Raw genomic sequence first — 48,629 nt, 5'->3', positions numbered from 1 at the left:
AATTGATCCGTAGATATCCGAATGGGGCAACCCAGTATGTTGAAGACATACTATCCAATATGGAGGCGAACCCGCTGAACTGAAACATCTAAGTAGGCGGAGGAGAAGAAAACAAAAGTGATTCCGTAAGTAGTGGCGAGCGAACGCGGAATAGCCCAAACCAAAGTTGTTACGGCAATTTTGGGGTTGTAGGACCACGAGATTTCTTGCGGATTTAATTAGAATTACCTGGAAAGGTAAACCGAAGAGGGTGATAGTCCCGTATAAGTAAGAGAAGATAAGAATAGTGGTATCCTGAGTAGGTCGGGGCACGTGAAACCTTGATTGAAACTGGCGGGACCATCCGCTAAGGCTAAATACTCCTGAGAGACCGATAGTGAACCAGTACCGTGAGGGAAAGGTGAAAAGAACCGTGAATAACGGAGTGAAACAGATCCTGAAACCATACGCCTACAAGCGGTCGGAGCCCCTTTGTGGGGTGACGGCGTGCCTTTTGCATAATGAGCCTACGAGTTACCGTTGCTGGCAAGGATAAGTGATTAAGTCATGGATCCGTAGCGAAAGCGAGTCTTAATAGGGCGCTTAAGTCAGTAGTGGTAGACGCGAAACCGTGTGATCTACCCATGGGCAGGTTGAAGTTTAGGTAACACTAAATGGAGGACCGAACCGTTTAACGCTGAAAAGTTTTCGGATGACCTGTGGGTAGGGGTGAAAGGCCAATCAAACTCGGAAATAGCTCGTACTCCCCGAAATGCATTTAGGTGCAGCGATGATCGATAGTTACTTAGAGGTAGAGCTACTGATTGGATGCGGGGGCTTCACCGCCTACCAATTCCTGACAAACTCCGAATGCTAAGTAATGATACTCATCAGTGAGGGCATGGGTGCTAAGGTCCATGTCCGAGAGGGAAAGAACCCAGACCATCAGCTAAGGTCCCCAAATGTATGCTAAGTTGAAAAAACGCGGTTTGATTGCCCAGACAGCTAGGATGTTGGCTTGGAAGCAGCCATTCATTTAAAGAGTGCGTAACAGCTCACTAGTCGAGCGATCGAGCATGGATAATAATCGGGCATAAGTATACTACCGAAGCTATGGATTTGCGCATTTAGTTGCGTGAGTGGTAGGGGAGCATTCTAACGGCGCAGAAGGTGATTTGTGAGAATTGCTGGAGCTTTTAGAAAAGAAAATGTAGGCATAAGTAACGATAAGGGGTGCGAGAAACACCCCCGCCGTAAGACTAAGGTTTCCTCAGCTATGCTAATCAGCTGAGGGTTAGTCGGGACCTAAGGCACACCCGAAGGGGGACGTCGATGGCCAACGGGTTAATATTCCCGTACTACTGATAATTGTGATGGAGTGACACAGTGATGAAAGCACCGCGAACTGACGGAATAGTTCGTTGAAGCACGTACCTATAGGTTTGATAGTAAAATGCGTCAGACTTGGAGAAATGCGATAGTACTTTGAGTCTTCGGACAACGAGATAGTGTGCCTAAGGGCTGTCAAGAAAAGCTTCTAAACTTAGATTATTAGTACCCGTACCGTAAACCGACACAGGTAGTCGAGGAGAGTATCCTAAGGCGCTCGAGAGATTCATGGCTAAGGAACTAGGCAAAATAGACCTGTAACTTCGGGAGAAAGGTCGCCAGCGCAAGCTGGCCGCAGTGAAAAGGTCCAGGCGACTGTTTATCAAAAACACAGGGCTCTGCAAAATCGTAAGATGACGTATAGGGCCTGACACCTGCCCGGTGCTGGAAGGTTAAGAGGAGATGTTATCTTCGGAGAAGCATTGAATTGAAGCCCCAGTAAACGGCGGCCGTAACTATAACGGTCCTAAGGTAGCGAAATTCCTTGTCGGGTAAGTTCCGACCTGCACGAATGGTGTAACGATCTGGACACTGTCTCAGCCATGAGCTCGGTGAAATTGTAGTATCGGTGAAGATGCCGATTACCCGCAGTGGGACGAAAAGACCCTGTGCACCTTTACTATAGCTTAGTATTGTTCTTGGATAAGTGATGTGTAGGATAGGTGGGAGACTGTGAAATGGCGTCGCTAGGCGTTGTGGAGTCATTGTTGAAATACCACCCTTTGCTTATTTGAGATCTAACTCCGCGATGCGGAGGACATTGCTTGGTGGGTAGTTTGACTGGGGTGGTCGCCTCCAAAAGAGTAACGGAGGCTTCTAAAGGTTCCCTCAGCACGCTTGGTAACCGTGCGTAGAGTGCAATGGTATAAGGGAGCTTGACTGAAAGACTAACAAGTCGAACAGGTACGAAAGTAGAGCATAGTGATCCGGTGGTTCCGCATGGAAGGGCCATCGCTCAAAGGATAAAAGGTACGCCGGGGATAACAGGCTGATCTCCCCCAAGAGCTCATATCGACGGGGGGGTTTGGCACCTCGATGTCGGCTCGTCACATCCTGGGGCTGGAGAAGGTCCCAAGGGTTGGGCTGTTCGCCCATTAAAGTGGCACGCGAGCTGGGTTCAGAACGTCGTGAGACAGTTCGGTCTCTATCTACTGTGGGCGTTAGAAATTTGAGTGGATCTGATTCTAGTACGAGAGGACCGAATTGGACCAACCTCTAGTGCATCTGTTGTCTCGCCAGGGGCATCGCAGAGTAGCTACGTTGGGAAGGGATAAGCGCTGAAAGCATATAAGTGCGAAACCCACCACAAGATGAGATTTCTTTAAAGGGTCGTTGGAGATTACAACGTTGATAGGCTATAGATGTAAAGACAGTAATGTCAAAGTCGAGTAGTACTAATAACCCGTAAGCTTATGTGAATCTCCCCTTGTTAATTCAAGGGGAGGGCAACTTTCTAAAGTATAGTTAAGTTAAAAATATCAATATAGTTAAAAATATTAGTTACGCTAATTGTGTAACAACCGATTTAAGGTGGTTATTGCAGCGGGGCTCACCTCTTCCCATTTCGAACAGAGAAGTTAAGCCCGCTAGCGCAGATGGTACTGCTAACCAGTGGGAGAGTATGTCGCCGCCTTTCTTTATAGAATCCCCAATCTCGTATGAGGTTGGGGATTTTTTGTTTATATGGATTAGTCATATTTTGTTTCTGCAGACAAGATGTTGTACTATATTTCTGTTTAAGTTTGTTAAAGTTGCGAAAAAAAGATGTTACTTTGTACGCATATTGAAGATTAAGTAAGCTATGTTGAAAACTGTAAAAAAAATTCTTATTAGATTAGGAATAGGCATTGGAGTATTATGTGTATTAGTATTAGCACTAATGTATATTGTACCAGTATTTTATGCAGATCAGATAAATGTTAAGGTAAAGGAATTAATGAAAGAATCCATCAAGGGAGAAGTAGACTTTGAGAAAATTGATCTATCATTTTATAATAGATTTCCTTTATTAACAGCTACAGTAGTTAATCCTAGTATAGCTGGTGTACAATTAGATTCATTGTATTCTGATCATTTATTTGAAGCTAAATCTGTTAGTTTAGGTGTCGATATCTTTAGTATAGTAGGTGGTAAATTAGCTTTTAATAGAATATACGTAGATAGTCCTATTGTTCACATTAATGTTACAGAAAAAGGAGAAGCAAATTATGATGTTTTTGTACCATCAGATGAAAAAGAAGAAAGCGATGAGAGTCTTGAATTAAAGATTGACGAACTTCATATTGATAATGCAGAAATAATCTATAATGATTTAGCTAGTAAGTTGAGTTTCATAGCTTCTGATTTTGATTATGTTGGTCAAGGAAATATGAGCGATGATGTATTTGATTTGTTGAGTAAAGCAAGTATACATTCTTTTGATTTGAATTTTGATGGAGTTCACTATGTGAAAGAAAAACCTATTTTAGCTAAGCTTCAAACTAAAGTAGATACAAAGTCTTTAACATTTGTCTTTGAAAAGAACGACTTACGTATTAAAGGTTTACCTGTTGATTTTAAAGGACATTTTGGTTTTATTGAGAATGGCTATGATATGCTTTTTGATATTAAAACAGAGAATGCTACTCTAGAACAACTGTTATCAGTAATACCACCAGAGTATCAATATTGGTTGGATGATACTAAATTTGCTGGAGATGTTAATGGTAAGTTTTTATTAAAAGGTAAATATGTTATTGTTGATACTTTAAGTCCTAATGTAGATTTATCATTGAAGTTAAAGAATGGATTTATACAAAATAAACAAGTTAGTAAGCCTTTAGAAAATGTAGAACTTGACTTTGCTTATTCAATGCCAAAGTTAGATATAGAAAAAGGAAAAGTGTCTATTAATAAGTTGGCTTTTGATTTAGATAATAAACATACTGATATCAATGCAGAAGTTGAGGGCTTGACCGTTATCAATGCAAAAGGAAAGATAAATTCAATAGTTAATCTTGATTTATTTCAAAAAGCAATAGGTATTGAAGGATTTGCTATGCGTGGTGAATTAGCTTTGGATGGAGCTTTTGATGGAACTTACTCTAAAGGTATTATTGAAAGAAGAACCTTACGTAAGGTATATAGAGACAGTACTATCACTAGTATTCCTCAATTCGATTTAAAAGGATCTATAAAAGATGGATATTTTAAGTTAGAACAATTACCAGAAGCATTAGAAGCTATTAACTTTAACTTTGATATAGCAGCTAAGGATTCTAATTATAAAAATACTTCTGTTAGAATTGCTGATATTTCGTTATCTGCTATGAGTAATTTTATAAAAGGTAATATATATCTAAAGAATCTACGTGATTACAATATTGAGGCGGATGTAGATGCTAAAGTGGACTTAGAGAATATAAAGGAATTCATACCTATAGAAGATATTGTGCTTAGAGGAGTGATTGATGCAAAGGGTAGTATAAAGGGAACATACGAGCCAAAGCGTAAACTATTCCCTGTAATTGATTCTGAAATTAAGTTTGTAAATGGATATGTTCAGTTTAAACGTATACCTGACTTACCAATAGAGAATATTCAGATTCATACGATCATTAAGAGTAAGCGTGGATCTCTAAATGACTTAACAATTAAAGTCTTACCAATTGACTTTAAAATAGCAGGAGAACCTTTCCAATTAGCTGCTAGCTTGTATAATTTAAATAACTTAAATTATAATGTGAAGTCAAAAGGAACATTGAATATAGGTAACCTATATAAGTTGTTTAAGATTGATGGAATAGATGTACGCGGTAGATTATTAACGAGTCTTTTCTTAAGTGGATTACAAAGTGATGCTGTAAAAGGAGATTTTGATAAATTAAAGAATGGAGGAAAGTTTGAAGTAGACAATATAACGGTGACTTCTGAGATGTTCCCAAAACCATTACATATTAAAAAAGGAGTATTCAAGTTCTATAAAGAAAAGATGAAGTTTGAGAAATTTGAAGCTACTTATGGTAGTTCTAAATTTTCTATGAATGGATACTTGACTAATGTGATTGGTTATATGCTGAAAGGAGATACTTTAAAAGGGAACTTTGATTTACAAACTCCTTATATGAATGTTGATGAATTTATGATGTTTGCAAATAATAAAACTAGTAATGTCACAATAGCAAATACATCTAACGCAGGTGTTATTCAGGTTCCTAAAGACATTAATATTGCCTTTAATGCTGTAGCTGATAAGATTAAATACACAGAATACAATATTGAAAACTTTACAGGTAATCTAGTTGTTTCTAAAGGAGGTATAGATTTGAAAGATACTAAGTTTAATTTGATAGGAACAAATGTTGCTATGAATGGAACTTATGAACCAACAGGTTATAGAAGTGCATTGTTTAGTTATCATTTAAAAGCTTCTGAATTTGATATTCAAAGAGCATATAAAGAAATTACTTTGTTTAGAGAAATGGTGACAATGGCGAAGGATGCTTACGGAACAGTTTCTTTAGATTATAGTTTGAAAGGGAAATTAAACAGTAGTATGTTCCCTGTAATGAAGAGCATTGAAGGTCAAGGTACATTATCATTAGCCAATATTAGTTTTAAAGGATTTAAACTTTTAGGAGCTATTGCAGATAAGACGGATGCTAAATCGTTAGAAAAAGGAACATTATCTGACGTTAATATTAAATCATCTATTAAAGATAATGTAATGACTATTGAACGAACTAAAATGAAGATGGCTGGTTTTAGGCCACGTTTTGAGGGACAAGTAAGTTTAGATGGAGATTTAAATATTGGATTTAGATTGGGATTGCCTCCATTAGGTATTATAGGAATACCAATGAGAATAACAGGTAATGCAGAAGATTTTAAAATTAAGTTAGGTAGATATAAAGCAAGTGAAGTATTGGGACAAGGAGCAAAGGATGATGACGAAGATGAGGATGAAGGTACAGATGTAAAATCAGTGAATGATTCTATCCCTGCTCTACCAGAGGTACTGCCAGTACAAGCCCCTGATAGTCTTCCTAAGTCGGCATAAGTAAAAAGCTCAGAGATTCTCTGGGCTTTTTTTATTTATATGTGATTTAAGTTATATTTTTGACTTGTAAAACAAAATAAAATGAATACTTACACCAAGTTAAACGATATAGAAAATCTTCTTATACAACAAAGTACTGTAGAAGAACCAATGCATGTCTATCAGGTAGATAGCCCTGTGGAAGAACAAGTGCTTAGAATGAGATGTGAAGAAGTATTACCGACAGATGAGAACTTAAAATATCTGATTGCGAGAATGTATAAAACTGTTCGCAATGAAGAGAAACCTGGAGTAGGGATAGCAGCACCTCAGGTAGGTATCAATAGAAGAGTTTTTCTAGTGCAACGTATGGATAAAAAAGGAGAACCATTTGAGTTCTTTATTAATCCAGAGATTGTGTGGTATTCTAAAATATTGAGAAGAGGAGAAGAAGGGTGTTTATCTATTGCTAATGAATATGGAGAAGTATATAGAAGCTTAGCTATTCAGATTACTTACTATGATTTAAGTGGAGAGCATTTCCAAGAAGTGATAGAAGGTTTTACAGCTGTCATTATACAACATGAATTTGATCACCTGAATGGAGTGTTGTTTACTGATCGTATTAAAGAACAAGAAAATAATGAATATTATAATGCATCTCCTACCAGCGAGATTGTTTACCAGAGATAAATTACAGATTGTAGTATTTCTACTTTTTACTACTTGGTGTCTTACGTATAACTTTACTTATGCTCAGACTGTTGATTATAAGTATTCTTATGATGATTTAGAGCTTAGTTGTCCATCTGATGATGCGGAAGTAGAACGATTATATAAAGTAGGCTTAGAAGCTCTTAATTCACCTAAGTATTATAATATCGCAGGTAAAGTGTTTTTTAGTTTAATAGAAAGAGATAAAACACTTTGTGATGCATATTTCTTCACTGGAGTGGCTTTAACTAAACAAAATAAACACGAAGCCGCAGTAACGTATTATTACTATGCTGATAGTTTAGCTAGTAAGAGTAATTCAGTGTTTAAAGAGGAATTAGCAGAAGCAGCTTTAAGAGTTGGAAATATTGGTTTAGCGAGAAAGAAATACGAAGAATTGATCAAGGACTTTCCCAATGACCCTGATGGATATTATGGAATAGGACTTACTGCTACTTCTTTAGGAGACATTGCTAATGGACTACAAAAATTAAGTATTGCAGAAGAGTTGTATATAACAGAGAATACCTGGACGGAGCAACGACAGCAAGAAGTATATTTAATGAAGGGAATACTCTTTATAGCGGATACTCAGTATGAGGCAGGTTTAGAATATTTAGATAAGTGCCAAACTACTTTTAATACGCTAGATGACTTTAATGCTAATTATGCACTTGCTTCAGACGAATTATTTAAAGAGACTAAGGATGAAAGTTATAAAACGAAAGCCTTAGAAGCTTTAAGCAGAATCAAAGATAAAGGAAAACTGAACGAGACTTTTCTCAAACGTTTTCAAGATAAATAGAATAAGTAAAGGGATTGTGATCTTACTCGCAGTCCCTTTTTATATTGCTACTACGGAGTAGTACCAAGCTTATTTAAGGGATAAGTTCACCTCAAAACCAACCCCTCTTAAACTCAGGATACTTATTGATTCATCGTGTTGAAAGTATTTTCTCAAGCGAGTGACGAATACATCTAAGCTACGTCCATTAAAGTAGTCTGCAGATGGCCAAAGCTTCTGTAAGATCTCTTCACGAGAGATAATATCACCATTATGACTGATTAATAGAAGTAATAAATCTCTTTCTCGTTCTGTCAGACGTATCGTTTCAGTGGGATGACTCAGCTTTAGCTGTATAGGATTAAAAGTATAACTGCCTAATAAGTATTGTTCTGTCTTTGGTACAGCAGTTCGCTTTAGGATATTCTCTATTCTAAGTTTTAGTTCTTCAGGATCACATGTTTTAGATATATAATCATCAGCACCTAACTTTAACCCCATTAAGCGGTCAATATTTTGGTTCTTTGCTGTTAAGAATAAGAAAGGCAAGTTAGGTAATACCGTATTAATCTCTTTCGATAAGGTAAAACCATCTTTCTGAGGGAGCATAATATCTAATATCGCTAAGTCAAAATGTTCTTGTTTTACAGTATCTATAACTTCTTCTGGAGTAGTGAACCATTTTACCTCAAAACCACAAATACCTAAATACTGTTGAATAACAGTACCATAATCAATATCATCCTCTACTAATAACAATTTATACATAAGGTATCGTGATTTTAAAAGTAGTCCCTACTTGTAGTTTACTATTTATATTAATACTTCCGTGAAGTGATTTTACTATTTGTTGTACTTGGTATAATCCGATACCTAGCCCCTGGGTGTTATGGATATTGCCTTCTCGTATTCTATAGAATTTCTTGAAGACATCACTCTGTTTATCCTTAGCGATTCCCATTCCGTTATCTATAATTGTGATAGTATACTGATTAGCTTCTGATGAGATAATACATTTAATCTCTGTTCCACTATATTTAATACTGTTTTCTAATAGATTAAGAAGTACAGTTTCTATTTTAGTTTTAGATAGATTGAGTTCGTCTTTAGCATTCCACTCTATTGATAATAATACTTCAGGATACAGGTTTTGGAGATCCTCTATCAGTACTAAAGAATCTTCTTTTTTATAGCCTTCTTCTTCATCTGATAGGATAGGATTAAGGCTATTCTGTAATCGATCTAATCGGTCTACTTGACGGAGTAGAAGGTTGATAGTAGGAGACTCGTATTCTTTGGACAGATTCTTACAACCGTATTTTAAGGTAGCGATAGGTAGTTTAAACTCATGAGAGACATTATCTACCATATTGTAGAGATTAGTTATTTCTCTTTCCTTTCTTTTGATAGCTTTATAAGTAGTATAATATAATATGAGAATAAAAACACAGATTAGAATAGAACCACTTAAAAGGGGAAATAACTGCCTTAGTGTTATGCTTAAATAATTAGTTACCTCTATAAATCTTTCTTGGTAAATAGTGATATGTAGTTTATAACTATCAGGACATTCTGTGCATGTATCACCTTCATCCTTTATACTAGTCTCATTAATTTCCCATTCAGAAGTATTTATTCTTTGGGGAGCGTTCAGTTTTCGCTTTGTTTCTAAAAGGACAAAAGGTTTATCTAATAACTCCTCTTTGCTATCATGTATGACTACTTGTTTGATAACTATTTTCGCAGCCACTTCATATCCTAAGGTAGAGAACGTACTGTCTATCTTTTTTGTAAACAATTCATTATTCTTGTCTAGGACAGAAGTAAAGTCTGTTTTGATATTTTCTAAGGTTGTTTTTTGCTGCAGTAGGTCTAAAAAAGAAGTATACAGTAAATTTTCTTTTGTTAAGCTAATTTCTTTGTAGAAATGCTCCTCTAGTAAATCATCCATTTTTTGATGAGAGATACTACTTATTTCTTTTTGTTTTAGTTTAACTGCTTGCATGAAATAAAAAATCATTACCCCTATCAGCAGTAAATAGAAAACACAAAAGATGATTAAGTAATATTTAGAATTTAGCTTTTTCATATACACAAATATACTTTAAAAAGAGAGTAATACATCAAGAGGCTTTTGCTGTTAACCGTTCATTAACCGTTCATTAACCGCCTTCTTTTTCTGAATACAGCACCTTTGTTTAAAATTAATGAAATTATGGTACGCATACTTATTTTATGGAGCATATTATTGTTAAGTGTATTAGTAAATGCACAAACAACAAACTCTCAGATCAAAGGAAAAGTAACAGACAATAAAAAGGAACTATTGGCTTTTGTTACTGTTGTAGCTAAAGATGCAGATGGCAAGATAGTACAGTCTGTTTATACGGATGAACAAGGTGTTTATGATTTAGACGCTAATACATTGATTACTCAATTAGAATTTAGCTATGTAGGATTTAAATCTCAGACAATAGCTTTAAGTACGGCTCCAGCTGTAGTAGAGTTAGCAGAAGATAACGCTATTTTAGAAGAAGTAATGATTACCGCTAAGCGTCCTACTATAAAAAGAGAGATAGACAGATTAGTGTTTAATGTACAAGATACACCATTAGCGACTACGAATGCGTGGGATATTCTGAAACAAACACCTGGGGTCAATGCGATAGGAGATAACCTGAGTATCCGTGGGAGCTCTAGTATATTAGTGACGATTAACGATAGAAAAGTGATGCTGACAGGAGAGCAGTTAAAAGAGATGCTTGAATCTACAGATGGTACACAAGTAGAGGCTGTAGAAGTTATTACTAACCCTCCTGCTAAGTATGATGCTCAAGGTGGAGCAGTATTGAACATTAAATTAAAAAAGAACATAAACTTAGGATATAAAGGAAGTGTAACAGATCGTTTTAAACAATCTACTTATGCTTATAATACTTTAGGTACACAACATTTTTATTCTGGTGATAAAGTAAATTTATCTGGAAACTATACTTATGGAAAAGGAGAAACTGTAAGGTATAATGAAGACAACGTTATCTATGAGAACGGAGAGCGCTGGAGTACAGATTTGACACGTAAGAATAAGATGAGAGGAAGACATAGTTTTAATGCGGAGATGGATGTAAAGGTAGATACTACACTGACATTGACAGTAGGAGGAAGTGGTTATATTAATGAACAAACCAAAGGTGATTTTGTCATTCCTACATTGATCTATAATAAAGAAGGGGTTGTAGAGTCTAACTATACTACTTTTAATAAGAAGCGTGCCAATATGGATACGTACACAGGATATTTTATGTTAGACAAGAAGTTTAGTCAAGAGAAGAAATTATTGTGGTCTTCTTATTTTACGTATGAAAATCAAAAAGATAATCAAGATGTGTTAACTGAACTAAACTTTAAAGATCAGTTACCATCAGAGCGTTTTTTTGCAACTAAGGATAATCAACGCACTCGATTAGGGGTGACAGGTATAGATTATTCAGTGGATAAAGAAACGACAAAGTGGGAAGTAGGAGGAAAGTATAGTATCGTAAAAGCCTTATATTCATTAGACTTTTTTGATACTAAAACTAGTAATCCTAATATAGATAAGAGTAATTTATTTGATTATCAAGAAATCAATTGGGCTGGATATACCTCATTTACTAAAAAATGGGATAAATGGCAGGTTAAAACAGGATTGAGAGGAGAGTACACAGGCATTCAGACGAAGAGTACGGGAGTAGGAAGTAATACACAGTCTTACTTTAAGTTATTCCCTACAGCTTATGTGAAGTACGATCTAACAGAACAAGAACAATTGAGTTTTTCGTATGGAAAGCGTATTGACAGACCTTCGTATTCATGGATGAATCCAGCGAAGAGTTACTATAATCTGTTTTCATATTTCCAAGGAGACCCTGATTTAAAACCAACGATCAGTCATAATTTTAGTTTAAGTTATAATTGGAATCAGTTAAATATTGAACTGTTCTATAATCGTGAGAGCAATCCATCTATGGAAATCTCTTATCAAGAACCTGAAAATAATATGTTAATCTATCATTATACGAATATAGATAAACGACAACTAGCGGGTATGATTGTAAACTATTCTCACCAGATTTTACCTATTTGGTCAGTGAGTCCTTTTCTTTACTTGCAACAGCAGGAAGATTATTTTTATGGTGTAGATAAGAAATTGTATAAGAATGATGCTTTAATATTTGGAGGGCGATTAAGTACTTCAGTTGATATTGAAAAGAAAAGTAACTGGAAAGCGATGTTGACCTATAACTTTTATACTCCTACTGTACAAGGGACTTTTAGAATAAGTGGTTATCAGCGTACAGACTTTATCATGAGTAGAGAGTTCTTGAAGAATAAGTTATCTGCTAATTTGTATGTGTATAATATTTTTGGTAGTGACAGACAGATCATTAGTACTAACTATGCGAATCAAAATAACTACTTTAAAGACTATAGCGATACACAAGGTTTTGCTGTTTCTTTAAAGTATAATTTAGGAAACCAAAAGGTAAAATACAGTTCTAAAGAAATAGAGATGACAGAAAAAGACAGACTTTAGTATAAGATGATTATGAGTTAACACTTTCATAATAACTCTTTGAATTCTTGAATTTAAAAATGACAATTTCTTTACGCACTAAACATCTAGAGATAATAATGGAGGGATAGATTTGACTTCATTAATCAACTAGTAGTAACGTAAATGAAAAAAAAATTACAATTAGCAGGTTTGGTATGTGCGACTTTATTTAGTGCACAAGTTTTTGCTCAAACCACACAAGCTTCTATCCAAGGGATCGTATTACAGGATAATGCGATCCAACAGGGAAAAGAAGTTATGATTAGAAATACATCTACAGGATTTACCACACGTACTAAGACGAATGCTAATGGGGAGTTCGTCTTTAAAGAAATTCCATTAGGGGGGCCTTATATCGTTGTTACACAAGATGAGACTGGTGGAGAAGTTAAGAAAACGGGGTACTACGTAAACCAAGGGGATAATGTATTCGTAGATATTGTTATTGGATTAGATGATCAGCATTTAGAAGAAATCGTTATTGATGGAAAGAGCTTAAAGAATCAGAAGGAGTCTTTGGGGGCAGCGACTACTTTTACAGCGAGCTCTATAAAGAATTTACCTATTAACGGACGTAATTTTGCTAACCTAACGGATCTATCACCTTTATCGAATGGAGGATCTATAGGAGGACAACTAGGTTCTTCTATTAATTTTACGATAGATGGAACTACTGCTAAGAATCCTACATCAGGAGGGGCGACTACTAGTAGAAGTGGTGCTCCATATTCTGTGTCTATGGAGGCGGTACGCGAGTTTCAGGTAGTGACGAATCAGTATGATGTGACATTAGGGCGAAGTGGAGGCGGAACCGTAAGTGCAGTAACTAAATCTGGAACCAATGAGTTCTCAGCCTCTATGTTCTCTTATATGCGTGCAGATTGGTTATCTAGCCCGTACGATATCAACGGAAATAAGAAAGGGGATAGAGATTACTCTACTTATCAATATGGATTATCCTTAAGTGGTCCGATTATTAAGGATAAACTACACTATTTTGTAGCATGGGATCACCAGTTAGACACTCGATCACTAGTGATTGCAGATATTAATGGACCGGCAGATGAAGACAGATACGGTATTACTAACCAGACTTTAGACAAGTTCGTAGGTATTGCTCGTGATAAATATGGTGTGTCTAATAATCCTCAGTACGGAACATTTGACAAGAGAAGAAACTCTGATGCAGCCTTCTTGCGTTTAGATTGGCAGATTAACGAGAATAACTTATTAACGGTTAGAAATAACCTTACGTATGACTATAATCCACTAGGATTAGGGGATAACACACAGATTAATCTATACGAATCTTATGGTACAGATAAGAGTGTTGACAACAGTTTATTAGCTACATTAAGAACGAATATCAGCCCTAAGCTGACTAATGAGTTAAAGGTACAGTATCTATATACATTCCAGGATAGTCATCAGAGTGCAGAGTTACCAGGATGGTATATACCACGTGCTATTGTGGAGAACGTAACTTCTAATGTTGGAGGTGGTGTGCGTTCAGCTAATATACAGTTGGGAGGACACCGTTTCGCACAAGAGAAGTTCACCAACAATGTTTTTCAGGTTGTAAATAATTTATACTATAACACAGATAAAGTAAACTATACTTTCGGTGTTGACGTGATGCAGACTAACTCTAAGTCAGTATATGGTAGTGAAGTGAATGGACGTTTCCATTTTAATAATGATCCTGCTCTAGGATATTCGTCTATGGATAGCTTTGAGAATCTAAGACCTTATAGATATTATAGAGAAGTACCTTTAGTAGATGATCTTACTGTCGATGGCAATATATTAAATGCGGGTATCTATGGACAAATGAAGACTTCTTTATATCCTGGTTTAGATATGACTTTAGGGCTTCGTTTAGATTATGCGAAGTATCCGACAGCTAAGTTTAACCAGTTAGTATATGATGAGCTAGGACTAAGAACAGACAATAACTTTAAGTCTTTGATTGTACAGCCACGTATTCAGTTTGATTGGAATATCAATGAGAACAATACAGACTATATCCGTCTAGGTGGAGGTATCTTTGGTTCGGATGTGAATAACTATGCATTGATTAACAACCTTACTTTTGATGGTAGTAAGTTAGCTACTGTAGATGTAATGGGAGCTGATGTACCTACTCCAGACTTTGAAGCTTATAGAAAAGATAAAAACGCAATACCTTCTTTGACTCAACATCAGTTAAGCACAATCAATTTCACAGGAAAAGACGCAAAAGTACCGATGGTGTATAAGGCTAACTTATCGTATACACACTTCTTCAGCAGTAGATTTAAGGTTAGTGTGACAGGGTATATGAACTTAGCTCGTAATAACTACTTCTATAAAGATAGAAATATGGTGGATAAACCATTCTTTACTTTAGACAATGAAGGAGGAAGAGGAGTATTCGTCCCTGCAGAAACTATTTTAGCGAACGGTGCTTCTGATTGGAAACAAGGTAGAAAATCAAACCAATTAGGTCGTGTATTAGAGTTAGTAAGTGAAGGAAAAGTAAATAACTATGCTTTAGTATTTGACACGAACTATAACTATTATAGAGATGGACAGATAGCAGTGAGTTATACTTGGAACTCTACTAAGGACAATACTTCTTATAATGGAAACGTAGCTAACTCGGCTACACTAGGACTACCAGTAGCAGATGATCCTAGAGATTTAAGCAAGATGAGTTATTCTGATAATCACTTTAGACATAAATTAGTAGTGTATGGTAATGCACCTAGTTTCTACGGAGTGAATGTAGGAGTGAGATTCTCAGGTATTGGAGGAACGAGATATAGCTTATTATCAGGGGGTAATACGAATGGAGATTTTGTTAGTGGTAATAATGACTTAGCATATGTATTTGACATCAATGATCCTAAGACTCCACAGCATATTAAGGATGGATTACAAGCGATTATGGATAATCCAGAAGTAAGTAGTAGTCTTAAAAATTATATCCAAGATAGCTATGGTAAAATAGCAGAGAGAAACGGAGGAAAGAATAGTTTCTATGGTGTATTTGACTTGCGTATAGCGAAGACTTTCCATGTTAAAGGGAAACACAAGTTTGAGTTATCAGCAGATGTATTTAACGTAGCGAACTTATTGAATAAAGATTGGGGAGTGAATAAATCTATGAGAACGCAGTCTCTATATGCTTTAGGTGTACCTAAGAAAGGAGAGACAGCTGCTTTACCAGGTTTTGATCAAGCTACACAACAATTTAATTATAGAGTAAATACAAAAGGGACTCCTGTCAATAGAGGAAACCCATACCAAATACAAATAGGGTTAAAATATAGTTTTAATTAATGCTTTCATAGTTAATAGATTATCAGGTTAATGCACTAATTCTTAAAAGTGGGACTCGTCAGAGTTCCACTTTTGTTTTTATTATACAATGGTAAAAGTGGCTTGATGTACTAATTTGTTGTAATTTTAAAGGTTAAATACAAGAATATGGAATTTGATTACTTTGACAAGATTAGGAAGATTAGAACGGGTATCCGATTCTACAGTGAGCTTCTAATAGAGGCTTCGTGGAATATGTGGAATATCAAAACGAGGGTAGGTATTTTCTTCTTTTCTTTAGTCGCTGCACTGTTAGGTACTTATTTTTTAGCTCCAGATGTTTTTAGTGAAGCTCAGAAATACACCATGTTTATTTTAATATTCTCTATATTACTCTGGGCGACAGAAGCCATTCCTCCCTTTGCGGTAGGGATTATGATTATAGGTTTTCTCGTCTATACCATGGGGAATATACAGGGAGCCACGATTTCGCCCCAGGAGATATCAGATACCTGGTCAGACAGTGTGATCTGGATATTCTTAGGAGGTTTCTTCTTGAGTGAAGGAATGCGGAAGACCAATCTTGACTTGTCGTTGTTTAAGAAGACCATTTCTATTTTTGGCTCTAATCCTAATATGCTAGTATTAGGTATTATCATTGTTACTTCAGTTCTATCCTTGATTATCTCGAATACAGCGACTGCAGCTATGGTATTAGCTTCGGTAATGCCCTTGATAGATAGAGAGGGGAAAGACTCTAATATGTCTAAGGCTATCTTAGTCAGTATTCCAGCTGCTGCTACCTTTGCAGGGATGATGAGTATGGTATCTACACCTCCTAACTTAATCGTAGTGAACGTATTGAAATCTAAAGGATTCGATGTTACGTTCTCTCAGTGGTTGTTATTAGGGTTCTTACCAGCGGTGGTTTTATTAGGGACATTCTGGTATGCTGTAGTGCGCAAGTATACTTCTAAGGTAAAAGGATTAGATGTTTCGTTTGCAAACAAAGCCTTAGAAATGACGAATAGTATGCGCTTACAGCGTCTAGCCGTTATTATCATCTTAGGAGTGACAGTATTGATGTGGATGTTAGGAAGTAGATTACATATACCTACAGCAGGAGCCGCGATGGTGCCTATTATGTTCTTGCCGATGTTGGGGATTATCACAGCAGAGGACGTGCGCAGATTGCCTTGGGATACCTTGATGTTAGTAGCGGGAGGACTGTCTCTAGGGATGGCTATTAAAGAGCTACTAGCACCATATTACTCTCAGTTCTTAGCAGGGATGGAGTTTAATATGATCGTGATGATGATTATTTTCGCAGTAGTGACAGTGTTGTTTTCTAATATTATGAGTAGTACTGCTACAGCTACTATTGTGATTAATATTGCGGCTATTGTACTACCTACAGATCAGTTATTACCGGTAGGGTTAGTAGTAGGACTTTGTTCTTCGTGTGGATTATTCTTACCAGTATCTACACCGCCTAACGCCATTGTCTTTGGTACAGGGATGTTGAAGCAAAAGGACTTCGTACTCGGTGGATTATTTGGAGCGATATTAGGTACTACGATTATCATCTTATGGGTGTTATTCTTACAGTATTTCACAGGTTTCTTTGAAGCAATATAAAGTATAAATAACGAATAAAATAAAAGGCATATTCACACTGAATACGCCTTTCTGCTTAAAATAACCTAACCAAAATGTATTATATTCTCTCTGGGAAGTTGGTGATGATACCGTCTACTTTTAAGTCTTTTAGACGTTGGATATCTTTCTCTTCATTCGCAGTATATGGATATATTTTTAACTTAGCTTGTTTGATTTTACTCACGTTTTTCTCATTCAATGTTTTGAAGTAAGGATTGATCGCTACAGCCTTGATCTTATGTGCAAATTCGATAGCATCAGCTGGCTCTTTAGAAGTCAGTACAGCGATGTCTAAATTAGGATCTAGAGCAGCTATTTTTTCTAATTCATCCCATTTAAAACTAGAGATGATAAAGTCTGCATTCGTCCATCCTTTTTGTTTGAACTGTTGGATGATAGCGTATGTACCTTCTGCGGTATTCGCTCCTTTTAGTTCTATATTTAATACCGCTTTCCTATTGATAGCAGAAATAATATCTTCTAGGGTAGGCATTTTATATTTACCATCTACTAGTAGCGCTTGTAGTTCTGCTTGAGTATATTGTTCGATATTTCCTTTACCGTTCGTTAGTCGTTCTAAGGTATCATCATGATGTACCATTAGAGCGCCATCTTTTACTTTGAACACATCTATTTCGATCGCATCAGATTTCATCTCTACAGCTTTCAGAACAGATTCTACTGTGTTCTCCGTTACGTGTCCCATAGCACCTCTATGTGCGATACGCAATACTTTATTATCTTGTGCAAATGCAAATGAACTCATAGCTAAACATAAAACTAATAGTCTCTTTTGAAATCTCATGGTATCTGTTTTAATTGATTAGGACAAAGATGAATGTTTTATGTATTGTCAACTTTACCTTAATATTATTGTTGTGTAAACAAACTAAAATAAAACTCTTGATAGGAGTGTAGCCAGAGACTATATGATTAAATAATTTTTTAGATTCTAAAAGAAAGGTACAAAAAAAGCTGTTCAGTGAAGAACAGCTTTTAAATATTATTTTACTGGTGTACCGAATAAGTCAAACTCATAAGCACTATCGATGTGGATATCTGCATATTCACCTATTTTCAGATAGTGTTTAGTAGCGTCTATTCTTACCTCGTTATCTACGTCTGGGCTATCGAACTCAGTACGTCCGATGAACTCAGTACCTTCTTTTCTATCAATGATACAACGGAATGTCTGTCCTATCTTCTCTTGGTTTAGATCAAAAGAGATTTGTGCTTGGATTTCCATGATTTCATTAGCACGAGCTTGTTTTACCTCTTCAGGTACATCGTCTTCTAATTTATAGGCATGTGTATTCTCTTCATGAGAGTAAGTAAAACATCCTAAGCGTTCAAACTTCATTTCTTGTACCCAATCTTTCATGATTTGGAAGTCCTCTTCTGTTTCTCCTGGGTATCCTACGATTAATGTTGTACGAATAGCCATACCTGGTACAGCTTCTCTAAACTCTTTTAATAGCTTAGTTGTCTTCGCTTGTGTAGTACCACGGCGCATAGACTTTAAGATATTGTCAGAGATATGTTGTAGAGGAATGTCTAAGTAGTTACAGATCTTAGGTTCTCTCTTCATTAGTTCTAATACATCCATAGGGAATCCTGTAGGAAATGCATAGTGAAGACGGATCCATTCGATACCTTCTACTTTCGCTAAGTTCTCTAATAGCTCTGCTAAGTTTCTCTTTTTGTATAAATCTAATCCGTAGTAAGTCAAATCTTGAGCGATCAAGATTAACTCTTTTACTCCGTTTTTAGCTAATCCCTCAGCTTCTTTTACTAATTTCTCGATAGGTTGAGATACGTGTGCTCCTCTCATTAAAGGGATAGCACAGAAGCTACAAGGACGGTCACATCCTTCAGCGATTTTAAGGTAAGCGTAGTTTTTAGGAGTAGTCGTCAGACGCTCTCCTAATAATTCGTGTTTATAGTCAGCTCCTAATGCTTTTAATAACAAAGGTAAATCTGTCGTACCGAAGTATTGATCTACATTAGGGATTTCAGCTTCTAAATCAGGTCTGTATCGCTCAGATAAACATCCAGTAACGAAGACCTTGTCAACAATACCTTCCTCTTTTTTCTCTACGTATTCTAAGATTGTGTTTACTGATTCCGCTTTTGCGTTATTAATAAAACCACAAGTGTTGATCACCACAATATTAGCTTCATCATTAGCAGCCTCATGTGTTACCTCTTTTCCACTTGCTTTTAATTGTCCCATTAACACTTCACTATCGTAAACGTTTTTTGAACAACCTAAAGTAATTACGTTGATTTTATTCTTTTTTAAAGTTTTGGTTCTCATTGATTTAAAAAAATTGGACTGCAAAATTACATTTTTTTTAGCTACAAACTAAGCGCTTTAGTATAATTATGTGAATCTAGTAGTCTAATTATAAGCATTCTGTTTTAGAACCTTGATTTTATGAGGGATATAAATCAATCTGTGTTTGAGATAAGATTTGATTGTACAGCGCCATCGTTGCTTTTCTATTTTAGATGTTTACAAAACACCTAAAGATTTTGAAGAGTCCTGTTTCTTAAGAATAATATTTACCTCTTCAACAGTGCGGCAACACCTCTTCAAGGTTCCTTCAAGAAAAGTGCTTTAAACTAGAGCAATCTTGGGGAAATGTTGAAGAAGTGTTGAAGGAATAGGTATGAAGGCTTGTGTTTAGTAGGATAATGAGGTGTTAAGGTTGAATGGTAATAAAAGGGTGTTTTTTGGTAATGATTTGATATTTAGGTTTTTAATGTTATTTGTTCTCGATATGAGTATAAAAAAGATATAATTTTTTATAAGAAAAGGATAGTGATAGTAGGGGAAAAACTGGTTTTGAGTAAAAAAAGGAGTGAAATGAAGGGGATAAATTACTATAAAACGATTTTTAAGGGGCGAAATGGATAAATAAATAGAAGTAAAATAGAAAATGAAGAAGAATAGGTTTAGCATTCGTTTTGAACTATATCACGAGATAGAGTAGGGGTTCTAAATGAATAAATAGTGCTGAGGTTCTATTTATACGCTATGTACTGTAAATAATGAGAATAAAAAAGAGGCTATCAAATAAATGATAACCTCTTGGTATATTGTTTGTTTATATGTCTTTATTATAATCTAAAGATACCACCGAATACAATGATTGTTTCTCCGAACCAGAAGTTGTGCATAGCTCTATCTGATTTGCTAGCTGTAGTACGTACATCATACATATCGATGTATCCACCTTTTAACTCTGCTTGAACGAAGAAGTGTTTAAAGAAAGTCACGTTAAGACCTGCTTTAGCTGATAGACCAAATCCAGAAACGTGGAATTCGTCATATCTTTCTTTACCTAATAAAGTAGTATTTGTTTTTGGGAATACAATACCAGCTCCAACACCTTCAGTTAAGTTGATCTGAACTTTATCTGTGTTCCATACTCCAAAAAGTTTAGAGATGTCATCCACACGGTTTAACTCTACGTTGATATAGTTTAATCCGTCTGTGTGTTCGAACATTAAGAAATCTTCAGTTAGGTTTACTTGGTTAGGATGTCCAGGAATAGTTTCTCCATAAGAACCTTGACCAGGGTAGTATCCTAAGATACCTACTGTTTGGTTTTGATCCATTACATATTTCATGTGATCAACTCCTAAAGAGATATTATATTTATCAGTAATAAAATAACCCACTCTTAAGTTCGTTTGTGGAATAGTCATACGAGTAGGGTTGATGTAGTCGATATGCCACCCTTTAGGTTTGTCAGACGCCTCTACATTCTGTAAGATGAAGTCATAGTCATCACCTCTAAAACGAATGTCAGAATTACTGAAAGTACCGCGGTTACCTCCCCAGTAAATGTAGAATTTACCTTTGTTAGAATCTGTATAACGCAGAGGAGTAGTTACACCTTCTTGAGCAAAACTTGTAGCAGTAGCAAGCAAGCATATTGCAGCGAAAAGTTTAAAAATATACTTCATTATTTGCTTATTATTATTTTTATAAAAATCGAACTGCAAAGGTATAATAAAAAAATCTCTTTATCAGTTTATCCGATAAAGAGATTAAGTACTTAAACTTCTAATCTAATTAGAAATTAATGTTGTATGTCAAACTTACAAAGTTATCTGTCGTTTTAATATTAGCAGCCTGATAAGGGTTTGCACCTGTAGTATCAACTAGGTACGTATTATAAGACTGTGAAGTTCTAGAGTAAGATAAGTCTAAACGAGAACTACCGAAAGTATATCCGATACCTGCAGAGTATCCATTTAGATCTCCATACATTTTATAATCCTTCTTATAAGGACTCTGTTCGAAGCGATATCCTGCTCTTAAGCTTACTTGTTTGATAATGTATTCCCCTCCGATACGTACTTCACTTGCTCCTGTCATCATGGTATTGATTCCTTGGTTTAAGCCGTAGTAAGTATCATTACCTGTAGGTCTGAACTCGTTATTGCTATAATCTTTGAATGTATAGTCAACACTGATCAGTCCTTTATCTTTAAAGATATAAGCTAAACTCCCTGTGTATTTAGAAGGGGTTCTCAGTCTATAACGATCGAATACATTCACTACTCTAGGATCTACTACAGCATTATTCTCACCTACACGAGATGTAGAAAGCTCTTGGATTAATTCATCCTTTAGAGAGTACCAAGTAGGTGACTCGTATGCCAGACCTGCTCTTAAAGATTCCGTAATCTGTCCAATAGCTCCTATATTAAATGAGAATCCTGTCCCATAAGTATAGACTTCATTAAAGTAACTCATTGACTGAATAGATCCTTTTCCTCCTGGTGTAGCGATAGTCTCCTGAGCAAGGCTGCTCTGAGTGTAATCTACTACGTGAATATTCAGGTTTGCTCCTACGTAGAATCGTTGCCCAAGTTGTGCCGCAAAGTTAGCTGCAAACTTGTTTGTGAACCCGCTGTTGCTAAATGTTCTAGCTTGGTTATACTGACTATTTTGATTATAGTTCGCTGTATATGTCCCGTCTTGTGTACCTTTATTGATTAACCATGCTTCGTGTGCTAAGTAGGTTTGTTGTCCTACGAACCCTCCATTATGACCAGCATACATATAAGCTTGCTCTGCAGAGTTAGCTTGTGGTTGTGCGATACCATGGGGTACTTTAGCTCCATTAGCCATGTTTAGGAAATAGTCTCCTAAACTATTGTGTGTATTCGTTCCTCTGAATAAGATGTCGTTTCTTAGATTCTTAGTGCTCTCATAGTTAAGTCCTATCGTGAACTTTTTCATCGTAGCGTTGTCATTGTAGTTGTTAAAAACAAATACTGCTCCCATCTGACCTAAGTCTAGACCATCATAGTTTTTTGACGTATTATTACCATAGTAGTTAGCTTTATTGTTTCTAGCTAAATAAGATAAACTGAAAGCTGCTGTATTATAATTAAATATAGCTCCCCCTGCCGGGTTAATATTCGTGGCAGATAAATCTCCCCCTACTGCACCAAAAGCTCCACTCATTCCTCTAAAACGAGCTGTACCATTTAGATCTGATTGATTATATCTCATGACATCTGTAGGTGCAGTTTCTTGAGCATAGGCTGCTGCGGATAGTAAGATAGAACTTACTAATGTATAAAAATACTTGTTCATTTTTTCTGTCTTGTTTACTTATATATTATCTACTGTAACTACTGCGTGAACTACCTCCACCGCTAGAAGAGCTTCTAGATCCTCCACTGTAACTACTTCCACTACTGCGCGAGTATGAAGAAGAAGGGGTAGAGTAGCTGCTACGTGAATAAGAACTTCTGGAGTTATTATTATAGTTGCTATTGCTATTATTAGAAGAGTTATTGTTATAACGAGCGTTGTTATATGAACTAGTACCGTAAGAAGATCTTGAGTAAGAACTTCTAGAGTTGTTGTTATAACCTGAGTTGCTGTTTCCTCTATTATTCGTTTGGTAGCTTGATCTGCTATAACTCGATCTACTGCTATTAGAGTAGTTACTATTACTTCTTCCAGAGTAGCTACTTCTTGTATAGGCAGAGTTGCTATTCCCTCTATATCCGTTGTTAGAGTTGTATGATGATCTAGTGTAGCTAGATCTTCCTCCTGTAGGATAAGCTACATTATTATAGTAGTAATTAGGTCTGTGTGAGTAGTATCCTCCATAATAAGGATAGCCATAATAGCCACCCCATGGACGACCATAGTATCCACCGCCCCAGCCCCAACCGAAGCTCATACCAAATCCACCACCCCAATAGTATGGGCTATAGAAAGGATCGTAATAACCACCCCAATAACTGCCATAGTATGGATAACCATAGCCACCATATCCATAGTAAGGGTATCCGTAACTATTATTATAGTAATTAATACTTACACTGCTAGGCTCAGTACCCCAAGAGCCGTAAGATACAGCTTGTTTCGGTTTGTGTTGAATAACACTGTCATTGACTGGTGAAGTATATTGATTTACATCAGTGAAATATTCAAACTCGTCACTTTTTGACTTGAAATACTCCGCATAGTAATTAGCGTCAGGATTTTGATTGTTGCGATATTGTTGAGTATTCTCACCTTGACTATATATACCATCGTGATAAGAGGTATTATAATACGAACCACAAGAAACAGTTAATCCTCCTATAAGCAAAAACATACCTAATTTGCTTAATAATCTAGAAGTTTGGATAATTGTTTTCATTTCGTTGTTTTTTTAATTGTCGGTCAAAACAAATTTAGTTAGTTTTGTGGAATTATTATAGTTAATTAAGAGTTAAACAATTTTAACTGCTAATATATTAAAAATGAGCAAGAATATTACTAAAAGAAGTGAGGACTACTCTAAATGGTACAATGAATTAGTTGTCAAAGCAGATTTGGCAGAGAATTCAGGTGTACGTGGATGTATGGTTATCAAGCCTTACGGGTATGCTATCTGGGAGAAGATGCAAGCAGAGTTAGACAAGAAATTTAAAGAAACTGGTCACCAAAATGCTTATTTCCCCTTGTTTATCCCCAAATCTTATTTTAGTAAGGAGGCAAGTCACGTAGATGGGTTTGCTAAGGAGTGTGCAGTTGTAACTCATTACCGATTAAAAACAGGAGAAGACGGAAAAACGATAGAAGTAGATCCAGATGCTAAGTTAGAGGAGGAGTTAATCGTACGTCCTACATCAGAAACAATTATTTGGGATACATATAGAAAGTGGATTGAGTCATACCGTGACTTACCAATCTTAGTGAATCAATGGGCGAACGTAGTTCGTTGGGAAATGAGAACTCGTCTATTCTTAAGAACAGCTGAGTTTTTATGGCAAGAAGGTCATACTGCGCATGCTACTGAGAAAGAAGCTGTGGCAGAGGCAGAACAAATGTTAGAAGTATATGCAGACTTTGCAGAGAACTTTATGGCCATTCCGGTTGTAAAAGGATTCAAAACAGAGAATGAGCGTTTCGCAGGAGCTATTGAGACTTACTGTATTGAGGCACTAATGCAAGATGGTAAAGCATTACAAGCGGGTACATCACATTTCTTAGGACAAAACTTTGCTAAGGCATTTGATGTTAAGTTTACTTCACAAGAAGGGAAACAAGAGCACGTATGGGCTACATCTTGGGGTGTGAGTACTCGTCTGATGGGAGCATTAATCATGACTCACTCTGATGACAATGGTCTAGTATTGCCACCAAACTTAGCACCTATACAAGTAGTTATCGTACCTATTCATAAAACTGACGAGCAGTTAGAAGCTATTCGTGAGGAAGTGAAAAAGATTACAGATAGATTTAAGAAATTAAATATTTCTTTCAAATTTGATGATCGTACAGCTTATAAGCCAGGATGGAAATTTGCTGAGTACGAACTAAAAGGAGTGCCTGTGCGTGTAGCTGTAGGACCTAAAGATCTAGAAAATGGAACTTTCGAAGTTGCACGTCGTGATACGCTTACGAAAGAGGTGGTGTCTAAGGAGGGTATCGTAGAATATATCCAAGATCTATTAGAGACTATCCAAAGTAACTTATATAAGAAAGCTTACGATTATAGAGCTGAGCATATCACTGAGGTGAATTCTTTTGAAGAATTTAAAGAAGTGCTAGAAGGTAAGGGAGGATTTATTTCTGCACACTGGGATGGTACTGGTGAGACAGAAGAAAAGATCAAAGACCTTACAAAAGCTACAATTCGCTGTATTCCAATTGATAGAAAAGAGGAAGAGGGAATATGTGTGCTAACAGGCAAGCCTTCTAAGGGTAGAGTATTATTTGCAAAAGCATATTAATTTCAATTTTTTTTGTTTTTCTCTTGCGGGATAAAAAATTTATTGTAGTTTTGCATCCGCATTAGAGAAACAAATGGTCCGTTCGTCTAGGGGTTAGGACGCCAGGTTTTCATCCTGGTAACAGGGGTTCGATTCCCCTACGGACTACAGAGTTCTCTTTAAAGAGGATTTATCTAATGCAAATTGGTCCGTTCGTCTAGGGGTTAGGACGCCAGGTTTTCATCCTGGTAACAGGGGTTCGATTCCCCTACGGACTACAAAAGTTCTTTGACTAAAAAATATATAAATAATTATTGGTCCGTTCGTCTAGGGGTTAGGACGCCAGGTTTTCATCCTGGTAACAGGGGTTCGATTCCCCTACGGACTACAGATTCTCTTTTTGAGAGTTTATAGATTATAATTATTGGTCCGTTCGTCTAGGGGTTAGGACGCCAGGTTTTCATCCTGGTAACAGGGGTTCGATTCCCCTACGGACTACAGATCTTCTTTAGGAGATTTATATATTACAATTATTGGTCCGTTCGTCTAGGGGTTAGGACGCCAGGTTTTCATCCTGGTAACAGGGGTTCGATTCCCCTACGGACTACAGATTCTCTTTTTGAGAATTTTATTTATTACAATTAATTGGTCCGTTCGTCTAGGGGTTAGGACGCCAGGTTTTCATCCTGGTAACAGGGGTTCGATTCCCCTACGGACTACAAGAGAAAAATAGTATAGACTTAATAAAATATTTAAGAAATGGCAAATCATAAGTCAGCTTTAAAAAGAATTAGAAGTAACGAAAAGAAAAGAGTATTAAACAGATATCAGCACAAAACAACTCGTAATGCTATCAAAGCTTTACGTTTGATCGAAGATCAAAAAGATGCTGCTGCTAAATTACCTGTAGTTGTTTCTATGATTGATAAATTAGCTAAGAAAAATATCATTCATGACAACAAAGCTTCTAACTTGAAATCAAAATTAACAAAACACGTTGCTGCTTTATAGTATTATAGAGACAACGATTTGGTTTGTAAGTAAAAAATATCAAGCTCTCAATACTGAGAGCTTTTTTTGTTGATACTATTCATTTTTAAATGAATATATTTGCAGCGAGAAAGAAATTCTAATTTTAAAATCCCTATATGACACCAATTAGGAATATTGCTATTATAGCACACGTTGACCACGGTAAAACTACTATGGTTGATAAAATTTTACACCACTGTCAATTATTTCGTGAGAATGAAACATCAGGAGAGTTGATTTTAGACAACGAAGATATCGAAAGAGAAAGAGGTATTACTATTACTTCTAAGAACGTTTCGGTAAGCTATAAAGGAACAAAAATTAACATTATCGATACTCCAGGTCACGCGGATTTCGGAGGAGAGGTAGAACGTGTTTTAAATATGGCTGATGGTGTTCTTTTGATTGTAGATGCTTTTGAGGGACCAATGCCTCAAACTCGTTTCGTACTTCAAAAAGCGATTAGTTTAGGTTTAAAACCATGTGTGGTTGTTAACAAAGTAGACAAAGAAAACTGTACTCCAGAGGAAGTACACGAGAAAGTGTTTGACTTAATGTTTGAACTTGGAGCAGAAGAATGGCAGATGGATTTCCCAGCTGTATATGGTTCTGCTAAAAACAACTGGATGTCTGATGATTGGAAAAAACCAACAGACTCTTTCGAACCATTATTAGATATGGTTTTAGAGCATATTCCAGCTGCTAAAATGAATGAAGGTACTCCTCAGATGTTAATCACATCTTTAGATTACTCTACATTTACAGGACGTATTGCTATTGGTCGTTTACATAGAGGTATTTTAAAAGAGGGAATGAATGTTTCTTTAATTAAGAGAGATGGTAAAACTGTTAAATCTAAAATTAAAGAGGTTCATACTTTTGAAGGATTAGGACGTAAAAAAGTATCTGAAGTACATGCAGGTGATATCTGTGCTGTAGTAGGTATCGAAGGATTTGAAATCGGTGACGTAATCGCTGACTTCGAAAACCCAGAAGCATTACCAACTATCACTATCGATGAGCCAACAATGAGTATGTTATTTACTATTAATGACTCTCCATTCTTCGGTAAAGAAGGTAAATACGTTACATCTAGACACATCAAAGATCGTTTAGCTAAAGAGTTAGAGAAAAACTTAGCTCTACGTGTAAACGAAACGGATAGTGCTGATAAATTTATGGTATTCGGACGTGGTGTATTGCACTTATCTGTATTGATCGAGACAATGCGTCGTGAAGGATACGAATTACAAATCGGACAACCACAAGTAATCATCAAAGAAGTTGATGGTGTTAAATGTGAGCCGATAGAAGAATTAACTATTGATATTCCTGAGAACTTATCTGGACGTGCTGTAGAATATGTTACTTTGAAAAAAGGTGAGATGTTAAGTATGGAGCCTAAAGGTGATCGTATGATTATTAAATTCTTAATCCCTTCTAGAGGTATTATCGGTTTAAGAAATCAGTTATTAACCGCTACTGCTGGTGAGGCTATTATGTCACACCGTTTCTTAGAATACCAACCATACAAAGGAGAAATCGCTGGACGTAACAATGGTTCATTAATTTCTATGGAGAATGGTAAGGCTATTCCTTATTCTATCGATAAGTTACAAGACCGTGGTAAATTCTTCGTTGATCCTAACGAGGATATCTATGAAGGACAGGTAATCGGTGAGAATACACGTAGTGATGATATGACTGTTAACGTTACTAAAACGAAAAAACTATCTAACGTACGTTCTTCAGGTGCTGATGATAAAGCTAGAATTGTTCCAGCTATCAAATTCTCATTAGAGGAAGCATTAGAGTACATCCAAAAAGATGAATACGTTGAGGTGACTCCTAAGTCATTACGTTTAAGAAAAATCTTCTTAAAAGAGACAGATCGTAAACGTAATACTATCAAATAATAAAAAATATTATTTTTAGAGATAAGAAAAACCGACCAGTGATGGTCGGTTTTTTTGTTTTATACAGTTTTAATAGTTAAGAAAGTTTTTGGTGCTTTGTTTTTTTGTATATTTCAGCAACTATCCTTATGAGAAGAGCTTTTTTGACTTAATTCGACATTTTTATTTAAAAAAATGAATTGCGTAGTTTGGAATAAAATTCAAAAGAAAATATGTAAAAATGGATTATTTAAATAGATGTAATGAGAGAAATAAGGATAGAGAAGTATAGTTTTTGATAGAATGATAATTTTATAAATGGCTGTAAAAAGTCTGAAATATTATTAAATTTGTAATTTGTATAAGAAAACACAACCTTAGGTTATAAATATGGCAAAGTTCGAATTGAAATTACCCAAAATGGGAGAGAGTGTTGCAGAGGCAACAATTACAAACTGGTTGAAGAATGTAGGGGATCATATTGACGCTGATGAAACAGTATTAGAAATTGCTACAGACAAAGTTGATAGTGAGGTTCCATCAGAGGTTGAAGGAACTTTAGTAGAGATTTTATTCCAAGTAGATGATGTTGTTCAAGTAGGACAAACAATCGCAATCATAGAAACAGAAGGTGATGTTCCTGCATCAGCTCCAGCAGCAAGCAGTGCACCTGCAGAGGCAAAAGCTGTAGCGGAGACTGTAGCAGTAGCACAAGATACAGTAGCTACGCCTGTTGATTTTTCAGACTCTGATAAGTTCTTTTCTCCATTAGTTAAAAATATAGCTAAAGAAGAAGGGGTATCTGTAGCTGAATTAGAAGCGATAGCGGGTACTGGTAAAGATGGAAGAGTAACTAAGAATGATATCTTAGATTATATTAAAAATAGAGGAAACCAACCTCAAGCTGCAGCTGTAAAAGTAGAAGCGCCAAAGGCTACTCCTGCTCCAGCGGCTCAAACTGCTTCTAAAGCAGCTCCAGTATCTGTAAACGGTGCTGACGAAATCGTAGAGATGGACCGTATGCGTAAGCTGATCTCAGGATATATGGTGAAGTCTGTACAGACTTCTGCTCACGTACAGTCATTCATCGAAGTAGATGTGACGAATATTGTGAACTGGAGAAATAAAGTGAAGAATTCATTCGAGAAGAGAGAAGGAGAGAAACTTACGTTCACACCTATCTTTATGGAGGCTGTAGCGAAGGCATTAAAAGACTTCCCTGGAATGAATATCTCTGTAGAAGGTGATTATATCATTAAGAAGAAAAATATTAACTTAGGTATGGCTGCTGCATTACCAAACGGAAACTTAATTGTACCAGTAATTAAAAATGCTGATCAATTAAACTTAGTAGGTATGGCTAAAGCGGTTAATGACTTAGGTAATCGTGCTAAAGCTGGTAAGTTAAAACCAGACGATACTCAAGGTAGTACATATACAGTAACTAACGTTGGTACTTTTGGAAGTGTATTCGGTACGCCAATTATCAACCAACCTGAGGTAGGTATCCTTGCATTAGGAGCTATCCGTAAAGTACCTGCTGTTATCGAAACTCCAGAAGGAGACTTTATCGGTATCCGTCAGAAGATGTTCTTATCTCACAGCTATGACCATAGAGTAGTAGATGGAGCGTTAGGAGGACAGTTCGTACAAAGAGTGGCTCAAATATTAGAGGCATTCGATCCTAATAGAGAGATTTAATTCTTGATAAAATAAATATAGAACGGTTTCACAGTAGTGAGACCGTTTTTTTATATCTTGTTTTGATCAAAAAACAACAAAATAATGAAGAATGCTTTTTTAAACTGGAGTAGTGGGAAGGATGCAGCTTATGCCTTATATCAGATACAACAAAGTAATGAGTTAGAAGTAGTGCGTCTAATGACAACTGTCAATGAACATTTCGGGCGGGTATCTATGCATGGGATAAGAGAAGAAGTATTAAAACGACAAGCAGAATGTATAGGAATCTCTTTAGATATAGTACACCTTCATGAAAAGCTCTCTCTACAAGAGTATGAAGCTATTATAATGACTCAATTGGAAGAGTACAGGCGATTGGGTATATTGGATAGTATTTATGGAGATATTCTCTTAGAAGACTTAAAAACGTTTAGAGAGGCACAGCTAGCAAGGTTAGGAATCACAGGCGTATTTCCACTGTGGAATAGAGATACAACAGCATTAATTCACGAAATGGTAGACTGTGGTTTGAAAACAATTGTCGTTTGTGTCAATGAGCAATATCTCGACAAAAGCTTTGTTGGACGTACGATAGATAAGCAGTTTATAGAAGATTTGCCTGATGGAGTTGATCCTTGTGGAGAGAATGGCGAGTTTCATACCTTTGTCTATGACGGGCCAATGTTTAAAAAGCCTGTTCCTTTTGAAGTAGGTGAGATGGTCTATAAGACCTATGATGCCCCTAAACAATGTCATCAAAAGGAAATATTACACTATGGCTTTTGGTTTTTAGATATTTTGTAACTCTGTTTATTCTTGTATGGTAGAGATGAGGCTTCTAAGCTTCTATTGAATTTAGTAAATAGTGGTATTTATTAGAGCATTAATATAAGGATTTAACTTTCCCAATTAATATCTATCAAATGACCCTGTAAGTCTGTTCTTATCCCAATTACGGCATCTGCGTATTCTTTACCAATACTGTAGTCAAATACTAAATAATACTTCTTGTTTAGCTCATCTACTGGATACAACCAAATATGAACTAGTTTGAGTTTTTGATATAAGATAGTATTGTCTTCTTTGGATAGGTTATTTATCCCCAATGACGCTAGCTCTTCTCTCTGTAATTCTTCTAAATGAAAGGTGATGTATTCTTGTACAAGACTTGTGTCAGAATTATAATCTTGTTGTAGATATTCTTTGTTTCTATTGTTAAATGTAGGGATAGCTTCTATAAAATCTTCTTCATTGAGTTGAATCCTATTAAAGTCAATATTGATGTTTATTGTATCTTGTTGGACTACTATTCTTTTAAAATAAGAATGATCAGGAGAGGTGTTATTATGATGTATAAATAAGAAAATACCTAATATTGAACCTATAATAATTATAAACAATAATATTCTTTTGGTCATAGGAAGTGCTTTCTTTTTTGAGAATACAAAGTTACATGATTTTATGTGAGTGATTCATAATCATTTGCGATTATTATTTTTTGAAATGAATTAGTATTAAAGTAAAAAGCCTAGATAATATGAATTACCTAAGCTCTCAGTATATTTTAATAAGAGAATTATTATATAAAGAATTCTCCTGTATCACTCATTCCCATAGGAAGAGCTGTTCTGTCTATCCATTCTTCTGTTTGTAAGCAAGGGGTAGGTTGAGTGTGTAGTTTAAGTTCAAATCCTTCTCTTGCTTTCTGTACAATCTGCTCTTCTATATTAGAAGAGTTAGTTGCAAAGAACTCTTTGGTTTCTTCAGCAATATGCAGTAATACAATTTGTGTTTTGTTATCAATAGTGTGAATATCCAATACTTTAAAGTAAGCACCTGACTGTATCATTACTAATCCATATTCTTCCATCTGAGGTACAAGAGCCGCTACATCTTTAGCATGAGCAGAGGCGATAAGGTAACGCAAGTTCGTAGTAAGTCCGCCTCCTTTATAAGTAGCATCTGTGAAACCGCGTTCTTGTATAATCTGCCCAATATGGTATTTATCGATTAACTCTTGACTTAGTTCACAGTCGCGATAGAATAGGGCTAACCCTGCAAAAGTCATATTGAATATTTCTTCTATTTGTTGTTTGTCCATTAGGTATGGGGTTTGGTATATTGTAAAATAAAAAACGAAGGTACTTATTTTAAGAAGTACAACATAGCTTTATATTTCTTCTTTCTCATTTGTTGGTACATACTGCTCGTTCATTTTCATCACTCGCTTCATTATTCGTTTTTGTAGTATTTTAGGTGCGATTACTTTCAACGTTTCACCGAAGCCGAGTATTTCTCTTTCGAGTTCGAAGTTGAGTACTACATCTATACGTATCTTCATACCTGTCTCATCTTCCTCTAACACTTGCTGAGAATGGTGTAGGGGTTTAGTCTTTACGTAAGGAACATTATAGGCATTCACCCAGAGGATTACCTTCTGTGCGCGGTCCTGCTCCGTTTTAGTTACCCCAAGGGTATCGTTATAATATCGGTCAAAGTCTACACCTTCATATTCTTTATAAGGTTCGTTTGCTAAGGCATATACGTTGATGATACGGTCAAGTGCTAAGGTAAGTAAATGCTTATGAGTACTACTGCGCACGACTACAAACCATCTGTTTCGATACTCTTTTAATAAGTAAGGATAGTAGATATTCTTCGTGGCTTCTTTGGACTTGAAGGATTTGTATTCTATCAGTAAGGTTTGTTTGTTCTTAATCGCATCGTATAGCGGACTGATAAACTTGATTCCTTTAAGCAAGTGGTTGCCCTCCATCTGTATATAGTTGGGCGCTTTAGTACTGCGGGTAAGCAGGCTGTTGTCTAACTTGGCGATTACCTCACTCATCTCATCTACCTGACTGAATCCGTTGAGGTGCTTTAGGATGGCCACTACCTCCTTGAGCTTCTCCATATCTGCATAGTTGATTGGAGAGTTCTTGATGCTGTAGTTAGCATCTTCATAGGTATAGTATTTTCTATCTACTACGATGATAGGAGCGTTATAGCCCAGTCCCTCACTGCGCATCGCTTGTATATCGAGCTGTATAGTACGCTTGCTAATGCCTGTGTCTATGCCCTCGTATTCGTATAACGCATCAGCTACCTTCTCAATGAGGTCGTTCAGTGTCCATTTTCTGAATCTGTTTCGTAGACATTCATCGATAATTCGGTAGCGCAATAATGCTAATTTATTCGTTGCCATTACTTTTTAGCGTTTTATTCACTTCAAATATACATATTCTTTTCTTTATGTACGCATTATAATTGCGTAGTATTCTTTTTTGTAAAATATTTTAAGTTATAATTGATTGATATATAGTGGGTAATAAAATGTTTTGTATTTTTTTATATGTGCGCAATTTGATTGCGTAGGTAGGTGTGCATCTTTGTACTGTTCGAAAGATACAAACCTTGGAAGCGTTTCAGTATAGCGCAGAAGTGAGGGACAGTAGTTTACCTTATCCTGTTTGTAATCAGAAGAACAACTAATATGGGATTAGTAAAATGTTCATGTCGTAGGTTCGAATCCTACTATTACCTCAGGGTAATATAGATTAGCGGTTAGATCAGAACAATTGCCTTTTAAGCAATTTTGGAGAAGAAGAGGAACTTCATTAAAAATCCTCTCCATATAAAAAAGGTTCAGTCAAATAGTGTTTCTGTCTTTTCTTCATACAGTCTTAGACTAAGAGAATAAAAGACAACTTATCAAAGCCTGTAAAAACAAGCTATGCTGTAGAAGAGGGATAAGGGATGATATAGGGTGGATGACTTGCTCAGTGAGGCATTCAGGACTATACACAAGCTATTCTATTGTACAGTTTACTTCTTTTTCCGCCTGAGATAAGTGAAGGCTATTTAGACTGTTCTTTATGATAAAGACGTAAAATATTAAAAATATACAGCTATGAAAAAGTTACAAGTAAAAACAAATCACGTTGCCTTAGTGTTTAAACAAGGAGAATTACAGAGAGTATATACTGCTGGTGAATACTGGTTATGGGGTGAGAAAGAGGTGATGGAATACAATATGTCTGAGTACTTCGGTATGCGTAGAGATATAGAAGCTCTGTTATTAAATACAGAGTTAAGAGGAATGTTAGAGGTGATCGACGTGATGGATAATGAAGTGGTATTGGTGTATAAAAACAAAGTGTTTAATGTAGTATTAGGTGCTGGTAGACATATCTATTGGAAGGCTGCGACTGAGTACTCTTTTGAGCGGTATACTATAGATGGATTAGAAGTGGACAAGACTATCGCTCGTAATATCATGGGGAAAGGCAATATGTCAAACTTCGTGAGAATGTACACGGTAGGGGCTAATGAGAAAGGATTGTTATTCGTGGATGGGCAGTTCCAAGAGATCTTGAATGCTGGTGAATACAGATATTGGAAAAACGATATCAAGGTACAAATCATCCTTGTCGATATACGTCAGCAAGTGATGGATATGAATGGGCAAGAGATATTGACGAAAGACAAAGTACAGTTGCGTATCAACTTCAACTTGGTGTACCAAGTTAAAGATTTGTTGAGAGCTTATGTGGATAACAAAGAGGTGGAAAAACAAATGTATAATGTGGTGCAATTGATGTTGAGAGAGAAAGTTGGTAGAATGTCTTTTGACGAGTTGATGGAGAACAAAGAGAACTTGTCTTCTGATATCTTAAACGGGGTGAAAGAAGAGATAGCATCTTTAGGTATCGAAGTGAAGAACTGTGGTATCAAAGATATCATCTTACCAGGGGATATCAGAGAGATCATGAATCAGGTGTTGATTGCTGAGAAAAAAGCTCAGGCAAATATGATCACGCGTAGAGAAGAGACAGCTGCTACACGTAGCTTGTTGAACACAGCGAAGTTGATGGAAGAGAACGAAATGCTAATGCGATTAAAAGAGATGGAGTACATCGAGAAGATCGCTGATAAAGTAGGAGAAATCAGCTTGTCTGGTGGCGGTAATGTCTTGAAACAATTGAAAGAGGTGTTTTTAAGATAGTTTACGGTTGACTGTTAACAGTGGATGGTAAAGAGGTAGTAGTTTAATTAGGTAAAACGTGGAGTATAGTAATTATGCAATTACCAAAAGGTCAAGTGTGATTTACTCCACTGAGGGACTCCAAGATGCAGGTTCGATTCCTGTCTGTTTCACAATAATAATCAAGGTCAAGTGGGTTTTACTTCTTTACACTTTTGGATAGCTAATAAGCCCACCCTTACCTGATTTAACAAAAGAATGATAGGTTAGAGCGACCTAATAAAAGCTCAAAATAAAGATTAGTAATTGAGGTCAAGTAGGTTTTACTTCTAAACATTTCCCTTGTATCAAACCTGCCCTTACCTGATTAAATTTAATAATTATGAAAACAAATGTATTAAGAGTAGCGATTAGAAATCAAGCTATTTATGTTGCAGATACAGCTATAACTGTAACGTTTAATAAAGAAGTATTCTCTTTTGTAGAGAATGTGAGAAAGCTTGGATTTGGGTTGAGTGAAGAGTTGTTGAATGCGTTAAAATACGTTGATTCTGAAACATACCAAGTTATTTATAACACTTTGCAAGGTATATTAGGAACCAAGCACAATTGGACTCCGTTAGTGAAAGATTGGTTAATACCAACAGGAGAAACAGACTTAGACCATTATATTACTTATATGGCAAATTGGTTTGGTACTTCTAATGATGAGACGTTAAGTTGTGGACATAAGATTCCTAAAAAGACCTTTCCCTTAGAACGATATAACGGATGTCCATTCTGTGGGACGCCATTTGAGCTTGAACAATTAAAGTTGTATGGTGGAGGTAGTAAAATGAAGGTATTGGACTTATGGCAAGATCAAGAGGCAACTACTTATTTAGAAGGTTTGATTAAGGCTAATACTGCTTTGGATGCGACGCAGATAGACTCGTTAAAAATGTTGTTGGCAGTATATCCTTTGCCTGCGGCAGAGGTGAAGATGAAGGAGACATTGATGTTGTTAATCGACTGTTATGTAGAGGCAGGTGAGATAGCTAAGGCGGGAGCGTTGTTAAAAAGCCCAACAGATATCATGAGATACTTGTGGTATAAGAAAACAGGTTTCTTACAATTGATACTGCCAAAGACTATTATCGCTCGTCAAGCAAAGAATCACGCTCATTTTAAGATGAGGTTAGATTCGAGTAATAGAGCGAAAGAAGATGTGAAAGAAAACTTGAAGTTAAAGTATTCGAGAAAAGAAGCATTAATGGTGGCTACTTGGTTAAACGAGATGGCGATGGATATCGAGTTGATGTGTGAGAATATGCACCCTAAACGCGGTATGTGGATCCGTTTCATCAGAGCCTTGCGTTTAGCTGAATACAGCAAGAGAACGGGGTTTGAACAATTAACAGAGTTATTAGATGTATTCTATAATCAAATCTATACTGTGACAGCAGGTAGAATAGAACACTACAGATTAAAGATGGATGCAGACCGCGCTTTTGCATTGCTAAAGTCGCGTCCTGGGTTATTCGCTCGTTCATTGTTTTCAAGTATGTTGTGTTTTGGTAACGACGTTACTTTAGAACACTTTGCTAAGGTGGTAGATAAAGTACCAATGAGGTTGTTATTGACGTTGAATATGTATGCAGATACGTATTTTGACCCAACTGCCAGTAGAGTAGTGAAGCCATTAGGTGGAGTGAATAAAGTGATAGCTGTGAATCAATGGGTAAAAGCGTATGATGAGGCTACATTAAAAGCAATGGTGGGTAAGATAGAGTCTTTTGTGTTGACAGAAGTGATGCGTCGATTTGCAATGCAAAAGAATGAGAATAAAACAATCTATATCAGCGAGGATTTGTATAACATTCCTTTAGCAATAGGGGATAGAGCAGATAATGTTCAAGACTTGCCTGTAGCGTTAATGGGGACTAAGTTTCCATTAGAAGGACATGAGGTAAGATTGTTTATGCAGTGGGGGGCAGGTTTGCCTGCTCAACATTTAGATATGGATTTGAGCTGTCATATCGCTTATACAGATAAGGTAGAAGTGTGTAGTTATTACAGCTTGTCGCCATTAGGATGTCAGCATAGTGGAGATATCAGAAGTATTCCTAATCAGATAGGTACTGCCGAGTATATAAACATAGATGTGCAAGCATTGAGAAGAGCAAAGGCGAAGTATGTAACTTTTACAAGCAATGCTTATAGTAATGGAGCTATAACGCCAAACTTGGTAGTAGGGTGGATGGATGCTAAGTATCCGATGACTGTATCAAACAATAAGGGCGTAGCGTACGATCCGTCAGCTGTAATTCACCAAGTACGTGTGACAAATAGCTTGACAAAAGGATTGGTATTTGGGGTGTTGGATGTTGAGAAAGGAGAGATTATATGGTTAGAGATGGCATTCGGTGGACAAAATATACAGTCATTGGATAGCAAAACATTAAACATATTCTTAAAGAAGTTAGAAGCCAAAACGAAAGTAGCAGATTTGTTAATGATTAAGGCTCAAGCACAAGGAATGAACATTGTGTATTCAGTAGAAGAAGCAGATGAGGTGTACGATGCTAAATGGGCTATTGATTCGGCTAATGTGATGAGGTTAATTAGTTGACAGTTAATGGTGTTGTAGAGATTCAATTTCTTGCGTCTTGACTCACTGTAAAACAATAACCATAAGCCATTCTTCTTGTCCCACTTTTTGATACCAAAAGCGACTATAATGAGTCAAATGAGTTCATTATAGTCACTTCAAAAAAAGCATGAAAGGTGAATAAGTAGTTTTGTGAGGAATCAATAAGATAAAATGCTATGAAAGAGATAATATTAAAAAAGATAAAAGAAATAGAAGAGTCACATAACATAGAAGTATTGTATGCGTGTGAGTCAGGAAGTAGAGCTTGGGGTTTTGCTTCTGAGGACAGTGATTACGATGTTCGATTGGTTTATAAGCAGAAGATAGATAATTATTTGAGTGTGGTAGATACAAGTGATTTTATAGATATGCCGATAGATGAGGTATGGGACTTTAATGCTTGGGATATCAAGAAGGTATTGGTATTGCTAATTAAGTCTAATACAACAGTGTTTGAGTGGTTACAATCGCCTATTGTTTATAAAGAGGCAGAAGGGTTTAGAGTAGCAATGTGGGCATTGAGCCATGACTATTATTGCCAACAGACACATACACATCATTATCTGGGCTTAGCAAAGAAGATGTTGTTGGAGCATACGGATGAGCAGGTGAAGTACAAGACACTGTTCTATATCCTTAGAGCACTATTGTCTGCTAAGTGGAATGTAGAGTTTAATAGGATAGCACCTATGGAGTTTAAGCCCTTGCTAAAGGTGGTTAATGATGATAAGCTTACTGCATACATACTCTTATTGATAAAAGAGAAAGAAGGCTTGACTGAGAAGGACTGGTACACTTGGGATGCGAGGTTAAAGGACTATGTGTATGACTTGTATGAGAGTTTGTCTAAGGTTACAGTGGTAAAGAGCAAGGGAAGTTTTGACAATGAATTGGTAAATAGGTTTTTTAGAAAGGAGGTAAGACAATGACAATAACAGAGATGAAAGACAGAGGATTGCTCCTGTTCGAATGTATAAGTGGGAGTAGGGCATATGGCTTAGCAACTAAAGATTCGGATACGGATATAAGAGGAGTGTATTACTTGCCTAAAGAACAGTTTTACGGTATGGATTACCTTCCACAGATCAGCAATGAGACTAATGATATCGTGTATTATGAGATAGGGCGTTTTATAGAGTTGTTGAGTAAGAATAACCCTAATATACTGGAACTGTTAGCTACACCTGATGAGATGGTGCTGTATAAGCATCCCGTAATGGATAAGATAGTGATGAGAGATTATCTGTCTAAGTTGTCTAAAGATACTTTTGCTGGATATGCAATGAGTCAAGTGAAGAAAGCTAAGGGATTAAATAAGAAAGTGTTTAACCCAATGGGTCAGGAGCGAAAAGAGTTGCTCGACTTCTGTTATGTCTTAGAGGGGGTGCAAACTATGTCGTTAAGAGATTGGCTCAACAAGAAAGAGATAGCACAAGGGCAATGTGGATTGGTCAAGCTGTCTTCTCAAAAAGAGCTTTATGCACTATTTTGTGATAAGGTAGGAGATAAGGGGTATAAAGGGATAGTGCGTTATGACAATTCGAATGAAGTAAGTCTGAGCAGTGTGGCTAAAGGTGAAGAGCTAACAGCTTATTTGCTGTGCAAGGCAGATGATTACTCTACACATTGCAAGAAGTACAAAGAGTATTGGGATTGGGTAGAAAAGCGTAACGAGGCAAGGTATGTGACAACAATGAGCCATGCTGGTGGATACGACAGTAAGAATATGATGCATACGGTCAGGCTGATGCTCACTGTGCGAGACATCTTTATGACGGGTATAGTTATAGTACGCAGTCCGTATAGAGAAGAATTGCTCAAGATAAAGTCCGGACATTATAGCTATGAAGAATTGTTAGATAAGGTAACAGAGTTACAAGAAGAAGTAGAACGACTGTATGTAGATTCGCCTTTGCCTAATCGACCTGACCTTGATAGGGCAGAAAAGGTATTGGTAGAGATAAGAGAGGAGTTGTATGGGTGAATGACTAGCGGTTTTGTAGAGGCGCAAGATATTGTGTCTCAATTCTAAATAAGCGTGATAGATGGTTAAGTATTATAGAACTGACTCATGATAAATACCCTTGTCGTTGATTAAGCAACACCATTTAGCAATGTGGTTAGGTATTGGGTTAAGGATAGCAATACCTTCCGCGAGTAAGTTATCAGGAGTGCCATATTCATCAGAATCATCCATATAGATTAGTACATTGTTGCCTTCCTGTAAATAACGTTACCTAAGGAGTCAGTTTTATAGTCCGTTTGGGAGAGTAGTACTATGTTGAAATCTATCATTTCATTGAAGTCAACATATAGACGGGGTTCTTTCATTCATTCTGAGAATAGAACGATAAAGATAAGAGGATTTTATTGAATAAGTGAGTTAATTCACTGCTTAGTGAATTGTGAAAAATAATATATTTGCGAGCAGTTTAAAAACAACAAAACAATATGAAAAAACTCTTAGTATCACTTACAGCGCTATTTGCCTTTTTTGGGTGTCAGAATAAACAGACGCAAGATACTGTTGTTAATGTATCTAATCAGACTGTTGTGTTCAGTTCTAGTGGCAAGGTAGTCAACTTTGACTTAGATAATAAAAAAATAGTGTGGGAATATACCTCTGGGCAGGATGAAGAAGGGAACAGAAATAAGTTTGACTTCGATGAGACTACTCTATATATGCCTTTTGAGAGTGGTAAGTTTGTCGCTTTAGATATCCTAACAGGGAAAGAGAAGTGGGTATTCACAGCTCCTCAGACTGGTGTAATGGATATGGCTGTAGGCGACGAAGGCAGTAATGCAGCCGACAGAGGAGAGCCTTACTTTATGAGTCAACCTCTACAGTATCAAGACAAGGTGTATATGGTCAGTATAGGTGGAGGAAATGATCCTTACTTCTATGTGATTAATAAAACAGATGGTAGTGAATATAAAATAGAAGGGATAGAGACGAAGTACAATCTTTCTCAACCGGTTCTATGTCAAGAGATGGTATTCGTTAATTCGGGTATTTACTTAAACAAGTATTCACTGAAAGGAACTGGTACGAGCTATGGCATGTATGACGGTATCACATTTGACAGCCCGTTATACGCACAGATGCGTAGTGATGGAGAAACGTTGTACTTTGGAGAAGAAGACGGTATGTTCTATGCTATTCCCTTTAATGAGAATGCTGATGTGAAGGGAGACAATGACGATATTATGGATCCAAAGAATAATTTTAAAGACAACTTGTCTATTTATAAATGGAGATATCAGTCTAAAGAATACTCTAGGTTAGCGACTAATGCTGATAGTAATACAGCACTATATGGAAAAACTTATGTAGTACAAGTGCGCAAATCAGATAGTGATGCTCAAGCTCTAATAGGGCTAAATGCTAAGACAGGTGAAGAGCAATGGAGTTATGGTTCAACAGAAGAAATTGTGAATTGGCACAAATCAGGAGAGCATCTTATTGGGTACACTATGACTATGGTGTTTGTATTAGACTTTCAAGGTAAAGAATTAGCAACTTACCCAATCACAGAGGAGTTTAAACCATTGACCAATATTGAAGAAACAAAAGATGGACAGTTGGTGTTCTTAACAACACGAGGAGTAACAACAATAGATAAAACAAGTAAACAGGCTAAGGTACTCATTGCTTATGAAACAAAAGAGGAGTATCACAATACAGCTTATATAAAATATTTTAAGAATTAGTTAATTGGTTAACGGTGGACGGTTTACAGTTCACAGCGTAAACCGTTGACTGTAAATTGAGAAACTATGAAAGATAATACACCGATTAATGGAAATGATTTAATTGTTTTAGGATACCCACAAACAGAGTTATTGGGTATTGCTCTAAAAGCGAATAAGAAAAGAACAGGTTATACGAAGGTGGAGATGTTAGCACATTATAAAGCTGTGCTTACTAATGCAGAAGATTATTTAAACGATAAGGTATTTGGGAAGTTGGCTACCGCTATTATAGAAGGCGTGGGACAACGTGTAGAAGAAGAGGTTATTCCACTGAGAGAGGAGGCTGTAGGGTATACAGTATACGGTGCTGATCATATAGAAGACGGAGCGATTAAGCAGATGCAAACTGCGGTAAAGCTACCTGTGGCTGTAGCAGGTGCGTTAATGCCTGATGCACATCAAGGATATGGATTACCTATCGGAGGAGTATTGGCTACTGAGAATGCTGTGATACCTTATGGTGTAGGAGTAGATATTGGGTGTAGAATGGCGTTATCTATTTTTGATATTAAAGGTGTGGAGTTCTATGGTATGGAAGAGTTGCTAAAAGAGCAGTTAGTTAAGCATACTAAGTTTGGAGCAGGGCATGGATTCCAAGGACAATATAAAGCACAACACGATATCTTAGATAGAGGAGAGTTTAATCTCAATCCTTTTATTAAGAACTTACAAGATAAAGCTTGGGAACAATTGGGTTCTTCAGGTGGAGGTAATCACTTTGTAGAATGGGGATTGATGGAGTTCATGGAGAGAGATGAGGTGTTGAATATAGATAAAGGTACTTACTTAGCTTTATTAACACACTCTGGTTCGCGAGGAATGGGGGCGACTATAGCGGGTAGATATACTCAGATTGCTAAGGATATCTGTAAGTTACCTTATGAGGCGAAGAACTTGGCTTACCTTGATCTAAATTCGGAAGCAGGACAAGAGTATTGGGCAATGATGAGCTTAGCAGGTGATTATGCTTCTGCTTGTCATGAGGTTATTCATGATAAATTAACTAAGGCTATAGGTGCTGAGGTATTAGCCAAGGTAGAAAATCACCATAACTTTGCGTGGAAGGAGATGTACCAAGGTAGAGAGGTTATTGTACACCGTAAAGGAGCTACTCCAGCGAGTAAAGGAGTGATGGGTATTATACCTGGCTCTATGACTGCACCGGGATTCTTAGTGAGAGGTAAAGGAGAAGAGGAAGCTTTAAACTCTGCTTCACATGGAGCAGGAAGACAAATGAGCAGAACACAAGCTATCAAGACCCTAAAAGTAGCTGATATAAAAGCGGTGTTGTCAGATCATGGTGTTGAGTTAATAGGAGCAGGTAAAGATGAAGCTCCTATGGCTTATAAAGATATTCATCAGGTGATGGCTGCACAGGGAGAGTTAGTAGATGTAGTTGCGATGTTTACGCCTAAGATTGTCCGAATGGCTGATGATGGAAGTAAAGAGGATTAATAGATAATAAAAATATGTAGAACAAGGTCACTGACAAGAGTTAGTGGCCTTGTTTGTTTAATTATAAAGTGAACATTAGAAAAGGTTGTTTTTTTACTAAGAAAGAGAATATATTGATTAAAATGTATTTTTCTGTAAATGATAAGAATTGTACATCTTTCGGAGTGGGTTTAGGTTGTTGTTGTGTAATATTTCATTATTATCATTGAAGTGTTTTTTTTATAGACTACATTGTGTTAAAAGTGAATGTTATAAATAATGAATGTCAATTTTTAGCGTTTCTTATAGTAATTATGATTACTTTGTTAGAAATAAAAATTGGAGATTTATGGCGAAGAGAAAAGATATAAGAAGTTATTTAACCCTATTTCTTTTGGTATGTAGTATAAGTGTATTCGCAAAAGAGAAGACAAATACAGCAAAGCAAGATTGTAATACACAATTAGCTCAAGTAATAAAACACAGTGATTTTGAGTACCCCAATAAGGATTATCATGTTAGAATAGAGGATACCACTGGAGGAACTGTGATCATTAAAGCGTATGTTCGAAATAACCTATCTGATAATCCTAAACAACAACAGATGGTAGAAAGTGTAGTGTCGTGGTTTATTATACAGCCTCAGCGAGATGGGATATATCAATCTATGAATGCTTTGGATCCTGAAGAACCAGACTTTAAGAAGCTAAAAATAGATACTAAAGCTTTTGAATCACTAGTAAAATGTATTGATAAGAAATAATTAAAGAAGCCTACTAATAGAATACTTAGTAGGCTTTTTTAGTTTAATTGATAAATGTAATTACAGCCTCATTGTTTTTTGCTGCAGTACTATAAATCTCTCGTATTGTATTGATGTTATCAGATAGGTATTCCCATATTTCTTCTTTATCTGCTTCTGACCAAAATGAAGGATATATTTCTTCTTCATTAAGTTTTTGAGGAGAGAACCTCTTTCTCAATTCTTCATTTGATAGTTGAGTCAGTAGATTGTGTATTTCTTTGACTTGTTCTGTTGTAACAAAACGAGCAGGACCATATCCTATATCCTGATTCTCATCTAAAGTATGTGAACCAAATATTGCCATAGCTAATGGATGTTCTAAGTAGTCATCTACATTGTTTGCAAATAAAAAAGCAATAGCTTCCCAAGACTTGTCTATATCTACCAGAGCTTCATCTATATCGTTCTCATCGTAATCTTTGTAGATTCTTTCTTCAAATAAATTGCTATCCTGTACATAGCTTGTTAGTTCTTCTTGACTTACTCGAAGCAGGTTTCCAATCATTCCCATAGTATATTTTTTAGTAATTAAAAATGTTCTGAAGCGTTCGTTGTATTCATAAAGATAAAACCATCGAAGTGTTCTCTTAGTTTCACATTAGGAATAGTCATGTATTTTGCTTGTTCTTCTTGAGTCATTATTTTATACCCTATCCAATTCATTTTTTTAGGTGTATCAAATATACTTGAAGGAGTATTTTTAAAGTTGACAAAGTAGTTCTTCTCAGTGTAATGCTCCATCTGTTGTTCTAATGAATTATCTTGTACTGTAGGTAAGTCATATGAAGCGTATTTACTTTCTTTTACATCTATATTATCGTTCATCGCACTGAAGGTACCATTGGCAGTAAAAGTTGCTAAAGAGTAAAACTCATTACCATATTGCTTTTTGATGTATTCTCCCATTGGGTCAATAAAAGATGTAGTAAGACCGATGTGTCCATTATGAGCGATGATAACCATCTTTTGGTTATATAAAGACTGTGTTCTCATCGCTATCTCAGCCATAGCATAATCTCGAGTATAGTTTTCATTTCTTTGACCAACCTCATATAACATTCTAAAACCTAGCTCTAAATTATAAAATGCAATCTTTGCATCTGTAGAAAGTTTATCACCGTATTTAGTAGTCATTTCTTTTGTTAATTGAAAAGCCTGTGTACCTACTTTGATCAAGTTGTCATAATCTTTTTCAAAGGTTTCATCATTGGATTTTGCCCAATTATAATCGAGTACCTTAGCTGCTTCAGCTAGCTTTAGACAGCTTTCGTAATATGTTTTATTACGTGCTAAATCTTTTTCACTTAATAGAATTAAAGTACTATTGTGAAGAAAATTGGTGTCAACACCAGTTAGCGTAACCTTTTCTTTATTCTTTTTGTTATAAGATCTTATCCATAAGAATAGATTTGCTATCTCCTTGGTTTGCCATACCGAGACTAAGTTTGTTTTCATCTCTTTTTGTAGATCTCCATTAGAGTTAATAACCTTATTAATCATATAAGTATCTCCATAAGCATTTTCAAAAGAGATGACTCTATAGTTGTGATTAGTGACTAAGTCCTTGATTAACTCTACTCTTAAATCATTGAATTCTTTAGTACCATGTGTTCCTTCACCTAGTGCTACTATTGTATGATCTTTTATAGCATTAGTGATAGGAGAGAGCCCTTTATATTGATTATTATTCTTGTTATAAGAGAAAGGAATAACTTCTTTATCTTGTGCTATACTTGTTAATGAAGCCAGTATAAACAAGCTTAATAAAGTTCTTTTTATTGTCATAATTTGCAGGTTGATTTAGCCTTAAAGATAATTTATTTTAGCAAAGAGATATCTTTAAAGTTGTATTTACTTTTCTCTTTTTAAGACTGTGCCCAATAGAATTCGCAGTTGTCAAAGTTTAGGTTTTTTAAGTCCTCTTCTTTGATTAGTACACTGAATACTCCATCGTCATTAAAGTTGTTCTCTCCTATCTGCCACAGTACTAGTTTATCAGAATAAATAAACTCTTCTACCTCTTCCTTACCTAATTGACAATGAGTGAATATACCGAATATTTTAGATAGATAGGTTCCTCCGAAGTAGTCCCAGTACATTCCATTCTCATCTACATCGTCTTCTTCGTATTCATCCTCAGGCTCTCTATATCGATCAGAGAAAGGCTCTGTATCAGCAGTGATTTCATTGATAAGAACGCCATAGAAGAAATTGTCCTCATGCTCTGCGATATGCCTTACCAATTGATGATTAGGTACATCTGTATAGATAACCTTCCCCGTATCAGTTAGGATATCTGCAAAGAAAATGAGCTGCCCTGTCTTTGGTAATAACCCTGTTTTATCATGTGGAGAACATAACGCCAAATCTATTTGGCCTGCATAGTATAATCCTTGAGGATGATCTACTCCAGGAGGTAAGTCAATTACGGGACCACCATAACGAGATTGTCCTAGAGGAATGTCTATCTCTGTGTGTAGTACATCTGTTTCTTTCATCCAACTTTGTCTCCCTAGTGAAGCAGGGATATATTGGCGTTTATCAGCCGAAAATTTTATAATATCAAATGGTTTATCGTACATTGGTTTTGTGTTTTTTTAGCTAGTGCAAGATATAGAAACAAACTTTTAATTATATGAACCAGAAAGAACAAAAAACAAGAAAGAAGTGGGGGCACCTCATGTATTATGGACTGTTGTTTATCATCATGTCTTTTGTACAGACTAGTATAGCGATGTATCGTTTTAAAGATCAACCTTCAAGGGATATTACATTTAATTTCTTTCAAGATATCTTTCTAAGTGCCTTATTCATTAGCTTATTTTATATGTTATTGCTGGTATTTATTATTAAGATTCCGCGTTTTAGTATTCAGATTATTATTCACAGTATGCTACTAGTGGGATTATGGTTTTTACAAGATCTAAGTATTTTCATTGATAGGGAAGCTTCATGGAGTACATATTCTTTTACAGAATCTATTAGTTATACCTGGATGTATAGCAGAATATCGCTATTATATGCATTAGTGATTTATATTTTTCTCTCTTTCAGACTTTATAGACATTATACTAAGTAAGCTTGTATAAGGCTAAATCTTCTCTGTGATTAACTGTAATATATGACAATATAGAACCCTTTTTAAGGAAATAATGAATTGCTATAGTAAGCGAGTTTTATCCCAATAAACGCAAATCAGATAATAAGCTTAAAACCTTGAATTAATTTAATTCAATATGTTAAATATTTATTTGAGTATATATGTTTTTAGCTTAGTAAAAACGTATATATTTGTTAAATTAGTTAATTTGGTTTGTATAGATGTCTAATTTAAGTTAATGAGGGTTTTAGATCGTATTGTTTTGTTTCTTTTCATTACAGGTATAAATTGTATTTATGCTAGGCAAGAACACGTATATATCGATAAACACGCTGAGGGGATAGTATCCAATGAATTACAGCACAGTGTAGAGCTCATCATGACTCATCTAGACATTGATGTCTATTACCAATATGTAGATTTTGATAATATAGCTCTTAAAGAAAGCACGTTTACCGCCTCACATTTTGTTTACCTTATTCCCTATCAGACTTCGAGCACGTCTGATTGGAATGTGTGTATAGCGATATTAAATGAAGCTAATGAGATTGTAATATCAGGTGTTGCTAAGCATACTTGGGATTATCAAGCTGATGTTTCTTTTTATCCAGTGATAAGCTTTGATCGACCTTATGTTTATAATAAGAGTATAGAGCTCAATATCACGGTAGATATTCTAAAGACAGGAGAGGCTGAAGATAAAGAAGTAGTCTCTAATCAGAAGTTAGTCTTTGTTCCTAATGAGCATAAAGACAAACTGATCAATATTCTCCAATATGAGTATAATACTGTATTAAAGCATGATGATGCGAAAGGATATAGGTATAGTTTCAGCGTGAATAATAATGACAAACTAACGATAGAACCTGAGATGACAGAAGAGTTTTATAATCTAAATCTGGTCAGAGAACACAATATCAGTATCAGTACACTACCGCAACTCAAACAAAAATGTACTATTGCGAATCAAAAAGCAGCTCCTTTTTTAGTGAAAGAACAGAGAGAAGATTCTTTTTTAACAGCTTATTTTGTACAGCGATTTACAGAAGCTTATATTTATTATAAAGAAGAACAAAAGTATAAACCATTATCAGCGGTTGTACCACGTGTAAATATTCTTAGCTTATATGAGAAGTGTATGATACAAAATAAACCCTAAATAAAGTAAAAATGCCTCTATAAAAGGAGGCATTCTAATAGGCTAAATCAGTGGTGTGTTTTGTTAGAAGTTTTCGACGACTCCCTAATTCGTTAAAGCAAATATATTATAAGCTTCTGTTGCGAATATATTAATTTTTTAGAAGTAAAACTTCTAAAGGGTGCAAATGTATCAAGTTTAAACAGAATAAACTTGTCTTTAAAAGACTTTTAGATGAGTTTATTGGACATTATGCTGAAAAATGGATGTTAATTTGTGCTTTTTTTGTTTTAATAATATTGATTATTGTTAAATGTTGTGATAAGGATGTTGAAATATAGTAAATAATGAACCGCTTGTATCTAGTGAGCTATTTTTTACTATTCATTTTGCCATGATTGATATGAGACCAACTATATTATCTACTTGATTTATGGGAATTAGTGAATTATATTTTTCTTTTTTTAGCTGTTTAAGTAGAAATGCACTG

At 35.9% G+C, this 48,629-nt stretch carries 33 protein-coding genes, 7 tRNA genes and 2 rRNA genes (1 of these 42 cut by a window edge); 29 read left to right on the top strand and 13 right to left on the bottom strand.

Translation table 11 applies throughout. From position 1 onward, the window contains the following. The 5 genes from BK054_RS02295 to BK054_RS02275 all read left to right on the top strand — a co-directional run. A 23S ribosomal RNA gene (locus tag BK054_RS02295) occupies window positions 1–2,786 on the top strand; it begins 97 nt to the left of the window's first position. 108 nt (window positions 2,787–2,894) lie between these two features. Beyond that, window positions 2,895–3,004: ribosomal RNA gene (gene rrf, locus BK054_RS02290) — 5S ribosomal RNA — on the top strand. A 165-nt stretch (window positions 3,005–3,169) separates the two neighbouring features. Next, a complete protein-coding gene (locus BK054_RS02285) occupies window positions 3,170–6,406 on the top strand; it encodes an AsmA-like C-terminal region-containing protein (RefSeq protein WP_006266964.1) in 3,237 nt (1,078 codons plus the stop codon). Between the two features lie 81 nt (window positions 6,407–6,487). Beyond that, window positions 6,488–7,078, top strand: a complete 591-nt coding sequence (gene def, locus BK054_RS02280; RefSeq protein ID WP_006260363.1) for a peptide deformylase — start codon at window positions 6,488–6,490, stop codon at window positions 7,076–7,078. Continuing rightward, window positions 7,029–7,904 carry a tetratricopeptide repeat protein gene (locus tag BK054_RS02275; protein ID WP_232234332.1) on the top strand — a complete coding sequence of 292 codons (876 nt, stop codon included), beginning with the start codon at window positions 7,029–7,031 and terminating at the stop codon, window positions 7,902–7,904. The genes def and BK054_RS02275 overlap by 50 nt, the downstream gene beginning before the upstream one ends. 69 nt (window positions 7,905–7,973) lie before the next feature. On the opposite strand, the gene BK054_RS02270 is transcribed toward BK054_RS02275, so the two are convergent. Continuing rightward, a complete protein-coding gene (locus BK054_RS02270) occupies window positions 7,974–8,651 on the bottom strand; it encodes a response regulator transcription factor (protein ID WP_006266966.1) in 678 nt (225 codons plus the stop codon). Continuing rightward, on the bottom strand, window positions 8,644–9,972 hold the full coding sequence (locus tag BK054_RS02265) for a sensor histidine kinase (RefSeq protein WP_006266967.1): 1,329 nt from the start codon (window positions 9,970–9,972) through the stop codon (window positions 8,644–8,646). The genes BK054_RS02270 and BK054_RS02265 overlap by 8 nt, the downstream gene beginning before the upstream one ends. Before the next feature lie 126 nt (window positions 9,973–10,098). Here BK054_RS02265 and BK054_RS02260 point away from each other — a divergent pair, with 126 nt between their 5' ends. The 3 genes from BK054_RS02260 (at window position 10,099) to BK054_RS02250 (ending at window position 17,421) form a co-directional block, all read left to right on the top strand. After that, on the top strand, window positions 10,099–12,459 hold the full coding sequence (locus BK054_RS02260; RefSeq protein WP_006266968.1) for an outer membrane beta-barrel family protein: 2,361 nt from the start codon (window positions 10,099–10,101) through the stop codon (window positions 12,457–12,459). Window positions 12,460–12,603: 144 nt separating this feature from the next. Next, the gene (locus BK054_RS02255) at window positions 12,604–15,804 is read left to right on the top strand and encodes a TonB-dependent receptor (protein ID WP_006266969.1); all 3,201 of its coding nucleotides are present in this window, start codon (window positions 12,604–12,606) and stop codon (window positions 15,802–15,804) included. Window positions 15,805–15,951: 147 nt separating this feature from the next. Continuing rightward, window positions 15,952–17,421: an SLC13 family permease gene (locus BK054_RS02250; protein ID WP_006260357.1), complete on the top strand. Its 1,470-nt coding sequence runs from the start codon at window positions 15,952–15,954 to the stop codon at window positions 17,419–17,421. Between the two features lie 79 nt (window positions 17,422–17,500). Here BK054_RS02250 and BK054_RS02245 read toward each other — a convergent pair whose 3' ends face one another. The 5 genes from BK054_RS02245 to BK054_RS02225 form a co-directional block, all read right to left on the bottom strand. Continuing rightward, on the bottom strand, window positions 17,501–18,247 hold the full coding sequence (locus tag BK054_RS02245) for a glycerophosphodiester phosphodiesterase (RefSeq protein WP_006266970.1): 747 nt from the start codon (window positions 18,245–18,247) through the stop codon (window positions 17,501–17,503). A gap of 198 nt (window positions 18,248–18,445) precedes the next feature. Then, entirely contained in the window at window positions 18,446–19,759 is a 1,314-nt protein-coding gene (rimO, locus tag BK054_RS02240; RefSeq protein WP_006264477.1) for a 30S ribosomal protein S12 methylthiotransferase RimO, read from the bottom strand. Window positions 19,760–20,565: 806 nt separating this feature from the next. Continuing rightward, a complete protein-coding gene (locus tag BK054_RS02235; RefSeq protein WP_006266971.1) occupies window positions 20,566–21,417 on the bottom strand; it encodes a membrane protein in 852 nt (283 codons plus the stop codon). A 109-nt stretch (window positions 21,418–21,526) separates the two neighbouring features. Further along, window positions 21,527–23,062: an OmpP1/FadL family transporter gene (locus BK054_RS02230; protein WP_071306890.1), complete on the bottom strand. Its 1,536-nt coding sequence runs from the start codon at window positions 23,060–23,062 to the stop codon at window positions 21,527–21,529. 25 nt (window positions 23,063–23,087) lie between these two features. Then, window positions 23,088–24,125, bottom strand: a complete 1,038-nt coding sequence (locus BK054_RS02225; protein ID WP_006260352.1) for a hypothetical protein — start codon at window positions 24,123–24,125, stop codon at window positions 23,088–23,090. A gap of 103 nt (window positions 24,126–24,228) precedes the next feature. Here BK054_RS02225 and proS point away from each other — a divergent pair, with 103 nt between their 5' ends. The 11 genes from proS to BK054_RS02170 all read left to right on the top strand — a co-directional run bounded on the left by proS (window position 24,229) and on the right by BK054_RS02170 (window position 31,097). Further along, window positions 24,229–25,704: a proline--tRNA ligase gene (proS, locus tag BK054_RS02220; protein WP_006266973.1), complete on the top strand. Its 1,476-nt coding sequence runs from the start codon at window positions 24,229–24,231 to the stop codon at window positions 25,702–25,704. Window positions 25,705–25,779: 75 nt separating this feature from the next. Beyond that, window positions 25,780–25,851: transfer RNA gene (locus BK054_RS02215), tRNA-Glu, on the top strand. A gap of 38 nt (window positions 25,852–25,889) precedes the next feature. Then, window positions 25,890–25,961: transfer RNA gene (locus tag BK054_RS02210), tRNA-Glu, on the top strand. Between the two features lie 38 nt (window positions 25,962–25,999). After that, window positions 26,000–26,071 (top strand) — tRNA-Glu (locus BK054_RS02205). A 38-nt stretch (window positions 26,072–26,109) separates the two neighbouring features. Beyond that, a tRNA-Glu gene (locus BK054_RS02200) sits at window positions 26,110–26,181 on the top strand. Window positions 26,182–26,218: 37 nt separating this feature from the next. Next, window positions 26,219–26,290: transfer RNA gene (locus BK054_RS02195), tRNA-Glu, on the top strand. A gap of 40 nt (window positions 26,291–26,330) precedes the next feature. Then, window positions 26,331–26,402, top strand: a tRNA-Glu gene (locus BK054_RS02190). A 40-nt stretch (window positions 26,403–26,442) separates the two neighbouring features. Beyond that, window positions 26,443–26,694, top strand: a complete 252-nt coding sequence (gene rpsT / locus BK054_RS02185; protein ID WP_006260350.1) for a 30S ribosomal protein S20 — start codon at window positions 26,443–26,445, stop codon at window positions 26,692–26,694. Window positions 26,695–26,831: 137 nt separating this feature from the next. Then, entirely contained in the window at window positions 26,832–28,631 is a 1,800-nt protein-coding gene (gene typA, locus BK054_RS02180) for a translational GTPase TypA (protein ID WP_006260349.1), read from the top strand. 369 nt (window positions 28,632–29,000) lie between these two features. After that, window positions 29,001–30,311 carry a dihydrolipoamide acetyltransferase family protein gene (locus tag BK054_RS02175; RefSeq protein WP_006266974.1) on the top strand — a complete coding sequence of 437 codons (1,311 nt, stop codon included), beginning with the start codon at window positions 29,001–29,003 and terminating at the stop codon, window positions 30,309–30,311. Window positions 30,312–30,395: 84 nt separating this feature from the next. Further along, window positions 30,396–31,097, top strand: a complete 702-nt coding sequence (locus BK054_RS02170) for a diphthine--ammonia ligase (RefSeq protein ID WP_006266975.1) — start codon at window positions 30,396–30,398, stop codon at window positions 31,095–31,097. Window positions 31,098–31,189: 92 nt separating this feature from the next. On the opposite strand, the gene BK054_RS02165 is transcribed toward BK054_RS02170, so the two are convergent. The 3 genes from BK054_RS02165 to BK054_RS02155 form a co-directional block, all read right to left on the bottom strand. After that, the gene (locus tag BK054_RS02165) at window positions 31,190–31,711 is read right to left on the bottom strand and encodes a DUF2004 domain-containing protein (RefSeq protein ID WP_006262040.1); all 522 of its coding nucleotides are present in this window, start codon (window positions 31,709–31,711) and stop codon (window positions 31,190–31,192) included. Between the two features lie 161 nt (window positions 31,712–31,872). Further along, window positions 31,873–32,394 carry a hypothetical protein gene (locus BK054_RS02160; RefSeq protein ID WP_006266976.1) on the bottom strand — a complete coding sequence of 174 codons (522 nt, stop codon included), beginning with the start codon at window positions 32,392–32,394 and terminating at the stop codon, window positions 31,873–31,875. A 69-nt stretch (window positions 32,395–32,463) separates the two neighbouring features. Continuing rightward, complete coding sequence (locus tag BK054_RS02155) at window positions 32,464–33,498, bottom strand: helix-turn-helix transcriptional regulator (protein ID WP_006266978.1); 1,035 nt, start codon at window positions 33,496–33,498, stop codon at window positions 32,464–32,466. 705 nt (window positions 33,499–34,203) lie between these two features. On the opposite strand from BK054_RS02155, the gene BK054_RS02150 reads away from it, so the two are divergent. The 8 genes from BK054_RS02150 to BK054_RS02120 all read left to right on the top strand — a co-directional run bounded on the left by BK054_RS02150 (window position 34,204) and on the right by BK054_RS02120 (window position 43,859). Continuing rightward, window positions 34,204–35,298 carry a slipin family protein gene (locus BK054_RS02150; RefSeq protein ID WP_006266980.1) on the top strand — a complete coding sequence of 365 codons (1,095 nt, stop codon included), beginning with the start codon at window positions 34,204–34,206 and terminating at the stop codon, window positions 35,296–35,298. A gap of 32 nt (window positions 35,299–35,330) precedes the next feature. Further along, window positions 35,331–35,450: transfer RNA gene (locus tag BK054_RS18250), tRNA-OTHER, on the top strand. A 209-nt stretch (window positions 35,451–35,659) separates the two neighbouring features. Continuing rightward, a complete protein-coding gene (locus BK054_RS02145; protein ID WP_006266981.1) occupies window positions 35,660–37,888 on the top strand; it encodes a hypothetical protein in 2,229 nt (742 codons plus the stop codon). 197 nt (window positions 37,889–38,085) lie between these two features. After that, window positions 38,086–38,838: a DNA polymerase beta superfamily protein gene (locus tag BK054_RS02140; protein WP_006260341.1), complete on the top strand. Its 753-nt coding sequence runs from the start codon at window positions 38,086–38,088 to the stop codon at window positions 38,836–38,838. Further along, window positions 38,835–39,893, top strand: a complete 1,059-nt coding sequence (locus tag BK054_RS02135) for a DNA polymerase beta superfamily protein (RefSeq protein WP_006266982.1) — start codon at window positions 38,835–38,837, stop codon at window positions 39,891–39,893. The genes BK054_RS02140 and BK054_RS02135 overlap by 4 nt, the downstream gene beginning before the upstream one ends. Before the next feature lie 467 nt (window positions 39,894–40,360). Further along, entirely contained in the window at window positions 40,361–41,620 is a 1,260-nt protein-coding gene (locus BK054_RS02130; RefSeq protein WP_006266983.1) for a PQQ-binding-like beta-propeller repeat protein, read from the top strand. A gap of 66 nt (window positions 41,621–41,686) precedes the next feature. Then, window positions 41,687–43,117 (top strand): RtcB family protein, encoded by a 1,431-nt coding sequence (locus BK054_RS02125; protein WP_006266984.1) that lies wholly within the window; start codon window positions 41,687–41,689, stop codon window positions 43,115–43,117. A 328-nt stretch (window positions 43,118–43,445) separates the two neighbouring features. Beyond that, window positions 43,446–43,859, top strand: a complete 414-nt coding sequence (locus BK054_RS02120; RefSeq protein ID WP_006266985.1) for a hypothetical protein — start codon at window positions 43,446–43,448, stop codon at window positions 43,857–43,859. A gap of 43 nt (window positions 43,860–43,902) precedes the next feature. Here the strand turns inward: BK054_RS02120 and BK054_RS02115 are convergent, their stop codons facing one another. The 3 genes from BK054_RS02115 to BK054_RS02105 all read right to left on the bottom strand — a co-directional run bounded on the left by BK054_RS02115 (window position 43,903) and on the right by BK054_RS02105 (window position 46,483). Next, window positions 43,903–44,412 (bottom strand): YfbM family protein, encoded by a 510-nt coding sequence (locus tag BK054_RS02115; RefSeq protein ID WP_006266986.1) that lies wholly within the window; start codon window positions 44,410–44,412, stop codon window positions 43,903–43,905. Window positions 44,413–44,429: 17 nt separating this feature from the next. Continuing rightward, window positions 44,430–45,686: an erythromycin esterase family protein gene (locus BK054_RS02110; protein WP_071306889.1), complete on the bottom strand. Its 1,257-nt coding sequence runs from the start codon at window positions 45,684–45,686 to the stop codon at window positions 44,430–44,432. An 80-nt stretch (window positions 45,687–45,766) separates the two neighbouring features. Next, on the bottom strand, window positions 45,767–46,483 hold the full coding sequence (locus BK054_RS02105; protein ID WP_006266989.1) for a DUF1963 domain-containing protein: 717 nt from the start codon (window positions 46,481–46,483) through the stop codon (window positions 45,767–45,769). A 53-nt stretch (window positions 46,484–46,536) separates the two neighbouring features. Here BK054_RS02105 and BK054_RS02100 point away from each other — a divergent pair, with 53 nt between their 5' ends. Both BK054_RS02100 and BK054_RS02095 read left to right on the top strand, forming a co-directional pair. Beyond that, a complete protein-coding gene (locus BK054_RS02100) occupies window positions 46,537–46,980 on the top strand; it encodes a hypothetical protein (RefSeq protein ID WP_006266990.1) in 444 nt (147 codons plus the stop codon). A gap of 259 nt (window positions 46,981–47,239) precedes the next feature. After that, window positions 47,240–48,160, top strand: a complete 921-nt coding sequence (locus BK054_RS02095) for a hypothetical protein (RefSeq protein ID WP_006266991.1) — start codon at window positions 47,240–47,242, stop codon at window positions 48,158–48,160. The last annotated feature ends 469 nt before the right edge of the window (window positions 48,161–48,629 follow it).

The organism is Myroides sp. ZB35, from assembly GCF_001865835.1.
In the GTDB taxonomy this organism is placed as follows: domain Bacteria; phylum Bacteroidota; class Bacteroidia; order Flavobacteriales; family Flavobacteriaceae; genus Flavobacterium; species Flavobacterium odoratimimum.
The sequence above is the reverse complement of the archived record's forward strand: the minus strand, read 5'-3'. Positions and strand labels throughout refer to the sequence as shown.

Bases quoted from the DNA above. Each gene is read 5' to 3' on its own strand.
- rpsT (WP_006260350.1), top strand. From the start codon at position 26,443: ATGGCAAATCATAAGTCAGCTTTAAAAAGAATTAGAAGTAACGAAAAG.
- BK054_RS02165 (WP_006262040.1), bottom strand. From the start codon at position 31,711: ATGACCAAAAGAATATTATTGTTTATAATTATTATAGGTTCAATATTA.
- BK054_RS02270 (WP_006266966.1), bottom strand. From the start codon at position 8,651: ATGTATAAATTGTTATTAGTAGAGGATGATATTGATTATGGTACTGTT.
- BK054_RS02120 (WP_006266985.1), top strand. From the start codon at position 43,446: ATGGCGAAGAGAAAAGATATAAGAAGTTATTTAACCCTATTTCTTTTG.
- BK054_RS02175 (WP_006266974.1), top strand. From the start codon at position 29,001: ATGGCAAAGTTCGAATTGAAATTACCCAAAATGGGAGAGAGTGTTGCA.
- BK054_RS02110 (WP_071306889.1), bottom strand. From the start codon at position 45,686: ATGACAATAAAAAGAACTTTATTAAGCTTGTTTATACTGGCTTCATTA.
- BK054_RS02225 (WP_006260352.1), bottom strand. From the start codon at position 24,125: ATGAAAACAATTATCCAAACTTCTAGATTATTAAGCAAATTAGGTATG.
- BK054_RS02285 (WP_006266964.1), top strand. From the start codon at position 3,170: ATGTTGAAAACTGTAAAAAAAATTCTTATTAGATTAGGAATAGGCATT.
- BK054_RS02255 (WP_006266969.1), top strand. From the start codon at position 12,604: ATGAAAAAAAAATTACAATTAGCAGGTTTGGTATGTGCGACTTTATTT.
- BK054_RS02125 (WP_006266984.1), top strand. From the start codon at position 41,687: ATGAAAGATAATACACCGATTAATGGAAATGATTTAATTGTTTTAGGA.
- BK054_RS02135 (WP_006266982.1), top strand. From the start codon at position 38,835: ATGACAATAACAGAGATGAAAGACAGAGGATTGCTCCTGTTCGAATGT.
- BK054_RS02145 (WP_006266981.1), top strand. From the start codon at position 35,660: ATGAAAACAAATGTATTAAGAGTAGCGATTAGAAATCAAGCTATTTAT.
- BK054_RS02105 (WP_006266989.1), bottom strand. From the start codon at position 46,483: ATGTACGATAAACCATTTGATATTATAAAATTTTCGGCTGATAAACGC.
- BK054_RS02260 (WP_006266968.1), top strand. From the start codon at position 10,099: ATGGTACGCATACTTATTTTATGGAGCATATTATTGTTAAGTGTATTA.
- BK054_RS02140 (WP_006260341.1), top strand. From the start codon at position 38,086: ATGAAAGAGATAATATTAAAAAAGATAAAAGAAATAGAAGAGTCACAT.
- BK054_RS02150 (WP_006266980.1), top strand. From the start codon at position 34,204: ATGAAAAAGTTACAAGTAAAAACAAATCACGTTGCCTTAGTGTTTAAA.
- BK054_RS02130 (WP_006266983.1), top strand. From the start codon at position 40,361: ATGAAAAAACTCTTAGTATCACTTACAGCGCTATTTGCCTTTTTTGGG.
- rimO (WP_006264477.1), bottom strand. From the start codon at position 19,759: ATGAGAACCAAAACTTTAAAAAAGAATAAAATCAACGTAATTACTTTA.
- BK054_RS02170 (WP_006266975.1), top strand. From the start codon at position 30,396: ATGAAGAATGCTTTTTTAAACTGGAGTAGTGGGAAGGATGCAGCTTAT.
- proS (WP_006266973.1), top strand. From the start codon at position 24,229: ATGAGCAAGAATATTACTAAAAGAAGTGAGGACTACTCTAAATGGTAC.
- BK054_RS02275 (WP_232234332.1), top strand. From the start codon at position 7,029: ATGAATATTATAATGCATCTCCTACCAGCGAGATTGTTTACCAGAGAT.
- BK054_RS02235 (WP_006266971.1), bottom strand. From the start codon at position 21,417: ATGAAGTATATTTTTAAACTTTTCGCTGCAATATGCTTGCTTGCTACT.
- BK054_RS02155 (WP_006266978.1), bottom strand. From the start codon at position 33,498: ATGGCAACGAATAAATTAGCATTATTGCGCTACCGAATTATCGATGAA.
- BK054_RS02115 (WP_006266986.1), bottom strand. From the start codon at position 44,412: ATGGGAATGATTGGAAACCTGCTTCGAGTAAGTCAAGAAGAACTAACA.
- BK054_RS02095 (WP_006266991.1), top strand. From the start codon at position 47,240: ATGAGGGTTTTAGATCGTATTGTTTTGTTTCTTTTCATTACAGGTATA.
- def (WP_006260363.1), top strand. From the start codon at position 6,488: ATGAATACTTACACCAAGTTAAACGATATAGAAAATCTTCTTATACAA.
- BK054_RS02160 (WP_006266976.1), bottom strand. From the start codon at position 32,394: ATGGACAAACAACAAATAGAAGAAATATTCAATATGACTTTTGCAGGG.
- BK054_RS02250 (WP_006260357.1), top strand. From the start codon at position 15,952: ATGGAATTTGATTACTTTGACAAGATTAGGAAGATTAGAACGGGTATC.
- BK054_RS02100 (WP_006266990.1), top strand. From the start codon at position 46,537: ATGAACCAGAAAGAACAAAAAACAAGAAAGAAGTGGGGGCACCTCATG.
- BK054_RS02245 (WP_006266970.1), bottom strand. From the start codon at position 18,247: ATGAGATTTCAAAAGAGACTATTAGTTTTATGTTTAGCTATGAGTTCA.
- typA (WP_006260349.1), top strand. From the start codon at position 26,832: ATGACACCAATTAGGAATATTGCTATTATAGCACACGTTGACCACGGT.
- BK054_RS02265 (WP_006266967.1), bottom strand. From the start codon at position 9,972: ATGAAAAAGCTAAATTCTAAATATTACTTAATCATCTTTTGTGTTTTC.
- BK054_RS02230 (WP_071306890.1), bottom strand. From the start codon at position 23,062: ATGAACAAGTATTTTTATACATTAGTAAGTTCTATCTTACTATCCGCA.